Annotated in this window: 45 protein-coding genes, 4 pseudogenes and 4 CRISPR repeat arrays; of the genes and pseudogenes, 17 read left to right on the forward strand and 32 right to left on the reverse strand. The window is 68.7% G+C overall.

The window, feature by feature from the left end:
- Window positions 1–63 precede the first annotated feature (63 nt).
- Together ABZ479_RS34320 and ABZ479_RS34325 are read right to left on the reverse strand one after the other, a co-directional pair.
- The gene (locus ABZ479_RS34320) at window positions 64–219 is read right to left on the reverse strand and encodes a DUF6131 family protein (RefSeq protein ID WP_500465195.1); all 156 of its coding nucleotides are present in this window, start codon (window positions 217–219) and stop codon (window positions 64–66) included.
- A gap of 30 nt (window positions 220–249) precedes the next feature.
- Window positions 250–576, reverse strand: coding sequence for a plasmid stabilization protein (locus ABZ479_RS34325; protein WP_500465196.1), 327 nt, complete (start codon window positions 574–576; stop codon window positions 250–252).
- 329 nt (window positions 577–905) lie between these two features.
- On the opposite strand from ABZ479_RS34325, the gene ABZ479_RS34330 reads away from it, so the two are divergent.
- Window positions 906–1,577 carry an HAD family hydrolase gene (locus ABZ479_RS34330; RefSeq protein ID WP_500465197.1) on the forward strand — a complete coding sequence of 224 codons (672 nt, stop codon included), beginning with the start codon at window positions 906–908 and terminating at the stop codon, window positions 1,575–1,577.
- Window positions 1,578–1,696: 119 nt separating this feature from the next.
- A pseudogene (locus ABZ479_RS34335) lies at window positions 1,697–2,286 on the forward strand (HemK2/MTQ2 family protein methyltransferase).
- A 215-nt stretch (window positions 2,287–2,501) separates the two neighbouring features.
- Here ABZ479_RS34335 and uvrA read toward each other — a convergent pair.
- Entirely contained in the window at window positions 2,502–4,970 is a 2,469-nt protein-coding gene (uvrA, locus tag ABZ479_RS34340) for an excinuclease ABC subunit UvrA (protein WP_500465198.1), read from the reverse strand.
- A 775-nt stretch (window positions 4,971–5,745) separates the two neighbouring features.
- Between uvrA and ABZ479_RS34345 the strand changes: the two genes are divergently transcribed.
- From ABZ479_RS34345 to ABZ479_RS34355, 3 genes and pseudogenes are all read left to right on the forward strand, one after another.
- Window positions 5,746–6,408 carry an NAD(P)H-binding protein gene (locus ABZ479_RS34345; RefSeq protein WP_500465199.1) on the forward strand — a complete coding sequence of 221 codons (663 nt, stop codon included), beginning with the start codon at window positions 5,746–5,748 and terminating at the stop codon, window positions 6,406–6,408.
- A 312-nt stretch (window positions 6,409–6,720) separates the two neighbouring features.
- Window positions 6,721–7,945, forward strand: a pseudogene (locus ABZ479_RS34350) (IS3 family transposase).
- Between the two features lie 104 nt (window positions 7,946–8,049).
- Entirely contained in the window at window positions 8,050–8,316 is a 267-nt protein-coding gene (locus ABZ479_RS34355; RefSeq protein ID WP_500465200.1) for a hypothetical protein, read from the forward strand.
- Window positions 8,317–8,588: 272 nt separating this feature from the next.
- On the opposite strand, the gene ABZ479_RS34360 is transcribed toward ABZ479_RS34355, so the two are convergent.
- The 10 genes from ABZ479_RS34360 to ABZ479_RS34405 form a co-directional block, all read right to left on the reverse strand.
- The gene (locus ABZ479_RS34360; protein WP_500465201.1) at window positions 8,589–9,416 is read right to left on the reverse strand and encodes a hypothetical protein; all 828 of its coding nucleotides are present in this window, start codon (window positions 9,414–9,416) and stop codon (window positions 8,589–8,591) included.
- Window positions 9,413–9,997 carry an RNA polymerase sigma factor gene (locus tag ABZ479_RS34365; RefSeq protein WP_500465202.1) on the reverse strand — a complete coding sequence of 195 codons (585 nt, stop codon included), beginning with the start codon at window positions 9,995–9,997 and terminating at the stop codon, window positions 9,413–9,415. Before ABZ479_RS34365 ends, ABZ479_RS34360 begins: the two co-directional genes overlap by 4 nt.
- Window positions 9,997–10,197 (reverse strand): hypothetical protein, encoded by a 201-nt coding sequence (locus ABZ479_RS34370; RefSeq protein ID WP_500465203.1) that lies wholly within the window; start codon window positions 10,195–10,197, stop codon window positions 9,997–9,999. The genes ABZ479_RS34365 and ABZ479_RS34370 overlap by 1 nt, the downstream gene beginning before the upstream one ends.
- 597 nt (window positions 10,198–10,794) lie before the next feature.
- On the reverse strand, window positions 10,795–12,003 hold the full coding sequence (locus ABZ479_RS34375) for an acyl-CoA dehydrogenase family protein (RefSeq protein ID WP_500465204.1): 1,209 nt from the start codon (window positions 12,001–12,003) through the stop codon (window positions 10,795–10,797).
- A gap of 159 nt (window positions 12,004–12,162) precedes the next feature.
- Window positions 12,163–12,699 carry a GAF domain-containing protein gene (locus ABZ479_RS34380; protein WP_500465205.1) on the reverse strand — a complete coding sequence of 179 codons (537 nt, stop codon included), beginning with the start codon at window positions 12,697–12,699 and terminating at the stop codon, window positions 12,163–12,165.
- Window positions 12,696–13,313 (reverse strand): GTP-binding protein, encoded by a 618-nt coding sequence (locus ABZ479_RS34385; RefSeq protein ID WP_500465206.1) that lies wholly within the window; start codon window positions 13,311–13,313, stop codon window positions 12,696–12,698. The genes ABZ479_RS34380 and ABZ479_RS34385 overlap by 4 nt, the downstream gene beginning before the upstream one ends.
- Window positions 13,288–13,653 (reverse strand): DUF742 domain-containing protein, encoded by a 366-nt coding sequence (locus ABZ479_RS34390; RefSeq protein WP_500465207.1) that lies wholly within the window; start codon window positions 13,651–13,653, stop codon window positions 13,288–13,290. The genes ABZ479_RS34385 and ABZ479_RS34390 overlap by 26 nt, the downstream gene beginning before the upstream one ends.
- Before the next feature lie 10 nt (window positions 13,654–13,663).
- Window positions 13,664–14,113: a roadblock/LC7 domain-containing protein gene (locus ABZ479_RS34395; RefSeq protein WP_500465208.1), complete on the reverse strand. Its 450-nt coding sequence runs from the start codon at window positions 14,111–14,113 to the stop codon at window positions 13,664–13,666.
- Between the two features lie 39 nt (window positions 14,114–14,152).
- Window positions 14,153–15,604, reverse strand: a complete 1,452-nt coding sequence (locus ABZ479_RS34400; protein ID WP_500465209.1) for an ATP-binding protein — start codon at window positions 15,602–15,604, stop codon at window positions 14,153–14,155.
- A 1,925-nt stretch (window positions 15,605–17,529) separates the two neighbouring features.
- A complete protein-coding gene (locus ABZ479_RS34405) occupies window positions 17,530–18,036 on the reverse strand; it encodes an ATP-binding protein (protein ID WP_500465210.1) in 507 nt (168 codons plus the stop codon).
- 302 nt (window positions 18,037–18,338) lie between these two features.
- Between ABZ479_RS34405 and ABZ479_RS34410 the strand changes: the two genes are divergently transcribed.
- From ABZ479_RS34410 to ABZ479_RS34420, 3 genes are all read left to right on the forward strand, one after another.
- On the forward strand, window positions 18,339–19,715 hold the full coding sequence (locus ABZ479_RS34410; RefSeq protein WP_500465211.1) for a helix-turn-helix domain-containing protein: 1,377 nt from the start codon (window positions 18,339–18,341) through the stop codon (window positions 19,713–19,715).
- A 33-nt stretch (window positions 19,716–19,748) separates the two neighbouring features.
- On the forward strand, window positions 19,749–20,654 hold the full coding sequence (locus tag ABZ479_RS34415) for a phosphotransferase family protein (protein ID WP_500465212.1): 906 nt from the start codon (window positions 19,749–19,751) through the stop codon (window positions 20,652–20,654).
- A gap of 234 nt (window positions 20,655–20,888) precedes the next feature.
- Window positions 20,889–21,878 carry a 5'-nucleotidase gene (locus tag ABZ479_RS34420; protein ID WP_500465213.1) on the forward strand — a complete coding sequence of 330 codons (990 nt, stop codon included), beginning with the start codon at window positions 20,889–20,891 and terminating at the stop codon, window positions 21,876–21,878.
- A 70-nt stretch (window positions 21,879–21,948) separates the two neighbouring features.
- Here the strand turns inward: ABZ479_RS34420 and ABZ479_RS34425 are convergent, their stop codons facing one another.
- Together ABZ479_RS34425 and ABZ479_RS34430 are read right to left on the reverse strand one after the other, a co-directional pair.
- Window positions 21,949–23,013, reverse strand: coding sequence for a response regulator (locus ABZ479_RS34425; protein WP_500465214.1), 1,065 nt, complete (start codon window positions 23,011–23,013; stop codon window positions 21,949–21,951).
- Window positions 23,006–23,263 (reverse strand): hypothetical protein, encoded by a 258-nt coding sequence (locus ABZ479_RS34430; RefSeq protein ID WP_500465215.1) that lies wholly within the window; start codon window positions 23,261–23,263, stop codon window positions 23,006–23,008. Before ABZ479_RS34430 ends, ABZ479_RS34425 begins: the two co-directional genes overlap by 8 nt.
- A 467-nt stretch (window positions 23,264–23,730) precedes the next feature.
- Here ABZ479_RS34430 and ABZ479_RS34435 point away from each other — a divergent pair, with 467 nt between their 5' ends.
- Window positions 23,731–25,944, forward strand: coding sequence for a DUF262 domain-containing protein (locus ABZ479_RS34435; RefSeq protein ID WP_500465216.1), 2,214 nt, complete (start codon window positions 23,731–23,733; stop codon window positions 25,942–25,944).
- 454 nt (window positions 25,945–26,398) lie between these two features.
- Window positions 26,399–27,099: a CRISPR direct-repeat array (repeat unit 29 nt; unit sequence CGGACCACCCCCGCCTGCGCGGGAAGGAC).
- A gap of 118 nt (window positions 27,100–27,217) precedes the next feature.
- Here the strand turns inward: ABZ479_RS34435 and ABZ479_RS34440 are convergent.
- From ABZ479_RS34440 to ABZ479_RS34450, 3 genes are all read right to left on the reverse strand, one after another.
- A complete protein-coding gene (locus ABZ479_RS34440; RefSeq protein WP_500465217.1) occupies window positions 27,218–27,538 on the reverse strand; it encodes a hypothetical protein in 321 nt (106 codons plus the stop codon).
- A gap of 373 nt (window positions 27,539–27,911) precedes the next feature.
- Entirely contained in the window at window positions 27,912–28,103 is a 192-nt protein-coding gene (locus ABZ479_RS34445) for an HIT family protein (protein ID WP_500465218.1), read from the reverse strand.
- Between the two features lie 33 nt (window positions 28,104–28,136).
- A CRISPR array of direct repeats spans window positions 28,137–28,715; the repeat unit is 29 nt; unit sequence CGGACCACCCCCGCCTGCGCGGGAAGGAC.
- A 646-nt stretch (window positions 28,716–29,361) separates the two neighbouring features.
- Window positions 29,362–33,156: a hypothetical protein gene (locus tag ABZ479_RS34450; protein WP_500465219.1), complete on the reverse strand. Its 3,795-nt coding sequence runs from the start codon at window positions 33,154–33,156 to the stop codon at window positions 29,362–29,364.
- Window positions 33,157–33,329: 173 nt separating this feature from the next.
- On the opposite strand from ABZ479_RS34450, the gene ABZ479_RS34455 reads away from it, so the two are divergent.
- The 6 genes from ABZ479_RS34455 to ABZ479_RS34480 all read left to right on the forward strand — a co-directional run bounded on the left by ABZ479_RS34455 (window position 33,330) and on the right by ABZ479_RS34480 (window position 39,370).
- Entirely contained in the window at window positions 33,330–33,506 is a 177-nt protein-coding gene (locus tag ABZ479_RS34455) for a hypothetical protein (protein ID WP_500465220.1), read from the forward strand.
- Window positions 33,507–34,251: 745 nt separating this feature from the next.
- Window positions 34,252–35,844: a type I-E CRISPR-associated protein Cse1/CasA gene (locus tag ABZ479_RS34460; RefSeq protein ID WP_500465240.1), complete on the forward strand. Its 1,593-nt coding sequence runs from the start codon at window positions 34,252–34,254 to the stop codon at window positions 35,842–35,844.
- Window positions 35,837–36,418 carry a type I-E CRISPR-associated protein Cse2/CasB gene (casB, locus tag ABZ479_RS34465; RefSeq protein ID WP_500465221.1) on the forward strand — a complete coding sequence of 194 codons (582 nt, stop codon included), beginning with the start codon at window positions 35,837–35,839 and terminating at the stop codon, window positions 36,416–36,418. Before ABZ479_RS34460 ends, casB begins: the two co-directional genes overlap by 8 nt.
- Complete coding sequence (locus ABZ479_RS34470) at window positions 36,415–37,755, forward strand: type I-E CRISPR-associated protein Cas7/Cse4/CasC (RefSeq protein ID WP_500465222.1); 1,341 nt, start codon at window positions 36,415–36,417, stop codon at window positions 37,753–37,755. The genes casB and ABZ479_RS34470 overlap by 4 nt, the downstream gene beginning before the upstream one ends.
- Window positions 37,752–38,633, forward strand: coding sequence for a type I-E CRISPR-associated protein Cas5/CasD (cas5e, locus tag ABZ479_RS34475; RefSeq protein ID WP_500465223.1), 882 nt, complete (start codon window positions 37,752–37,754; stop codon window positions 38,631–38,633). Before ABZ479_RS34470 ends, cas5e begins: the two co-directional genes overlap by 4 nt.
- Window positions 38,630–39,370, forward strand: coding sequence for a type I-E CRISPR-associated protein Cas6/Cse3/CasE (locus ABZ479_RS34480; RefSeq protein WP_500465224.1), 741 nt, complete (start codon window positions 38,630–38,632; stop codon window positions 39,368–39,370). Before cas5e ends, ABZ479_RS34480 begins: the two co-directional genes overlap by 4 nt.
- Window positions 39,371–40,210: 840 nt before the next feature.
- On the opposite strand, the gene ABZ479_RS34485 is transcribed toward ABZ479_RS34480, so the two are convergent.
- From ABZ479_RS34485 to ABZ479_RS34530, 10 genes are all read right to left on the reverse strand, one after another.
- Window positions 40,211–40,600: a fic family toxin-antitoxin system, toxin component gene (locus tag ABZ479_RS34485; RefSeq protein WP_500465225.1), complete on the reverse strand. Its 390-nt coding sequence runs from the start codon at window positions 40,598–40,600 to the stop codon at window positions 40,211–40,213.
- Complete coding sequence (locus ABZ479_RS34490; protein ID WP_500465226.1) at window positions 40,597–40,899, reverse strand: hypothetical protein; 303 nt, start codon at window positions 40,897–40,899, stop codon at window positions 40,597–40,599. The genes ABZ479_RS34485 and ABZ479_RS34490 overlap by 4 nt, the downstream gene beginning before the upstream one ends.
- A 381-nt stretch (window positions 40,900–41,280) precedes the next feature.
- A CRISPR array of direct repeats spans window positions 41,281–41,736; the repeat unit is 29 nt; unit sequence CGGACCACCCCCGCTGGCGCGGGAAGAAC.
- A gap of 451 nt (window positions 41,737–42,187) precedes the next feature.
- Complete coding sequence (locus ABZ479_RS34495) at window positions 42,188–43,042, reverse strand: hypothetical protein (RefSeq protein ID WP_500465227.1); 855 nt, start codon at window positions 43,040–43,042, stop codon at window positions 42,188–42,190.
- Complete coding sequence (locus ABZ479_RS34500; protein WP_500465228.1) at window positions 43,029–43,385, reverse strand: hypothetical protein; 357 nt, start codon at window positions 43,383–43,385, stop codon at window positions 43,029–43,031. Before ABZ479_RS34500 ends, ABZ479_RS34495 begins: the two co-directional genes overlap by 14 nt.
- Before the next feature lie 58 nt (window positions 43,386–43,443).
- Entirely contained in the window at window positions 43,444–44,451 is a 1,008-nt protein-coding gene (locus tag ABZ479_RS34505) for an NAD(P)H-dependent glycerol-3-phosphate dehydrogenase (protein WP_500465229.1), read from the reverse strand.
- Complete coding sequence (locus ABZ479_RS34510) at window positions 44,448–45,290, reverse strand: class I SAM-dependent methyltransferase (protein ID WP_500465230.1); 843 nt, start codon at window positions 45,288–45,290, stop codon at window positions 44,448–44,450. Before ABZ479_RS34510 ends, ABZ479_RS34505 begins: the two co-directional genes overlap by 4 nt.
- Complete coding sequence (locus ABZ479_RS34515) at window positions 45,287–46,432, reverse strand: YcaO-like family protein (protein ID WP_500465231.1); 1,146 nt, start codon at window positions 46,430–46,432, stop codon at window positions 45,287–45,289. The genes ABZ479_RS34510 and ABZ479_RS34515 overlap by 4 nt, the downstream gene beginning before the upstream one ends.
- The gene (locus tag ABZ479_RS34520) at window positions 46,422–47,696 is read right to left on the reverse strand and encodes a TfuA-like protein (RefSeq protein WP_500465232.1); all 1,275 of its coding nucleotides are present in this window, start codon (window positions 47,694–47,696) and stop codon (window positions 46,422–46,424) included. The genes ABZ479_RS34515 and ABZ479_RS34520 overlap by 11 nt, the downstream gene beginning before the upstream one ends.
- A gap of 329 nt (window positions 47,697–48,025) precedes the next feature.
- Window positions 48,026–48,385, reverse strand: a complete 360-nt coding sequence (locus ABZ479_RS34525; RefSeq protein ID WP_500465233.1) for a hypothetical protein — start codon at window positions 48,383–48,385, stop codon at window positions 48,026–48,028.
- Window positions 48,382–48,771 (reverse strand): hypothetical protein, encoded by a 390-nt coding sequence (locus tag ABZ479_RS34530; RefSeq protein ID WP_500465234.1) that lies wholly within the window; start codon window positions 48,769–48,771, stop codon window positions 48,382–48,384. Before ABZ479_RS34530 ends, ABZ479_RS34525 begins: the two co-directional genes overlap by 4 nt.
- A 202-nt stretch (window positions 48,772–48,973) precedes the next feature.
- On the opposite strand from ABZ479_RS34530, the gene ABZ479_RS34535 reads away from it, so the two are divergent.
- Window positions 48,974–50,245: an NsdA family TPR-like regulatory protein gene (locus ABZ479_RS34535; protein ID WP_500465235.1), complete on the forward strand. Its 1,272-nt coding sequence runs from the start codon at window positions 48,974–48,976 to the stop codon at window positions 50,243–50,245.
- Here ABZ479_RS34535 and ABZ479_RS34540 read toward each other — a convergent pair.
- Window positions 50,226–50,888, reverse strand: coding sequence for an HAD family hydrolase (locus ABZ479_RS34540; protein WP_500465236.1), 663 nt, complete (start codon window positions 50,886–50,888; stop codon window positions 50,226–50,228). The two genes, ABZ479_RS34535 and ABZ479_RS34540, sit on opposite strands and share 20 nt — an antisense overlap.
- A 433-nt stretch (window positions 50,889–51,321) precedes the next feature.
- Here ABZ479_RS34540 and ABZ479_RS34545 point away from each other — a divergent pair, with 433 nt between their 5' ends.
- On the forward strand, window positions 51,322–51,576 hold the full coding sequence (locus ABZ479_RS34545) for a hypothetical protein (RefSeq protein WP_500465237.1): 255 nt from the start codon (window positions 51,322–51,324) through the stop codon (window positions 51,574–51,576).
- A gap of 22 nt (window positions 51,577–51,598) precedes the next feature.
- Here ABZ479_RS34545 and ABZ479_RS34550 read toward each other — a convergent pair.
- From ABZ479_RS34550 to ABZ479_RS34560, 3 genes and pseudogenes are all read right to left on the reverse strand, one after another.
- Window positions 51,599–51,871 (reverse strand): annotated as a pseudogene (locus tag ABZ479_RS34550) (IS630 family transposase); the annotation flags it as partial.
- Between the two features lie 17 nt (window positions 51,872–51,888).
- A complete protein-coding gene (locus ABZ479_RS34555) occupies window positions 51,889–52,965 on the reverse strand; it encodes an IS110 family RNA-guided transposase (protein WP_500465241.1) in 1,077 nt (358 codons plus the stop codon).
- Window positions 52,966–53,189: 224 nt separating this feature from the next.
- Window positions 53,190–53,282 (reverse strand): annotated as a pseudogene (locus tag ABZ479_RS34560) (transposase); the annotation flags it as partial.
- A 2,737-nt stretch (window positions 53,283–56,019) separates the two neighbouring features.
- Window positions 56,020–56,292: a CRISPR direct-repeat array (repeat unit 29 nt; unit sequence CGGACCACCCCCGCCTGCGCGGGAAGGAC).
- Window positions 56,293–56,315: the final 23 nt, after the last annotated feature.

Consider the following 56,315-nt stretch of genomic DNA (forward strand, 5'->3'; position numbering starts at 1 on the left):
GGCCCCCCCCCCGGGGGGGCCCCCACGGCCTCCGGTGCGGCGAACGATCCGAATCTGCGTGGCCTACCAGTAGTGCTTGCGCCCGCCGACGCTGTGCCCCACGGCGCCCAGCACCCAGAGCACGAGGCCGATGATCACTAGGATGATCCCGATGGTCCACAGGATCGAGATGCCGGTGAGGAAGCCGATGATCAGCAGGCTGATGCCGAGGATGAGCATGATGTCCTCCGCTGGTTGACCTGCGTGCGCTCAGTTGTCGCCGAGGGCGCGTTGGAGTTCGGCCTTGTTCATGTGGGAGCGGCCGTCGACGTTGCGGCGCTTGGCTTCGGCGTAGAGCTGGTCGCGTGTGGGCCCCTGGGAGCCCTTGCCGGAGCGTTGTCCGCCGCGCTTGCCCGAGGACATGTCCTCGGTGGAGGAGCGGCTGGCGGTCTTGGACTCGCCCGCCCGGGCGCGTTCTTTGTTGACTGTACGGGCGGCGATCTCCTTGGCGCGCTTCTCGCTCTCGCCCCGGTCCTTGGCGCTGTCCTTGATGTGCTCGTACTGCCGCTCGCGCTTCGGGCTCGATCCTGCAGGCATCTTGTTCGCCCCTACGTGATCAATTTGAGGCCATCGGTGATCTGCTACCCGCAATCGTGACCGGTATTTCCGGAGAGTGGGTGGGTGATTCCGCTCGGCCCGGGGCCACCGTTGGGGTTTTCGCTACCGGGGGCTGAGGGGAGGGGCCTCACCCGGGGTGCTCGTGGTGCGTTACGCCGCCTGAGTGATTCAAAGTGGTAGCGCGTGCCCTGACACAGGTGCTGGCTGGCCGTTGGATCGCGGAGCGGAAGCGTGCGTCCGTGTCGGAGATGACGGGTAGCCGCCTTGGCATGAACCACTGCGGTAGCTGAAGGGAAGGAGCGGCCATCATGAGGGACGACGTCGAGCGCGCTGCGCTGTTCGACATGGACGGCACGCTTGTGGACACCAATTATCTCCACGTGGTGTCGTGGTGGGAGGCGTTTCGGCAGGCCGGGCACGTGGTGTCAATGGCGAACATCCACCGCTGCATCGGGATGGGTTCCGACCACCTGCTGGAGCGCCTGTTGGGCAAGGATCGTGACCGCAGCGAGGATGACGCGATCAGCGACGCCCACAAGGCTCTGTACGGCGCCTACGGTCCCGCGCTCGCCCCTCTGGAGGGTGCTGCCGACCTGCTGCGGGCTGTGGCGGCCCGGGGCTTCCGGGTCGTATTGGCCACCTCAGCCGACGGCAAGGAACTCGCCGTGATGCGGGCCGCCCTCGACGCCGACGATGTCATCGCGGACGCCACCTGCAAGGACGACGTCTCAGCGAGCAAACCGGCGCCCGACCTGGTCACGCAGGCCCTGGATCGAGCGGGCGTTCCTGCTGACCGGGCGGTATTCGTGGGAGACACCGTCTGGGACATCGAGGCCGCAGGGAAGGCGGGGGTGCCCTGCGTGGCGGTCCTCTCCGGCGGCATCAGCCGCGCCGAGCTGGAGGAGGCGGGCGCGGTCGCCGTGTACGGCGACCCACGCGACATGCTGACTTCCCTCGACGGCAGTCCGGTGTGGCGATAGTCCCGCTCGCAAAACGCCGCTCGTTTGATTGCAGACACGCGGGTAACCACACGGGTGGTTTTTGTGCAGCCCCGGGGGTGTACCGCCCGCAGGACGACACCTGCCTGCTCAAGGACGCGATGCAGCGGGAGCCTCTTTTCGCTGCCGATGTCCTCGATCTCGGGGCGGGAAGCGGGGCGCTGGCGCTCGCCGCCGCCGAACGCGGCGCGACACAGGTGACGGCCGTGGACGCATCCGTGAGCGCGGTGTGCACCACGTGGTTCAACGCTCGCCTCAAGGGATTGCGGATCAGAGTGCTGCGCGGCGATCTCACGGAACCAGTGAGAAGTCATCGCTTCGACCTGATCATGGCCAATCCGCCGTACGTGCCGTCTCCGCGAGCAGATCTCCCGACCCGGGGGCGGGCGCGGGCGTGGGATGCGGGGTCCGACTTGGCCGCGCTCTGCTTGACCGGGTCTGTGCGGACGCGCCACCGCTGCTCACCCCGGGAGGAGTCCTACTTCTGGTCCAGTCGACCGTCTGCGGTGTCGAGCGCACCCTGAGCCGGCTACGTCACGCCGGACTGCGCGTCGCGGTCGTCGGGCGCCGCTATATCCCCTTCGGGCCTGTGCTGCGCCTGCGGTCGGCGTGGCTGAAGGCGCGGGGACTGATAGCTCCAGGGGAAGAGAAGGAAGAGCTGGTGGTGGTCCGTGCCGAACGTGAGCCGTGATCCGGCGTCAACGCGCGTAACGGCCGTTGCAGTGGCACGTGCCCGTGGCGCGACACCAGCCGCCGGCACACCCGGCCCGCCTCGGATCCGGTGGAATGGGCCCAGACGGGACACCTCGCGAGCGATACCCGCCGTAAGCTGGAACGCAGCATGGCGACGCGTACGACTCGGTGCCCCGAATCCGGCTGACCGGTGCTCAGCCCCTTGCGCCGTCGTCAGGAGCGCGCGAGCCGGGCCGCGAGATAGGGCGCGGTGGCGCTGCGGCGGGCCCTCGCCACCTTGGCCGGCGGGCCCGCTGCGACTACCCGCCCGCCCGCGTCGCCGCCGCCCGGCCCGAGGTCGATGACCCAGTCGGCGGTGGCGATCGTGTCCAGGTCGTGCTCGACGAGGACGACCGTGTTGCCGGCGTCGACAAGCCGGTGCAGCTGTCGCAGCAGTAGCGCGATGTCCGAGGGGTGCAGCCCCGCCGTCGGCTCGTCGAGCAGGTAGAGCGCGTGCCCGCGGCGGGCTCGCTGCAGTTCCGTGGCCAGTTTGATGCGTTGCGCCTCACCACCGCTGAGTTCCGTCGCGGGCTGGCCCAGCCGCAGGTACCCCAGTCCCACCTCGCGCAACGTCTCCAGACTGCGGGAGGCGGCCGGGACGGCGGACAGGAACTCGGCGGCGGCGTCGACGGACAGCGCCAGCACTTCCGCGATGTTCTTGCCGCGGTAGGTGACTTCCAGCGTTTCGGCGTTGTAGCGGGCACCCTCGCAGGTCGGGCACGGCGCGTAGGTGCCGGGCAGGAACAGCATTTCCACCGCGACGAATCCTTCGCCCTGGCAGGTCTCGCACCGCCCTTCGGGCACGTTGAAGGAGAATCGCCCGGCCGAGTAACCTCGCGCCCTGGCCCCGTCCGTCGCGGCGTACAGCTTGCGCACCGCGTCGAACATTCCCGTGTACGTGGCCAGGTTGGACCGGGGAGTTCGGCCGATGGGCCGTTGGTCGACCCGGACCAGCCGGTCGAACGACTCGACCCCCGACGCGTCCTGGACGTCGACTTCCAGCTGCGCCTCGTCGGGCTCCTCGGGTACGAGTCCGAGGTGGCCGCGGACGACCTCGGCGAGTACCTGCGTCACCAGCGTCGACTTTCCGGAACCGGACACGCCCGTCACCGCCGTCAGTACGCAGAGCGGTACGTCGACGGACACATCGTGCAGATTGTGGCGGGAGACGCCGCTCAGGTGCAGCCACCCGTGCGGTGTGCGCGGGCGGTGATCGAGCGGCTGGGCGCGCCCGAACAAGTACTGGCTCGTGGCCGACTCCCCGACCCGCTCAAGACCGGCGACCGGGCCGCTGTACAGCACGCGTCCGCCCCCCTTGCCCGCGCCGGGGCCGATGTCGACCACCCAGTCCGCCCGCCGTACCACGTCCATGTCGTGCTCCACGACGAACAGCGAGTTGCCCGCGGCCTTGAGGCGGTCCAGCACGTCCAGTAGTGGTTCCGCGTCAGCCGGGTGCAGGCCCGCGGAGGGTTCGTCGAGGACATAGACGACGCCGAACAGCCCCGAGCGCAGCTGGGTGGCGATCCGCAGGCGCTGCGCCTCGCCGGGCGACAGGGTCGTCGAGCGGCGCCCGAGGCTGAGATACCCGAGACCCAGGTCGAGCAGTAGGTCGACCCGTGCGACCAGATCGCCGCAGATCCGGACTGCGACCTCGGTCGTCTCCCCGGATCGGGCGGTCGACGTGGTGGCGTCGGCCTCGGACCGCCCCGCGACGGGCCGCAGGAGCGCCACGACCTCTGTGAGCGGCATCGCGTTGATCTCGGCGATGGATCGTCCGGCGAAGGTCACGGCGAGCGCCTCGGGCCGCAGTCCGCTGCCGTGACACGCGGGGCAGGGCACATTCCTGACGAAACGGAGCGCCCGTTCGCGCATCTTCTCGCTCTTGGAGTCGGCGAGGACGTGCATGACGTGCTTGCGAGCGCTCCAGAACTTGCCCTGGTAGCCGTAGTCGACGCGGTCCTCCTCCGGCTCGATGTACACAGAGGGCTGCTCTTCCGTGTACAGCAGCCAGTCCCGGTCCTTCTTCCTGAGCCTGCGCCACGGTCGGTCGATGTCGATCCCCAGGCCGCTCACGACACTACGCAGGTTGGCGCCCTGCCAGGCGCCCGGCCAGGCGGCGATGGCCCCCTCGCGGATGCTCAGCGAGAAGTCCGGGACGAGCAGGTCCTCGGCGACGTCGTGCACGACTCCCAGTCCGTGGCACTCCGGGCAGGCGCCGGCCGCGGTGTTGGGTGAGAAAGACTCGGCCTCCAGCCGTGCGGCCTGGGGCGGATAGCTGCCAGCGCGGGAGTACAGAATGCGCAGCAGATTGGACAGTGTGGTGATGGTGCCGACCGTCGAGCGCGAGCTGGGCGACCCGCGTCGCTGCTGCAGGGCCACGGCTGGTGGCAGTCCGGTGATCTCCTGCACGTGCGGTGCGCCGACCTGTTGCAACAGCCTTCGGGCGTACGGTGCTACGGACTCGAAGTAGCGTCGCTGGGCCTCCGCGTAGAGCGTGCCGAACGCGAGCGAGGACTTGCCCGAACCGGAGACACCGGTGAAGGCGACCATCGCGTCCCGCGGAACGTCGACATCGATGTTCCGCAGGTTGTTCTCGTTGGCGCCCCGGACGTGCACGAAGGGGTCGGTAGCGTCCTTGTTCACCGTTCCTGATTACCTGATTGTGCCGGGAACCGCGCGACAGGCGCCGTCACAGAGGTCGCCCGCGCGAGCGTCCGGAGTATCCCGGGTCCAGTTCGATGCACCGCCCAGTCCCAGCCTTCCCCGCGCAGGCGAGGGGAGCCGTGGCCTGTCGGCGACGGTTGAAATGAGGCCGCGGGTAGCGGATCACCATCGGGCCAGTCGGCGGTCACGTGATCATCCTGGCTTCAGCGGTGCTGGAGTCAGCAGGAAGCGATGGTGAGCCGCGCGGAGCACCGGGCTGAGATCCGGCGGTTGCTTCGAAGAGGGGTGTCCGCTCGGGCGGTGGCCCGTGAGCCGGGGATTTCCCGGGGAGCCGTGTTGCGGGCGGTGGCCTCGGACCGGCCACCGCGGTATCGGCGGGCGCTGAAGGGCTCGGCCGTGGACGCGGTCGAGCCCGCGATCCGGGAGTTGTTGAGGCAGATCCCGGCGACGGCGGTCACGGTGATCGCAGAGCGGATCGGCTAAGAACGCTGGCTGACGATCCTGCGTGAACGGGTCCGGGAATTTCGGCCGGCCCGTCTGCCGGTCGACCCGGTCTCCCGGACGGTCTATCAGCCGGGCGAGCTGACGCAGTGTGATCTGTGGTTTCCGGCGGTGTCATCCCGCTCGGCTATGGGCATACGGGGGCACCAGCGCGGTACGCGAGTGCGCCGACTTTACGGCAGCCGCGGGACCCGACCTGCTGCGGCAGGCCCGCAGCCCGGTGTGAGCGGTTGCGTGTGGCAAGAATGACCGCATGCACATTGTGATCGCGGGTGGACACGGAAAGATCGCGCGCCGGCTGACCCGGCTGCTCTCGGCGCGCGGCGACAACGTCACAGGGCTGATCCGCAACCCAGATCACGCCGACGACCTGCGCGTGGACGGCGCGGAACCGGTGGTGTGCGATCTGGAGCACGCCTCGGTGGACGAGGTGGCCGGCCACCTTGGCGGCGCCGACGCGGCACTGTTCGCCGCGGGCGCCGGACCGGGCAGCGGCGCGGCCCGCAAGCAGACGGTGGACCGGAACGCGGCCATCCTCCTTGCCGAAGCGGCCGAGCGGTCCGGGATGCGACGCTTCCTGGCGATCTCCGCGAGGGGCGTGGACAGCTCGCCGCCGCCTGGCACCAACCCGGTGTTTGCCGCCTACCTGAAGGCCAAGGGCGAGGCGGACGCCGACATCGCCTCCCGTACGGGACTGGACTGGACGATTCTGCGCCCGGGGATGCTGACCGACGACCCCGGTAGCGGCCGCGTCACGCTCGCCGAGCACACCGACCGAGGCCAGGTGCCGCGCGATGACGTGGCTGCCGTGCTCGCCGCCCTGCTCCACGAGCCCAGGACCGTCGGGCGCATCCTCGAGCTGATCAGCGGGTCCACCCCGGTCGAGGAGGCGGTGCGCGCCGTAGCCGGCGGCTGACGCCGCGCTCCGTCTTGGCCCGGGTGTGGTCAATGACCGTTTCAGCGTTGCTTCTCCAGGGTGAGGATGGCTTTGGCTGCTGACGAGACGCGGTTGGGGCTGGGGCGGTCGGAAGATGCGCCAGTACTTGAGTGGGGCCATGCCGCGTTCGACGGGATAACGGAGCCGTGCGTATGCCCGGTTCAGTGATCTTTGCCGGGCGGTGAGCTCCTTGCGGGGCGGGCGTCTGGTCGGCGTGGCGAAGGTGCCGCCGGCGCCGAGGTATGAACCGTTCCGGTTCGGTGGGACTCGATCGTTTGAGAGGATCGAGTCATGGCACGTCCTTCCCCGTACCCGCTTGAGCTGCGCCGTCGTGCGGTGCGAATGGTCGCCGAGGTGCGGCCCGACTACGACACCGAGTGGGCCGCGATGAAAGCCGTCGCCCAGAAGCTGGGCATCGGCACGACCGAGACGCTGCGCAAGTGGGTCCGCCAGGACGAGATCGATGCCGGCACCCGGCCGGGGACGACAACGGATGAGTCCGCGCAGGTCAAGGCGATGAAGAAGGAGATCGCCGAACTGAAGCGGGCGAATGAGATCCTCAAGGTCGCCGCGAGTTTCTTCGCGGCCGAGCTCGACCGGCCACACACGCGCTCGTAGCGTTCATCGACGAGCACCGGGACCGCTTCGGCGGCGTCGAGCCGATCTGCCGTGTACTGACCGACCACGACTGCAAGATCGCCCCCTCCACCTACTCGCCCACCACAAACGCCAGGCCACCCTGCGGGACACCGAACTGAAGATCTTGATCCAGGAGGCCTACGACGCCAACTACCGCGTCTACGGAGCCAGACACCTGAACCGCCAGGGGCATGACGTGGCCCGCTGCACCGTCGAACGCCTCATGCGCGACCTCGGCATCACCGGCGCCGTCCGCGGGAAAAAGGTGATCACCACCATCTGCGATCCGTCCGCGCCCAGGGCACCGGACCTGGTCGACCGCGACTTCGTCGCCGCCGCGCCGAACCGCTGCTGGGTCGCCGTCTTCACGCACGTCGCGACGTTCTCCGGGGTCGTCTACGTCGCCTTCGTCGTGGATACCTTCTCCCGCCGGATCGTCGGCTGGTCCGCCTCGACCACCAAGCAGACCCGGCTCGTCCTGGACGCCATGGACATGGGATTGTGGCAGCGTGACCGGGACTAATACCCGCCCATTCCAGGCGAGTTGGTGCACCACTCTGACGCCGGGTCGCAATACACGTCCTTCGCGCTGGCTGAGCATCTGGAGCAGGCCGGCATCGCCGCCTCGATCGGCTCGGTTGGCGACGCCTACGACAATGCGCTGATGGAATCCGCCATCGGGCTGTTCAAGACCGAGGTGATCAAACCGCAGCGACCCTGGCGGTCCCTGGCACAGGTCGAACTGGCCACCGCCGAGTGGACCGACTGGTACAACCACACCCGGCTTCACGGAGAGATAGGCCACATCCCACCCGCTGAATACGAAGCCCGCCACTACCTCACAACCACGAAACCCCAGGTCACACACAACGTCTGAGATCTCTATCGAACCCGGAACGGTTCAAACTTCGCCTCGCCATTTCTGGCGCATGACACAAGTGCTGCGTCAGCCAACGTTTGCCCTGCATGTGCGGTCAGGGCATGGATGCCAGCGGCCAGCCGACGCTTGACGAGATCGAAGACCACTTCGTCGCGCTTGTCGAGGGCCGTCTGACCCGAGACGACGCCGACCGCTGGGCCGCGCGGTGGGTGGTCGACGGCGGGCTTGATTGGGACGACATCTCCTGGTGGGAGTTGAGCCTCCTCCACGGAATCGACCTACGCGCGGACAAGGGCGGTGCCTACTTGCACGACGACGAGCAGGTGCGTGCATGGCTCGCCGAGCTGAGGAAACGCCGGGCGACGTGACGCGGCCAGAGCTGCCTCCCGGCGCCGAAGATGACAACGCCTGGTCCATGTCTCAGGACACCATGCCGTGCCGCAGCTGGCCAGAGTCCCAACGCCCGCTCGGCGGCTGCTTTGAGGGCCTTGCGTCACACGGGCACCGAAGCCCTCGAGGCGACTCTCAAGCCCGACAAGGTGCTCACCAAAACCGGCGCGACCGAAGAGCAGCGGTCGTTCCGTGCGACTGCGGTGGCGACCGGCCTCCAGTCACCCCGCGCCTACGACGTACGCGCTGATCATGAGACCGCACAATCTACGAGTTCGGCGGCGAGTTCGGGGTCGGGTTTGGGGATGGTGCCGAAGTCTTCGTCGGGCTGTGCCTGGAGGCGTTGGACGGCTTTGGTGATGGAGTGCGACAGCAACAGGGTTGAGGCGGGTTGCCAGGTGCGGTGGACGACGTCGACGGTGACTACGGTGGGGACCGTCGCTGTGCTGGACGGTGATGATGGCCATAGCCAGTGGGTCAGGGCCTGGTCGGTTGTCGCCCGTGATCGTGCGGTGTGCGCCAGGGGGTCCTGGCCGAGTTGTCGCAGCAGATGGGCCTGCTTGTGCCAGTGCTGGGCGTCGCGGAGTTCGCTGTGTTGCAGGTGGTGGAGGGACAGGCAGTGGGCGGCGGTGGGGGAGTCGGCTCCGGCGGCGAACTGCCACCAGAACTGTGCTGCCTCGTGCCGGTCTGCCAGGTAGAGCAGGCATGCGAACGCGAGCGCGCCGGTGGGTTCGATGATGGCGCGGTCGTCGACGAGCAGTGCCATGGCGGCGATCGCCTGCGGGTCCCGGACCACTTGGGAGGACAGCAGGCCCAATTCGGTGGCGGCCTGCTCGTGCAGGGCGGCCGGCAGGCCGTCTCGTGCGTCGGCCGGGCGGGTGTATGCGCCGGATGCGGTGCGGATCCACTGGGCACGGCTTTCCATCGACTCGGCCCGGTGCCACACCACCCGTCGTGCGATGCGCTCCAGTGCTGCCCGCTCGTCGAAGTCGGCGTACTCGTCGGCCAGGACTTCCGCTTCGGCCAGCACCTGGCCAACGCGATCGGTGCGGTCGGCGCGCTTGTTCCCCCGGTTCATCCATCCTCCTCGTTCATCTCTTCGGTGGCCCAGTCGATCGCCAGATCGCGGGCCAGGCGGCGGCGGGCTCCCCGCACATGGCTGCGGACCGTTGCGTACGTGACGCCCATCAGGACGGCCACCTGCCGCATGGGGTAGCCGAGCACGAAGTGCAGCACGATCACGTCGTACTGCCGTTCCGGCAGCCGGGCGATCGCCGTATACAGTCCTAGGCTGGACTCCAGCACGGCGAAGGTCATACGGCTCTCGCGCCGGATCTGCTCGAACGCCGCGGTTTCCACCAGGGCGGGGGCGCGGCCTTGTATTTCCAGGCGCCGGGCGACCTCTTCTTTCAGCGCCGCCCAGGCGTAGCTGTCCACGTTCGGCTGCTTCAGCACGTGCGGCCACACCGTGGCCAGCTGCACGAAGACGTCCTCGACGACCTGCTCGGCCGCGGGCCGGCTGTCCAGCTGCAGGTGCGCGTACCGCAGGTAGGCCTGGTGGTGCAGGCAGTAGAACGCGGTGAAGGTGTCCGGCAGCACCGCGGTCAGATCGTCCCGCACGGCCTGGTCAGCCCACGGATCCGGTTGTCGGCCGCTCATCAGTCGCGCTCCAGCGGCTGCACGTTGGTACCTTCGCTTGAGGCACCCGCCTCCCCACGCCGGTGCTGTGCGGCCAGCTGGGCGGCGCCGACCCGCACGCCGGCACTGAGCAGGCGCGTTCCCAGGGCGCGGAGGTCTCCCGCGAAGACCCGGAGCGCGACTGCCCCGGTCACCACGTGAGCAGCCATATCGAGATCCACTGGCTGGAGTCCTTTCGTCGGCCGATGCCGCCCCCGCACGGCACCGAGCGCTTTTGCCTTAGCCACCAGCCAACCGAACCAGACCCGCAAGTGTGCACGCCGAACCCCACCAATTTCACCGAGCGTGCGCACACGATCACGCATGCGCCCCCTGCGTGCTCCGCGCTCCGTAGCGCATCCCATGCGACCTCAACCGCCCCTCCCTTTCACCTCATGCGGTGACAAGCATGCCGATCGCGTGCAAGGAGTGCCTCCGGGTTGAGACGGGAGAGGCCCGCCGCGCGTTCCGGGTGATGATCCGGGCCGGCTCGTCGGTGCGCGCGGCGGGGTGGTGCACGGCCCGGTCCTCTTCGGTGGGCGGGCCGTTTGCTCCCGGTCGGGGGTGCCGGGGGCGACCTCCCCGTGAGGGGAGGAGTCGGGTATCAGACGGTTTTGGCTTTGGTGTTGGGGGCGTTGACCCGGTCGGCTGGCTGTCGTGTCGGGCGGCGGTGGCCTGTGCCCACAGCAGGGGCACCTGGTGCAGGCCGGATGACTTCCGTTCTTCGGGGGCGGGGTTGTTGTGGCTCAGGGAGCCGTCGCCCCTCGCCGTGGGGCCTGTCACCTCAGCGCGGCTTTGTGTTGCGGGGGAAGGTAGGGGTGTGGCCAGCGTCTGGACCACTGGCCTTTGTTCAGGCCCAGGGCGGCCTCGCCCAGTCTGAGTAGCTGTATGTCGGAGGTGCCGGCGGGGGCGTAGATGTGGTGCGCGTCGCGGAGATAGCGCTCAAGCGGCCTGTCCGTCATCAGTCCGGCGGCTGCCTCGATCTCCATGGCTGTGCGCGCGGAATCTATCGCGGACTCGGCGTTGATGAGTTTGGCGTTCATGAGGTCGCTGTCGCAGGCCACGCCGGTGTCCAGGAGGAGTGCTGCGTGGTAGGCGGCGAGGCGTGCGGTCATCAGGCGTGAGGTGATCTGGCCGATCTTCAATTTGATGTTGGCCAGGTGGTGCAGGGGTTTGCCGTAGCGAACGCGGTCGGAGGAGAAGCGGACGACTTCGTCGAGGATGGCCTGGTGGATGCCGAGGGAGACGGCGGTCAGGTTGGGGCGGCCGTAGAGGACGCTGGAGGAGTAGGCGATGTCGAGGCCGTCGCCTTCGTCTCCGAGGCGGTTTCCGGCGGGGATGCGGCACTGTTCGAAGACGAGTTCGCCGAAGCTGAAACCGCGCAGGCCCAGCGTTCCCTGGTGGGGGAGCAGGGTCAGTCCGGGGCGGTCGGCTTCGACGAGGAACGCGGTCAAGCCGCGTGATCCGGGTCCGGTGCGGGCGACGACGCCGTGGACGTGGCCGATGTGGGAGTTTCCGACGTAGGTTTTGCGGCCGGTGAGGACGTAGGCGTCGCCGTCTCGGATGGCGGTGGTTTCCATGCCGAGGACGTGGCTGCCGGAGACAAGTTCGGTGACGGCGATGGTGGGCAGGCAGGTGCCGTCGGCGAACCGGGGCAGCCAATATCGTTGCTGCTGCGGGGTGCCGAAGTGGATGACTTTGGCGACGCCGAGCTGGGAGGCCTGGACCATGGCGCCCATGGCGGCGCTGATGCGGGAGAGCTCTTCGATGATGATCGTTTTGGCGAGGTGGCCGGCGCCCATGCCGCCGTGGATGGTGTCGATGGTGGCACCGATCCAGCCCTGGCGTGCGATGGCGTGCGCCAGGTTGTGTTCGACAGCCCCGGAGTGTTCCATGGCGGCAACACGGGGTGCGATCTCGGTCTCGGCGAAGGCTCGGACTTCGCGGCGCAGTTGCTGGTGTGTCGGTGTCAGGTACCAGTCGGACATCGTGGGGCTCCCTTCACTGCTTTGGGGGCATCGGGTGTGGCGTTCGACAGCAGGTGGGCGCCTGATGGGTAGGGGTAGGGCGCTGCTGTCGCCGGCGGCGTGGCTGGGCTTCGGCGACTGTCAGCGCCCGGTGACGGATGAGAGCGTGGGGTGGCAGGGCTAGGGGGTGTGGGGCTGTTGGTGTGCGGCTCGCTGGTAGAGGTGGGCCATGACTTCGTCGCGGATCTTGTTGACCAGGGCCAGTGAGTCCTGGCCGGTTTCCTGGGGCTTTTCGTCGGGTCCGACCGCGCAGACGGTGCCGAGGACGATGCCGTCGTGGATGAGGGGTGCGCCGGCGTAGGTGCGGATCCCGAGCAGGTCGACCACGGGGTCGCCGGCGAAGCGCGGGGCGGCGAACACGTCCGGGAGGACCAGCGGCTTCGCTCGGTCGACGACGGCGCGGCAGAATCCGTGGTGGAGGGGCATGGTGCGGCCCACGAGGGGGGCGTCGGGGCTGTTGGGGGCGTGCAGGCCGACGAACTGCTGCTGGTGCGGGGTGAAGACGTTGACCATGGCGAAGGGCACGCCTGCTGCTTGGGCCAGCCGGACTGCGAATGCGTCGAGTTCGGGGTCGGCGTCTCCGGTGAGTCCGAGCTCCTGCTGCACTTGGGTACGGCGCTGCTCTGTTGGGGTGTGTTGGTGGTCGGTGGGGGTCATGCGGGTGCTCCGTGGGGGGTGAGGGAACGGGGGGTGGTGGCAGTGAGGGCGTGGGTGACCAGGGCGATGGCCACGGTGAGGACCGCGTGCCGGTTGCGGGCGTCGCAGGTGAGGACGGGCACGGTTGCCGGGATTTCCAGTGCGTCGCGGACCTCGTCGTCGCGGTACTGGTTGCTGTTGGCGAACTGGTTGACGGCGATGACGAAGGGGATGTTGCGTTCTTCGAAGTAGCCGATGGCGGCGAAGGATTTCTCCACGTGCCGGGTGTCGACCAGGACCACGGCGCCGATGGCGCCGTGGCACAGGTCGTCCCACATGAACCAGAAGCGCTGCTGGCCTGGGGTCCCGAACAGGAACAAGATCATCGGCTGGGGGTGGGTGAAGGTGATCCGCCCGAAGTCCATGGCCACCGTGGTGGTCGTCTTGTCGCTGATGCCGTCCAGGTTGTCGGTGTCCTGGCCGGCGTCGGTGAGGACTTCTTCGGTGACGAGCGGGGGGATTTCGCTGAGGGCGCCGACGAAGGTGGTCTTGCCGACGCCGAAGCCCCCGGCGATCACGATTTTCAGCTCGTCTGGCGCAGGTAGACGGTCAGACGAGGGACTTGAGTCCGGCAAGGACGGCCTCCAGAAGCTGCGGGTCGGTGCCCGGATTGGTCCGGGGCGTAGGGGCGTTGAGGGTCACCGCGCGGGCGTCGAGAAGATCACCGATGAGGATCTTGGTCACCTGCACCGGGTGGCCTGATCGGGCGGCAAGCTCGGCGACCGAGCGCGGGTGGCCACTGCAGTGCAGCAGCAGGGCCTCACACTCCGGGGTGAGCACCGCGCCCATCGCGGCCGGTCTGCTGCAGAGCAGGGAGGTCAGGCTGAGGTCATACTGCGGTTGGGTGCGGCCTCCGGTGACGGCGTAGGGGCGGACATCGCCTAATCGGCTGTCGGCCCACGCGTCGCTGGGCACCGCCGGCACGTCACTGCCCCCGCCCGGCCGGCTGGCTGTCGCGGGCTGGGACCGCCAGCTGCGTCCCCAGGCCCTTGATCACCCTTGCCATCTCGAAACCCACCTGCCCCGGGGCCGCCTCTGGGGTGGTCACGACGCCCAGCAGCGTGCCGACCATGCGGGGGTTCGTGGCGTCGCCTTCCGCGCTCATCACGAACAGAGCACCGGCGTCATGCTCCACCGCGACCTGGCGCACCCCTCCCGGACAGGTGATGAAGGCGCCGCGCGCCAGCGAGTGCAGACCTGTCATCAGCGCGGCCAGCTTGTCCGCTTCCGAGGCATCCTGGTCGGTCCACGCGATTTTCAGGCCGTCACCGGTGGCCAGCAGCACACGCTGCGTACCCGGCACCCGGCTCATCAGATCGGTCAGCAGGCCGCCCGCCTCATTGCGAGCCGAACCGTTGCCAGGGGTGACGTCCATGAGAAATCTCCTGCCAGGTCGTGGGGGTGAGAGAGGGAATCACTGGTTGCTCGGGCCGGGCTCGCGCGCAGCGAACCGGGCCATGAAGTCGTGTGCGGGAGTGCCGGCGGTCCCCTGGGGTGCGGGGGCCGGGCGCGGGGGCACCCGCTCCTGCGGGAGGGAGCTTCGCCGGACCAGCGGCGGCCGGTGCCCGTCGCTACCGGTCGCATCGGGGGTCTGACGGCCGGAAGGAGGCGGTGAAGCGCCAGGCGAGGAGGAGGCATCACCCCGGCGAGGAAGCCGCGGCGGCGGCGCAGGCTGCCGGGAAGTAACAGAGGAGCTCCCGAGCGGTGACGGCTGGGGAGCCGCCGGGGCCGGCAGGCGCAGCTCTGTGGTGGCGTCTACCGGCTCCGCACCGTGCTGCAGCAGCAGCGCTTCGGGGATGGCGACGATCGCCTGGACACCACCCCAAAGGCTCGGCCGCAGTTGCACATCGATGCGGTACCGCCGGGCCAGCAGAGCGGCCACCAGCAGCCCGATCTGCCCATCCCTGACCCTGGCGCGCCGGTCCACCGCTTCCGGCCTGGCCAACAGGTCATTGAGTACGGCGCGCTTGTGATCCGGTATGCCGCCGCCGCGGTCCAGGACCTCAATCAGCAACCCGCCGCGAACCTGCGTGGTGTACACCTCCACCTTGTCGGTGGAATAGCGTGCGGCGTTGTCCATGATCTCGGCCAGCAGGTGCACCACGCTCGGGCTCACATAGCCCGGCAGGGCGAACGGCCGGCTGGGCTGATGGGGCTGCGCGATCCGGACCCGGGGGTAGTGCTCGATCTCGGCCACCGCACGCCGCAGCGCCGTGGCGACCAGTAGCGGTTGCGCGTCCCGAGGCGGAAGACTGCCGCCCAGGACCGCGAGGCTTTCCCCGGCCCGGCGCATCTGCGTGAGCAGATGATCGACCTGGAACAGCTCGTGAAGAAGGTCCGGGTCCTCCACACTGCGCTCTACCCGCTCGATCAGAGCAATACCGCGGTTGACCAAGCTCTGCATGCGGGGAGTGATCGAGCGCGACAGATCTGCCAGCTCCGCCTCGGCCGTCCACGCCTGGTGCTGCTGCTCGGCCGCCCGCAACACCGCCCGGCATCCCTCGGCCAGCGCGTAGCGCAGATTCGCCGGTACGTCCGTGCACAGGTCCCCAGAATCCACCGGCGCAATCGCAGGCTCGCCGCTGGCAAACTGTCCCTGGGCGGCCTGCTCCACCGCCCACGCGACCTGCCTCCTGCCCACGGCGACGGTGTCAGCAGCGTCCTGCAGCGCCTGGTGCAGCAGGTCTCGCTCGCACGTGAGCCGGCCGATGTGGTCGGCAGTCCGATTCCGGGCCTCGAGGCGGCGTATGCAGGCCCAGACACCTACGGCCAGGACCAGTGCACCCGAGGCCGCTGCTGCTACCGGCGCCGGGGCGATGCTCAGGCTGTCCGCCAGCCACCCGCCACCAACCGCTGCGCTCGTCAAGGCAGCGACCATTACCCCAGGCACGGCCGTGACCGTTCCTGCGGACCCTGCACCGTGTGCTCGGCGGCGCCGGCCAGACGCTCCGCGCGGGCGGGAGACGCGATCAGACACCGGACACCTCACGCACCACGTGACCAGAGCACCGGGGGACGGGCGTGCGAAGGCGTGAACGGGTCCGGCTCAAGCTTTCGTACAGGGCCCTGGCGTCGGTGAGCGCAGCCTGAGCCTGGAGGCCGTCGAAGAGCCAGAAGCGGCTGCCGCAACGGGCCGGGCCGGACCCCAGGAGCTCGGCGCAGTCCCAGCGCCACCCCGGCAAGCACCGCGAATGCGGCGCCTGCCACACCTTCGCGGTCCCCGCGGGCACGGGGATCAGCAAGAACCTGTGCAGCGGGCAGCACAGAATGGGCCCCACCGTCGTCACCGGCTGGACACGTAACGCCTCAACGGCAGGCAGGCCGACGCCCATCGCCGTGGCCACGACGTCGTGCTGTGGGGGCAGCCCTGCCGGACGTGGCAACTCGGACAGAGCGAGTTGCCAGGGCTTGATCGTGCGGGTTGTGGATGTCATCGAAGCTCCGGTCGGGACGGACACGGCCGTCCATGGTGGACAGGGAGGCGGTCTTCTCAGTGGTGGGGCAGCCACGTGGCCAGGAAGGTCATCACGAGCGCGAGTGCGAACACGACGATGCGTAGGACCCTCACGTGTTTCGCGTTCACGACAGGCATCTCCTGGGTTGGACTGGGCGGGTGCCCCGCGCCGACGACGCGCAAGGTGGGGGTGCGACGTCGGCACGGGGTCTTGCCACGTCCTGGATCCGTCAGGGGGAAACGGAGCCGCGACGCGTCGGACGCTGTCGGCCGTGCGTCCTAGCTGCCCGGTGGGGCGGGCAGCGGTCTAAGGTGAGGGCGTCCCGGCTGGCCCTCGGGGCAGCAGAGCAGGAGGCCGGGCACGATGCACCGGGTGGATGTCCCTCATGCGTGCCACGCCTGGCGTCGAGTCGCCGCCCAGGCGGTGAAGCGTGTCGGGTTCGGCAGCCGCCAGTTCCGTGAGGTCGACTGGTTCACACCCATGCAAGCTGACGACGTATCGCGCGGCCAACGTCCACGAGATCCGCGGGTCGTCATGACCCACGAGTTCCAGGCCCGCTGCAGTCCCTGAAGGGAGCGGCTGCAGAGTGGCGGGGTCGTAAACCACACCCGCCACTCCCCACGTTGGGCAGTAGCTGACGAGCGCCGCCGCATAGGAGCCTCGCAGATGCGGACAGAAAGCCACGGACTGCACTGCACATGGCAAACACACCGGTCCGGCAGTGGTCCTCTCGCCCTCCGCGATCGGCTGCTCGCCATGCGCCCGCAACAGAAACAGATGCCGGCCATCGGCCCTTGCGAAGGTACTCACGCCACAGACCTGGCACAGCATGTACTGCAGGCATCGGCGCTGGCGCCGCGAGTGGATGCCAGCAAAGTGGGGCCGCCCGCGGCCTGGAGCGATCGGTTGCCGGACCCACAGCACCTCGTCGCACAGGTCGGCCACGGGATCTTCGTGCACGTAACCAAGACGCGCTCCGTTGCGACCCGGACGAATTGTCACCGGTGGCACCTGCGGTGTCTCGGCTGTCCACGCAACCACATACGGGACACGCAGCCCATTGCTGAGGAACGTCGCCGGCGTCATGACATCGCTCCGTGCACCGAGAGCGACAATGCCGTTGCCTGACGATGACGCCGTGCACCGGTCATCGAAGAGCTGCCCGCCGGGCACGTCATGTGTCGCGGCTTAGGAATCTCGAGCGCACACAGCAGAGGCATTGACGAGAACAACAGAAGAGAACGCCGAGGCGGTGTGATCACAGGTTCGCTTTCGGTTGCGGGGATCCAAGACGATGGGCTGTCCCCTGGAGGGGGAGGGCGGTTGCTACCTGTGCTCACGCTGGCCGCGACAGTACGGCGCTGGTCTGGTGGCAGCGAAAGAACGCCCATGTGTCTTTTCCTCGGGGGGCGCCGTGGCGCCAGCAGGGGACGGTCAACCAGCTGTCCGCGAGGGCAGTGACCAGCATCAGGCCGCGTCCGTGCGTTGCGGTCACTGAAGGATTCGTCGGAGCCAGAGAAACCGCATTGGAGTCGTCGGTGACCGCGACACCCAGGGCGAATTCCGGCTTGAGCGAGAGGGCCACTTCGATCAGTTCACCCTCGCCTGACGGTCGTGACCTCCCATGGAGCACCGCATTGGTGGCCAGTTCGCTGACTGTGAGCACAACTCGCTGAGCTAAGTCCTCGCCTGGCGGAAAGCCCCATGAGACGAGCTGCTTTTCTGCGAAGCGGCGGGCTTCGCCCACGGAGCTTGCTGCGCTATCCAGGCGAACCGAGACGCGATCGACCCCCTCCCCGGACGCCAACGCATTCAGGAACTCTCTGCTGGTCGACGCCGTCATACTGTCCACCTCCTGGGTTGTGGCCTGACCGGGACGAGCCCCGTTCCTGTGACCAAGACAAAGCGCCCGCTGAGTGCAAACGGGGTGTCGGGAGTCCGTGCGAGGAGTAGCTGCGTGCGAGACCAGAAAGGTGCTCCCATGGCGGCCAGGCAGGCAAGCAGCGCTAGTCACTGATCAGTCGCTTCGGAGCAATGAAGTCACTGATTCTTGTCCAGACCGGGGAAAGCCTCACTGTTTGGCAGCAGCATTGACGGCCCGTCACTACCCTTTTTGCCACGGGACCATCGAACGAAGGAGGGCTGATGCCACAGGCGGCGCACCCACCATCCTGTGCCAAGCAGCTCCGGGAAGCATCCAGCCGACGGGGCGCCTCAGACCAGCAGATCGCTCGAATTATCCGCGCGCACTGCGGGGTGTCTGAACTACGCGCACAGCGCCTCGCGCGAGGCCTCACCTTGAAGCAGGCCGCTGAAGGTCTCAACCGCCTTGGAGAAGGTCGCGCCGATGCACCGCGGACCGACGGCGATCAGCTGGGACACTGGGAGTCAGGCCGTCGACCGCGCAGGAACACCGTCGAACTGCTCTGCGAGTTTTACGACTCCACCGCGGCGGACATCGGGTTCGCACCCAGCGCCATGTCGCCCACCAGCGTTCCCGCCACAAGAGAGCCGACCCGGCGCTCACCCTGGAAAGCGTCCACCGACACCGAAAACCTAGCGCAGCAAGTCGACGCAGCCAGGTGGTCCGTGGACCGTACCCTCACAGCCGGAACCGTCAGCGCGACGCAGCTCGACTTGCTGGACGAGCAGGTGCTCTGGGTCCGCGAGCAGTACGTCTATACTCCGCCGACGCCCATGATCGAAATCTTGCTCCGGCACCTGGCGGAAGTCGACGAACTCTCCTCCCACCGGCAGCCAGCAGCCATGCAGGTCCGACTCTCGGAGCTGCTGGCCATGCTTGCCACGTTGGTCGCCGATGCCCTCATGAAGCTGGGACAACTGCCCAGATCGCAGTCCTGGTACGCGACCGCTCGCAATGCCGCTGACGACAGCGGGAATACAGAGCTGCGGGCACGGGTCAGGGCACAGGCCGCAATGCTCCCCTTCTACTACGGCCCCCTCGATGCGGCCGTGAGCCTGGCACGGGAAGCACGGATCATCTGCCGGGGCAGACCCTCTGCCACCGCGGCGTTCGCCGCCGCGGCCGAAGCCCGGGCCCTGGCGAAAATGGGAGAGGCTGTCGGTGCGGACGTAGCGCTGCGCCACGCAGCTTCAGCATTCGAGCAAAGCGGAGCCGGCGGGCTGGCCGACAACGACGCGTTCGGCTTCCCCGAGCGGCGCTTCCTGCTCTACGAGAGCGGAACGCTCACCTCCCTGGGCCACACAAGTCGAGCCCGGCGCACACAGGACGCGGCACTGCGCCTCTACCCAGTCAGGACCGGCATCGACCCAGCCCTCCTCAGCCTGGAAACGGCCATCTGCTTGGCCCAGGAGCGCAGCGCAACGGAGGCCTGTCAGGTTGCCGGGACCGCGATTCTGCGGATTACTCCAGCGCACCGCACGCCCATTGTGGAGCAGCGCGCTCACGAGGTGATTCAGACCTTGCCCCCAGGGATACGGGACGGGCGCGCGGTACGTGAGCTTCGTGACATCTTGGCGCTTCCTCCCGGACAGGTGTGACACCGGCACGGAAAGTCAGCGAGCCTGGGTGTCATGACAGACACGACGCTGACCCCCGGCGGGTTTGACGAGGTTGAGATGCGGCGCGTGCTGGACCGAGGCTGCGCGATTGCCGGCCTCGACACCACCGACGCACGCCTCTTGCGCGGACACACCAACGCCGTCGTCCACCTCAAAGCGGAGAACGTCGTCGTCAAGATCGCCAGGAAGGGCTCGCCGATCGAGCACGTGACGCGCACTGTCACATTTGTCCACTGGCTTACGGAAGCCGGATTCCCCACGGCCCCTCTGCACCCAGTCGACCAACCTATCGTCGTCGATCAACACGCGATCACCTTCTGGACCTACCTCCCCCAGCCGAATCACCCCGTCGCCGCGGCCCAATTGGCCAAACCCCTCTACGCCCTGCACACGCTGCCGGCTCCGCCCATGGACCTTCCTGCGCACGACAACATCGCAGCGATCCACCGATCGCTGACAGCTATCACATGCCTTCCCGACCAGGAAATTCTCTTCCTCACTGAACTCGCCAATCGGCTCCAGTCAGACCTGAGCGAGGTGGAATTTGCACTAGCGCAAGGAGTGATCCAAGGCGATCCACAACACCGCAACGCCCTGCACGCTGGCGCCGGCGAGACCGTCCTCTGCGACTGGGACACCGCAGCCATCGGCCAGCCTGAGTGGGACCTGGTCACCGTCGAGGTTCACTGCAGGCGTTTCGGTCACGGGCAGGCCCACTATGCGGCATTTGCAGACGCATACGGTTGGGACGTGACCCGCTGGTCGGGATACCGCACACTGACGGCGATCCGCGAGCTACGGATGATCACCACGAATGCCCGTAAGGTCCACCACAACCCGAGCAGCCTGCAAGAAGTGCGGCGACGTGTTGAGGGTCTACACCGTCAGGAATGGCAAGCGCGATGGAACATCCTCTGACATAGATCGCCTAAAGGGCGTTGCGGCCGCCGTTGCCGTACGGACCACCCCGCCTACGCAGGAAGGACCTCAGGCGCGTGTCCCCGTCAGCGTCGATCACCGGACCACCCCCGCCTGCGCGGGAAGGGCATCCCCCGCGAGGACCTCGACCGGCTCGACTACGGACCACCCCCGCCTGCGCGCACGCCCCGTTGTGCCCGTCACCCGGCAACACCCCTGGATGTCATGATTGGGATGTTTGTGCGATCTGATGCGGGGAGAGTTGTGCCTTACGAACTTGCGGGCCGTCTGGTTGTCGGGGTCGCTTCCAGTGCGTTGTTCGATCTGGAGGAGGCGGATGCTGTTTTTCGGGAGCATGGGGAGGAGGTCTACCGTGCCTACCAGGAGGACCATCTGGACGACACCCTGGGCAAGGGAGTCGCCTTCTCCTTCATCCGCAGGCTGCTGTCCCTGAACGATTTGAGCTCCCCCGATGATCCCCTGGTTGAGGTTATCGTCCTGTCCCGAAATGATCCCGACACTGGTCTGCGGGTCATGCGATCCATTCAGTCCCACGGCTTGCCGATCAGCCGCGCCATCTTCATGCAGGGACGCTCGCCCCACCGGTTCATTCCTGCCTTGAACATGTCACTGTTCCTGTCCGCGAGCGAGACCGACGTCCGAGAAGCCGTCGCTCTCGGCCTGCCGGCAGGTCGCGTCCTCGGGTCCGCGGTGGCCGATGACTCCGAGGACCAGGATCTGCGGATCGCTTTCGACTTCGACGGCGTCCTTGCCGATGATTCTTCGGAACAGGTCTTCCAGTCCGACGGCATCGAGGGATTCCGTTCCCACGAGACGATGAATGCCGACACTCCGCACGCCCCTGGACCGCTGAGGGACTTCCTTGCCAGCGTCAACCGGCTGCAGCAGCGGGAAGAAGAAGAGCGAGCCAAGGACGCGGACTACAAGATCCGCGTTCGGGTCTCGCTCGTCACTGCCCGCAACGCCCCTGCCCACGAACGTGCAGTGCGCAGCCTGAAGGGCTGGGGTGTGACCGTCAACGATGCCTTTTTCCTCGGCGGTATAGACAAGAGCAGGATCATGGGGGTGCTCAAGCCCCACATTTTCTTCGATGACCAGGTCAGCCACCTGGCCGGCACGTCCCCGAGCACACCCAGCGTGCACATCCCCTTTGGGGCAATGAACGAGAGGGGCAGCGCAGCGCCTGTCGAAGAGAGCAGTTGAGGCCTGCGCCGGGATGGCCAAGGCTCGGAAGAGCCCTGACCAGGTGCGGCGTGGGAGCCCGGCCCAAGTGTTACGGGGTATGTCGCTCTAGATAGATGGTGGTGAAGACGGCAACCTTGGCGCGCAGGACCCAAGGGTCGAAAGGTTTTCCGATGTAGTCGACGGCGCCGGCCGCGTACCCGCGGGCTGAGTGTTCCGCGCCCACCCCCATGGCGGTCAGGAAGATGATGGGGACATCCCGCGTGCGGGGACGGCGCTTGATGTGAGCACAGGTCTCATATCCATCCATTTCCGGCATCTGTACGTCCATGATGATGACCGCGAAGTCGTCGTAGTCGAGGAGCGCCTTGAGTGCTTCCTGCCCAGACGACACGGTGACCAATTCCTGGTCGAGCGTGGACAAGACGGCGGTCATCGCGAGCAGGTTGTCCGGCTGATCGTCAACGATCAGGATCCTGGGCATACCCGGAGGCGCGACGGGCAGCTTCGCTGCCGCAGCCTCCTGCACGGCATCCAACTGGCGTTCGAGGAGATTGCAGCGGTCCTCCGCGGCAGCACGCTGAGCCTGCGCCTCCTGAAGGTCCGCTCCAAGCCGCTCGACTTCCCGCTGGAGCACGTCACGCTCGGCAATGAGACCAGACACATCCGCACGTTCATCCGCGCGCTTCCGCTCCTCGTTGCGTTCGGCCTCCAGCTGGTTCAGGCGCGTCTGAAGGTCCGCGATCCGCTGCTTTCTGTCCAGCAGGGCATCGCCCAGAACGTCACCGCGAACGCTGGACCGCCGGGATACCCGGTCGGCATCGGCCAGTTGCTGCTCCAGGATCTCTGTAGCGTGTCTGGGGGAGGAAGCAGCGTCCACGGCCGATCCGTACAAGCCCCGGACGAACTCGATGGCCTCGATGGTGACCGCGGTTCCGCGATGCTCGGCGACGTCCGCGAAAAGGTCGCTGATCACCTGCCAGGGTGGTAACCGCGTGCCGTTCAGGTAGCGCGAGAACGTCCCCGGGTCCCGCTGGCGCCGCGCCGCGTACCGCCGCACGGACACCTCCAGGCCCTCGAACAGTTCCCGCAGAGCCTGAGCAAGCGCACGTGACGCATCGTTGAGGCCGTCTCCCAGAGGCCGCAGCTCACCCATGGTGCTCCCTCTCTCCCCCACTGGTGTCCGCAGGCGACGGCGGCTGGAGCGTGGTGTTGTCAGAGGCGATGAGCCAGTTGAAGAACGCGACGGCAGCGCCCGCGACGGTGAGACCGGCGAGGACGCTGCGCGGCGGCCCCTCCCCGGCCAGGGCCGTCAGCCCGCCGGCTGCCACGCCGGCAAGCAAGGCAAGCAGGAACACCAGCGTCGCTCTCAGCGAGAGCAAAGGACGGTCCACCACCGACTCCATTCATTCAACCCACTTCAGGGAAGCGGGACGTGTCCCCCATCCAGCCGATTGCGGATGAGGGAATCCAGAATGAAGGAAGCCACCCGTGTTGCATCCCCGGATCGGGGAACGGCGGCGATGGAGCATTCGGCTGCAACGCCTCTATCAACTTGTCCGTGAGGCCTCCGCCCTGGTCAGGGGGACTGGAACCCTTAAACGTTGCCAGCGTGTTGCTCTGCAACGGTGCCGACTCCTGCAACGCTGCGCTCCGGGCCGACGAGCGAGGCTGCAGTTCACCTCGAGCGCTTGCAAGAAGCGTCGGGTGGGTGGGCAGATGCCTTCGACGGTGTCCAGGCCACGATGTCGGGCCACCTCGCAGACAAGCCGTCACCACGCTGGCCTCGGACCATAAGGCTGTCTGCTGTCTGTACGGCGCCGGGGAGAGTTGGGAGCATGAGAGGCGCGCCGAGCAGTGGGGGAGTGGTGGCATGGCTGCAGACGAGATCAAGTCACAGGGTTTCAGCCTGAAGGAACTCTTCCGTGAAGTGACCTATGAGATCGACTACTACCAGCGCGACTACGCCTGGGGCGAGGACGAGGTACGCACCCTGCTGCGGGATCTGTGCGACACGTTCAAGGCGTGGTCGACGGACCCAGTCCTTCTGCGCCGGCCGCACACCGCGCCGCAGTACTTTCTGGGCCCGTTCGTCTATCACGAGCCGTCCAAGCACCGGCGCTACCTCGTCGACGGGCAGCAGCGGTTCGTCACGCTGCACCTGATCTTTGTACAGCTGCGGTTGTGGGCACAGGAAGCCGGATACCCCAGGTCGGTGGACCGACTCAACCGAGTGATCACCACCGACGGAGACCACTTCTCGGTCGGTATCACCGATCACGATCCCGTCCTGCGGGCCGTTACCGAGGGCCGCAAATACGAGCCAAGCCCCGGGGACTCGCTCTCCCGCCGCAATCTGTGGGCGCGCAGCCAGCAGATCGAGTCTCAGCTGGTGGAAGAGCTGGATGCGGAAAAGCTCCACCTGTTCACCGAGTGGCTGCTGGACCGGGTGGCCCTGGTCGGCATACGGGCGGCTGATGCCGATCACGGCTACCGGATGTTCGAGACGATGAACGACCGCGGCGCCCGCCTCACCGCCGTCGACCTCCTCAAGAGCCACCTGCTGTCCAATGTCGGATCAGGCGAGGACCAGCTGAACACCCAGTGGCACGAAATGCTGCGAGAGCTGACGACCGACCGAGAGGATCCCACCGCAGCATCCCGTTTCATCAAGGCGTACCTCCTGGCCCGCTGCGCACGCGAGGGCCGGGACGACGACCGCCAGCAGATCACGACCAACCTCAACGTGTGGGTCCGCCATAACGCCGCACATCTGGGACTGGCCCCCGAACGCCCGGACAACTTCATGCAGTTCGCCCGGAATCTGCTCAATACCGCTAGACTGTACCGCCCCTTCCTCGCTGCCAGCCGTGCACTCAAGAAGGACGGCGACCGCCTCGAGACGGTGCTCTTCAACGAACGCAACGGCCTCGGCGCCCAGACCGTCGCCATCCTCGCCGCCATCCACCCCGACGACCAGCCTTCCCAAGCCAAGGACAAAGGCCGACTCGTCGCCGCCTACATCGACCGCTGGTACGCCCTCAGGGTCCTGCAGGACCTTCCCGTCCAGTCAGCCGACGCCGAGACGCTGGTCCACGTCACGCTTGTTCCGCTCTTGCGCAGGTGCCGCAGCGTTGCCGAACTCACGACTACGCTCGGCGACCTCGTCGAGGCGGACGGCGGCTCGATACGCGACGCGGTCACGTTGGGACTGCGAGGCAACAACTCCCACCAGATCCGCTACCTGCTGGCCCGAGCCACCGCTTACGCCGAAGAGGCCTGCCAGCGGCCGCACGACGTGCTCGCCTACCTCGACCGGGACCGCTTCCACATCGAGCACCTCTGGGCGAACCACCACTACCGGGTGGAGCAGGAGATACCCGATGGGGTCGTCTTCCGCAGCCGGCGCAACCAACTCGGTGGTCTCGGGCTGCTGATGGGTCGCGAGAACTCCAGCATCAACGACCTGCCCCTCAACGACAAAGTCACCTATTACGCCCGCAGCAACGTCCTACTGGGCATCATCGCCCCCGGCTACGACCGCAGGAACCCGCTGCTGCGCGAGTTCATCAAAACCCACCAGCTCGACAAGCTCCTCAGATCATTCGGACCTCAGGAAGCCATGACCTCGGTCGTCCAGACGCGACAGGATTTGTACCTGCGGCTGTTCGAACACATCTGGAACCCCACTCGTCTCGGCCTACCCGCCGGTACACAAACTGGGCAGAACGGCCTTCCGGACACGGCCGCGCCCGGCCGCCCGCCGACAGCACGGCGCAGGGCGACCGCCGGAGGCAGGCGCACGGACGTTGCCAGAATGATCGATGCTCAGGTGCTGGAAGCCGGAACGCGGATCGTCCTCACCTACCGTTCCACCGAGCACTGGGCGACCATCGACGAAAACGGCGGCATCGTCCTCGCCGCGATCGGAGGCACCCCCTACGGCCGGGTAGACGAAGCTGGCGCCGTCGTTCGCGGTACCAAGACCTGTCAAGGCATGAACGAATGGCATGTCGAGGACGAGATGGGAGCGCGCGTCAGCCTGCGGACCTTGCGCGACCGTGCCGCCGAAGCAGGAGCCCTGTAGCCGGGCCCAATGTGCTGATGTCGGCCGGTCTCGTTACGTGCTTGCTGGGGCTTGGCCGAGTGGGGTGTGGCGTCAGCCGGTCCTATGTGGCCTCTTTATGTGGACGCCGGTGCCAGCGGGCTGCCGCCACGGGCGGTGTGCTTCTGGGTAGCACACGGCACGTAGCCGTCGTCCCGGTCCGTCACTTCGGCGATCCAGGAATGATGGCTACGTGCCAGCACGTCAGAGTGCATCTCACCTGCGGCAACGCTTGCACCATTACCTGCGGCACTTTCTCGAGCCACGCCGCATTCCGGCTGGTCACACGGCCATTCAGTCCGGCAACGGACTCTGGCATCGATGTAGTGCGGTGAGGATGATTGCTTGCGGCGGCCTCCCTGCTCGGGTCGTCTTGGGCCGCCGTGGAGCGTGGCCGGTGTGGTGCGGTGCGGATACCGAGGTGCAGGCGCAGGAGCGGACCACCCGCGCTTGCGCGGGAAGGACTGCTCGTGCCAGTGCCGTGCCCGAGTGCAGGCCGGACCACCCCCGCTTGCGCGGGAAGGACTGTTCAACAGGCGGGCGCCCATGTCAGGCTGCCGGACCACCCCCGCTTGCGCGGGAAGGACCATCCCGTGCAACTCGCGCTCCGCATAGCCGGCGGACCACCCCCGCTTGCGCGGGAAGGACGCGGTGGCGAACACCGCGAACCTCGCCGACTCCGGACCACCCCCGCCTGCGCGGGAAGGACGCGGCTCCAGCTGGAGCCGCCGACCCTGGCCGAGGACCACCCCCGCCTGCGCGGGAAGGACAAGCGCGGCAGCAGGAACATCCTGCAAGCGAGCGGACCACCCCCGCTTGCGCGGGAAGGACTCCGCGCGGATCTCCGCGTGCGGGTACAGGGCCGGACCACCCCCGCTTGCGCGGGAAGGACGGTACGTCGAGCGCGAGGGGCGGCAGGGTCAGCGGACCACCCCCGCTTGCGCGGGAAGGACGGTGACGTGAGGCCGTTGGCCGGGCTCGCCTCCGGAACACCCCCGCTTGCGCGGGAAGGACTTGTCTTCCAGCGCGGTGAAGGACTTGGTGAGCGGACCACCCCCGCTTGCGCGGGAAGGACTCCCACGCACCGTGGGAGTCCCGCGATCACGACGGATCACCCCCGCCTGCGCGGGAAGGACGGTTCCCTAAGTCGACGAAGGCCCGCCCTGGGCTTCGGGGCGGGCCTTCTTGCTGTCCTGCATCGCACCGGCGAGGTGCACCCGGAGCCTGCCTGGGGCTCGCGCACGCCGGACGATGCTCAGTCTGCCACGGGGCCGAAGGGCGCGGGGCCTCTGCCGGTGATGCGCCAGGTCGGCGCTTGGCCGCCGTCGAGCAGGAAGTCGCTCTCTCGGCCGTCGTCGGTGCGGAGTCGGGCGCCGTTGGCCTCGATGGCCGCCCATGCGGCTGCGTCGTCGAGCCCATCGAGGGTGCCCCGCCAATGGTGGTGTACCGGCCCGTCGATAACTGGATAGGGGAGAAACTCTAGGGCCGCAGCGTCGGCCACGAGGTCCGCCTGCACGAGGCGTTCCTCGCCGTTCACGACGACAGTGACGTCGCTCTTGTACCGGTACTGAGGCATGCTCTGTCCTTCCTGCTCGGGTTGGTCGGGTTCAGGCTATGTCTGGGGGGCGGGATATGGGCGTCGGTGATGGCGGCGGTTCGCCCTGGGGTGAGGCGTTGTCCGGCGGCGGGTGGTGCGCGGTGGGCGAGGGCGCGTGCGGTGGCGAGGAGTTCCTGCCACCACGTCTCCGCCGTCGGGTGGCCTTGGTGCTCGACGCCGTCGTGGACGGGGAGGCCGAGGGCCTGGTGCAGGTCGAGGGCGAGGCGTGCCTGCACGGCGGTGACGAGGATCGGGGTGTCGACTCGGCATCTGCACGCGATGATCGCAGCGCCTGGCCCGGGCGTGTAGAGGATGTGGCGGCCGGAGGGGCATGTTGGGGTTGGCTGGTCGGTCATCGGGGCTCCTTGGTTCGGCCGCTGTACCAGGGCAGCGCAAGGCCGTCGTTGGCGGCGCGGGGCACGAGGTGCAGGTGCAGGTGAAACACGCTCTGCGTCGCCTCGCGCCCGCGGGAGGTGATGACGTTCATCGGGCGCGGCGCCCAGCGCACAAGCTCGGCAGCGCGCCGGGCTGTGGCCGCGAACACCCCTGGATCGGATGCAAAGTCGGCAACATGCGCCGGACCACCCCCGCCTGCGCGGGAAGGACATGACCGAATCCCTGGCCGACCAGCGCACCGACGGACCACCCCCGCCTCCGCGGGAAGGACCCCAGCATCGCAGCCTTCGGCCTCCAGTACGGCGGACCACCCCCGCCTGCGCGGAAAGGACCCCCGGTTGCTCAGCCGCGGTGAACCGTCCTCCGGACCACCCCCGCCTGCGCGGGAAGGACACGACCGGGACGTTCAGCTCGGTGGCGAGGATCGGACCACCCCCGCCTGCGCGGGAAGGACGCTGCTCACGACAGCCAGAAGGCCATCGACGCCGGACCACCCCCGCCTGCGCGGGAAGGACACGGAGTTCTTCGCCCGCACCCGGCGCCGGACCGGACCACCCTCGCCTGCGCGGGAAGGACACCTGGTTGGTCTTCTCGAAGCCGATGCGGAGCGGACCACCCCCGCCTGCGCGGGAGGGACGAGTCCGGGCCCAGGGTCCTGGGGACGGGGAACGGACCACCCCCGCCTGCGCGGGAAGGACCCACGTGGTGCAGTCAGGGCAGACCAGGCTGACGGACCACCCTCGCCTGCGCGGGAAGGACCGACCGGCCCAGCGTCCACAGGGACACCATCTCGGACCACCCCCCGCCTGCGCGGGAAGGAATCCTGCACGAAGGCGCGGGCGTTCGGAGACCGCGGACCACCCCCGCTCGCGCGGGAAGGACGCCTGCTCCTCGGTCGTCCATTCCAGCACGGGCGGATCGCCCCCGCTCGCGCGGGAGGAACGAAGGCTTCGACCTGGTGAAGCCCGTCTACAACGGACCACCCCCGCTCGCGCGAGAAGGACATGAGCGCCGGGGCCAGGGAGATAGCGGCCTTAGGACCACCCCTGCTCGCGCGGGAAGGATTGCGCGCCCAGACCGAACGCGCCGAGCAGTTACGGACCACTCCCGCTCGCGCGGGAAGAACGAGCTCGAACTCGAGACCGACGACAACGACAACGGTTCATCCCCGCTCGCGCGGGATGAATATAGCCAACGACCCGAAGGCGAGGGGGTGTGCGGACCACCGCGCTCGCACGGGAAGGACCAGTCGAGGCGGCGGGCCAACGCTTCGTCGGCCGGACCATCCCGCCTCTGCCGGAAGAATTCGAGCACGGTCCAGACCGCGTACGACAAGTACGGAGCGGACTACAGCGTGTGCGAAACGGGTCTGAGGAAGGCGGTGGCTTGGTTGCCGCGGTGGCTGACTATGCGGGTTTATTGGTGAGGCTGTGGGTTCTGGTCAATTTGCTGAGTGGGTTGAGGGCTTTTGGTGCGAGTTGGGGGAGGAGTGGGATTGTGTGGGTCCAGTGTTCGCTGGCCAGGAGTTCTTGGGTGAGGGTCCGGGCCGTTGATTCGTCGGGGGTGGTGTTGGTGCCTGCTGCGTGGGCGAGTGCGAGGCAGAGGCGTGTTGTGGTGTTGGGGGATGCCGGGTTGGTGGTGACTGGGACGGGGATGCCTGCCAGGTGGGTGGCGATGGCGGCGAGGGCGTTGGCGCGCGCGTGTGGGGTTGTCGCTGCGTGGGCGAGGCGCAGGGCTTCGGCGGTATCGCCTTCCACGGCTTTGAGGACGGCCAGTTCGGCGTGTGGGATCTGGTCTGGCGGGAGTGTATGGCGCCATTGATCGACCGTGTCGGCGAGGCCGGGATTTTCCGGGCAGCAGCGGAGTGTGTGCAGCAGGGCGAGGATTGCCATTGTCTGCGGGTGCCATTGCTGGCGCGGTTCGTGCACGGCAGCGCAGGCGAGGTCGAGCGCTTGACGTAGTCGTGGGCTGGGTTGCCGCGGATCGGGGAGGGCGAGGAGGAGTGCGGCGATGTGGGGGAGGGGGTTGAGGGGGCTTCCGCGTGCGATGCGCAGCATGAGCTTTTCTGCGAGGGGTTCGATGAGTTGGGTGGCTGTGGTGGGGTCGTGGTGGGCAAGTCCTGCGGCGACGGCTGTGAGTGTCTGGCGGGTCTGCGTGCGGTGCTGTCCGGCGGCCGTGGTGTTGTAAGGGGCCTGTTGCTCTGCCATGCGCACGGCGGTGGTGGTCTCGCCGGCGTGGGCCAGGGCTTGGGCGATGGTGCCGCGCAGGTCGGGATTGGGTGTGTCTGCTGCGAGGCGGGCTGCTTCCCGGGCGTACTGGCCTGCCTGGATGCCGCGCCCTGTGAGGGAGCATCCCATGGAGACGGCTGCGGCGTGTGCGGCTCGGGCTGCCGGTTCGGCGAGGGTGCAGAGCAGCTTGTCCGCCTCGGTGACATCCCCGACTGCGCCGAGGGCTTGTGCGAGAGCAGGTGTCCAGTCGGGGGTGCTGGCCGAGGGGTCCCGCACGGGTGCGCGGCGGATTGCCTTTTCCAGTCGTTCGCGGCCGAGTAGGGAATTGCCGTTGTGTAGCAGTAGCTTGGCCTCCTGCAGTAGAGCGATGTGCTCTTCCTGCTGCGTGCCGTGTTCCGGGTGATCGTTGTTCGGTTCAGCATGGGCCTGCGATGCTGCGCGGGTTCGTGACGCCTTCCCTTTGCCAGTCTGGTGGGGCGCCTTTTGATCCTGGTCGGCGGTGAGGTTGGCTTCGGCGCGCTCTGCGAGGTCGTCGCCGAGCAGGCCGGCGCGCAGGTGTTGGCGGTGGGCTGCGACCAGGCTTCTCAGGTCTTCGAGGGCGTAGCGGCCGGTCGGGGCGCTTTTCACTGCCCGGCTCAGGCGCTCCAGTGTGGTGCCGAGTTCGCGTCGCAGGTGGGCTTGGTCGGCGGGGGAGAGGGTGTCGGGGTCGGCCAGTGCGGCGGACAGCTGATCCACTGCGGTCCTCATCAGCTTGCGGACCACGGCGGGGTATTTGTGCAGGGTGGTGATGGCGATGGCGATGATGTCCAGTGCCGCCAGGCCGTCCGACGGCTCGAGGTCGTCGCAGAGCGACCTGATGCGCTCGAGGGCCCAGACGCGACGGGACGCCACATGGTGGGCAAGCACGACCCAGATATCTGCTGCTGCGGCCTTCGCCCGCATGGTGCCCATGCTCAGGTCGTCGGCTTGCGCTTCTACCGCGGCTAGCCAGTCCTGGCTGTCGTCGTGCTCGGCCAGGACACCCACGCAGGCGACCAGGGTCTCAACGGTGATCGTCCCACTGCGGACTACTGCCCGGAGTAGGGCACAAGCGGCGTCAGTCTCATGGTGTGCATGCAGTGCCCGAGCGGCTTCGGCGATTTCCTCGTACGCGTCCGCGTCCTGGGGTGGACAGGGGAAGATCCGGTCGGCACTGGTGACAGCTTCCACTGCTTCGTGTGCAATCGAGGCCGCCCCTGGCAGGCCGGCACGGCTCACTGCGACGGCGACCTGTGTCAGCCGTGCTGCCCTGGGCACGGGATCGGCTACCGAGCGGGCCAGGGTCCGGGCGCGTGCCACGTCACCGAGCTGCACGAAGAGCACCGGCGCTTCACCCGGCACCTGCCGCGTCCCCGCGAGAAGCACGGCACGAGAGACCGCGATGAGCGCGGCTGTTCCCAGTCGTTCCGGACTCGGGATCCCTTTGCGGGAGACCGCGGGTTCCGACGCGAGGGCGTCCAGCTGTGCGAGAGCGGTATCGCATCCCGCCGTGGCGGCGAGCCGTACCTGCCGACCGGGGTCGAGGACGTACTCCTCGCGGCGGGCGGGGCCGTCCAGCAGCCGGAGGTAGCCCCCTAGGAGGTAGGGAGGTGTTCCCTGTGGCCAGCTGGCGGTGCGCCAGGCGTCGGCCCATGTGTGCAGGAGTCCGGAGTGGTGCGCCAGCCCGTGGGCTCCGAGTTCCTGTCGAACCGAGCGCGCGATGTCGCCATCGCCGAGGGTGTAGGTGTCCGTGACGGGATCGTCCAGGACGATGCAGTGCCCGCCGGGGCCCTGGAGGAGACGGCTGACCTGGTCGCCGGGTACATCCGCCAGTTCTGCCAGGTCTGCGATGCGAAGGCCGCCGCCGGACAACGCGAGCAGGTTCAACACGGTCCGGCCTAGCTCGCTCGCACGCAGCCGGTCCGCTTCCGCTCGGGTCGCCTGGCCGATTTCCGCCGCCCGCTCGGAGGGACCCAAGATGCGGTGGCACTCCCGCTGCCGCAGCGGATGCCCGGCGGGGAGATCACTGGGGAGGGGTAAGGTGCGCCGGGTTGAGACAATGATCCGTAGATTGGCGTGCGGATGCGCGGGAAGCAGCGCCGCGATGCTCCTGGTTCGAACGCCCCTACGAGCCTCGTCTCCCGAGCGCTTTCCACCGTGGCTCTTATCGGGGGCGGCCCAGCCGATGTCCTCATTGAGACCATCGACGACAAGCAGCAGGACCCGTCCGTGCTTGGCGCTCTTTGCGGCCGCCCTGTTGAAAAGCGCTTCCCAGGCCACCGGGCCACGAGGAGCGTCGAAAGAGGGCCTTGTTGGGTACAGAAAAGCCTGGATCTGCTCGGCGATCTTTGCTGTGAACGCTGCTCGGGTGTTCGTGCCCCACATGTCGGAGATGAAGAAGTTCAGTACGTCAACGCCCCTGGGCCGGTTGTGCACGTAGTCGGCGAGCAGGGCGGTCTTCCCCACCTTGCGTTCCGCATGCCAGCACAGGTACGGCGGCGCGTGCGGACCGGTGGCGCGCGCGAAGGCGTTCATCGCAGCCTGTTCGTCCTGTCGGCCAGCCAAAGGGTCCTTGGCCCTCAAACGGCTGAGATGAGGTCGGAAGAAGGGCAGGTCCCCCTCCGCCCGCGCCTTGAGGAGTCCGGAGTTCCAGCCGCGCCTCTCGCTACCGTCAAGCTGGGCCTCACGCAGAACCGTCTGCCAAGCGGCGTCGCTGTAAGAGCGGTCGGTCCTCATCTGCAGCTGGTGAACCAGGGCCCAGAAGAGTTGCTCTTGTCTCTCCGTAGCGGCAGGGACAGAGATGCCGTCCCGCCAGTTCCGCAGAGTTCTCGTGGTCAGTTGACCGCCTGCAACAACAGCACAGGCCTCCCGCAGGTTGAGGCTTGATTCCTTCAGGAGATCTCTCAGCATCCGGCCGAGGCGCTCCCGTGAGCTTTCGTCCTCCGAACCCGGCATCGCACTGTCCCCCCGTTGCACGTAAAGAGCCGCACGAAAATAAAAAATACCCCAGCTGACCTGGGAAAATCTGGGACCTGGACAGGCGGCCGTAGTGGCGCTTCCCCTCGCTGCCAGAGGCTGTGGTCATCGACCGGAGGACCACCACCGGTCCTCCAACGGAAGGATCCGGCATGCCCGTTCCCGTGCTACTCCACCACGCCGCCACCCTGACCGCCGGTGCCGGCCTGCTGTACGGCGGCATCCTGGCAGTCGTCGCCCTCACCTCGGTCCTTGCCCGGACGCCGGAGCGCCGCCGCGACGCCCGCTCCACCCTCGTCATCCTGGTCAGGAGGCGCCGGTCCGGATGACAGCCAACTTGACAGCCTTAGTGGCACTCCCGGCCTGTACGGAGCAGGCCGGAAACGCCAACTATGCCCCCAGGCGGCATAGTTCATGGCAGACTCATCGCACGCAGATCCTGTGGCCGAACCGCTTCGGCGACCCCTGCCCCAGCGTTCCCGCTGGGACGGGCGTTGTCGATGCGGAAGGAACTGTCGTGCCAAACGATCCACGGGACTGGCTGAAGCGGCACCGAGAGGAGTTACTGCTCATCGTGTTTGCTGCGACAGCATCTGCGTTGGCGGCCAAGGTGTTGGACTATGTTCTGTAGTGGCCGTTCTTGGCGGATTTGACGCCAAGAACGGCCTACCCCGGCTGTGCTGTCGGGTTCCATCCCGTGCTCGCGGGGTGGAACCCACAGGCGCCTTCGAGCGGTTGCAGGAGACGCACCGGGGCTGCCGAGCGCATCGGCGTCCTTCAGTGTATGCGGCTGCTTCAAGCTGGTCCTGAGTTTGTTTTCAAGTCGAAGAAGGGATGATTGCGCTTCCTGCACGCAGCAGGGATGGCCCGTTGACGGCCTCCGTGGCTCTGCCGGGCTTTCCCCCGCGTGAGCGGGGACCCACGTCCGCGGCCCGTACTCCAGCGCGGAAAGCGGTGGCCTGATCTGAGTGGACCCACGGTCCGATCGGAGGCTGTTGGCGTCCTCGTCGTTTCGGTGCGTCACCGCTATGTCCGACGGCCACGATTGAGAAAGCGAGAGTCAGGTTGCCCGAAGTGCGCGACGGGGGGATCGTCGAGCAGCGCCTTAGTTGGGATCCCCGGTACCAGCCCTGTATTCCCACGGTGACCATGGACGGAGCCACTGCCCATCATTCGCTGTGCGCCGTGCTTGCTGAGGCCGACGAGCTGTGCGCGATCAACTGTGCGACTCCCGGTGAGACCGTGGCTGTCATCGAGTACTTGATGGCAATCTGCTTCGCCTCCGGGACCTGTCCGGCCTCGTCGGAAGAGTGGCGTACGTGGATCACCGGGAAGCGCGATCTCGGCGAGGCGTCACGATGGCTGGCCGGCCAGCCCGGCGACGCATGGGACCTGTTCGGCGCGGACAGGCCGCTGGGGCAGAACAGCATGTTCGCCCCGTACTTGCCGGAGGGTGGTACGGGTCCGGCTCAGCTGGTGATCGAACACGCAGGTGACTACAACCAGCACTTCGATCACCACCACCTCGAACACGATGATCCGCTCCCTGTTGCGCAGGCGTTCCGCGCCATGCTCACCCAGTACGTGTATGCCCCGTACGGGCGTGGCCGCATTTCGGGGAAGGAGCTCGGGCCGGCCGTCACCAACCTGGCTGCGGGCCGGCTGCAGGGACGGATCCGTGTCGTGGCCCTGGGCCGCACACTCGGTGAGACACTGCGCCTGAATCTGTACCCGCCTGACGGTGCTCCGGGGACGTTGAACACGTCGTGGACGGGCTCCGTCATCGAGCGCCGGACCTTCGCCGAGAAGGCCAAGCCTAGAACGCCGAGGGGCCCGGCCGACCTGCACAGCGCCCTTGGGCGTTCCGTGCTGCTGCGACCGAGGCGCGGTCCCGGTGGAAGCATCGACGTCGACCGCGTCCTGATCGGGGCGGGCGAGGTCCTGGATCTCGACCAGGAGCGCCACCTCCAGGATGCGGTGTACACGACAACCTTGGGTGGTCAGAAGAAGCCGCTGTGGGCGTCCCCCAGCAGAGCGCTCTGGCGCGATGCCCACGCGCTGTACAGCGCGGTGATGGACAACGAGACCGGGCTGTACGCACGCTTGCGGGCGCTGCCCTACGAGAAGAAAGGCCCCGGGGCGCCGTACCAGATGTGGGCCGTCGGCCTGATCGCCAACAAGGCCCTGCCGGTCGCTTGGACGCAGGGCACCTACCCTTACGCTCCCGGCATGGCCCGGCATCTGTTCCGTGCCTCCTACCGCGGTTCGGTTATTGCCGAGTACGTGGCACGCAGCCTGAAAAGCGCGGCCGTTGTGGCTTCAGAAATCGCGTATCCGGCCGGGCACGCCGCCGACAGCAGCGCCCAGGTTGCCCGGTTCGACGGCCGCTGGGAGTTCTGGCCCGCCGCTACCGGACCCTTCGACAACCTCCTGGATGAAGTGATCGAAGCCGGAACCGAGGACGACGACCCGGTCTCGGCCCCCCTGCTCGACTACGCCCAGACCTTGAAGGACAAGGCCCGGACCCACCTCTACCACCGCCTGGACTCCCTTCCGCCCAACCACCGGGGACACCGCGCCCGCGCCCGGGCCGAGCAGCGCTTCGAAGACGACATGAACAGCGACAAGGCACCCGCCGAACTCCGCGGAGAAACTGCCCATGACTGAGGACAACCCCGAAGCCCCCATCGCCAAAAACGCCTTCCCGCACGACAGCGCGGCCCTCACCACCTGGCTGACCACCCTCGTCCGCAACCGCGAATACGGCACCCTCGCGGACCTGCGGCGCGCCAGAAACCCGACCAACGCCCACATCCGGGCCGGCTGGTACGGCGGCGACGATCACCGCGAGCTGTTCGAGCGGGTGGCGTTCCTGTTCGCCATCTACCACCAAGGCCGCCCCGTGCCCTCCTACGGCCACGGCAGCGTGGGCGCAGCCGCACGCCGGATCGGGGACGGCACCGGACGCGGTCCGGACAACCCGGGAGCGCGCCGCCTTGTGGACCGCGTCGTGGCCAGCCGCCGCGTCCCCTGGCGCCACCTCCAGCACACCATCACCCGGCTCCGGTCCTGCGACCAGGCCCCGCCCTCCTGGACCCAGCTCACCGAGGACCTCATCCGGTGGCACGACCGCAAGGCGCGAATCGCCTACCAGTGGTCGGTCGAGTTCCATACCCCGCCGACACGCATCCCAGCAGCACAGAGCAAGCAGACGACGACGCGGAAGGACCACACCCCGTGACTGAGGACTCCCGAAGCCAATTCCTGTCCCTCCACCTCCTCGAGACACTGGTCGCGGTCCTGCCGGTGCGGGACGAGAACGGCCAGCCCAAGAGCCTCGTCTACGGCGGAGCCGAACGGCACATGATCACCAGCCAGGCCCGAAGGCGCGCGGAACGCGTCCACGCCCGCAACCGTGCCAACGCCGGCATCGGCGCCCTAGCAGGCCGGAGCATGGGCATCCGCACCCGTGAGTGGGCAATCCTGACCGGCCGGACCCTGGAGTCCGAACACGGCTGGGACAAGGACGAGGCCCTCACCACCGCCCGGGCCGTGATCGAAGCCAGCGGCCTGAAGTTCGGCGACCCGGGCAAGAAGACCGTGGCCAACCTGACCAAGGTTCTGATCTTCGCGCCCGCCGACGCCGACACGAAAATCGCCGCCCACATCGCCGAACATGCCGACGACCTCAGGCAATGGCGCGACAACTATCTGCAGGTCCAGGCCGAAGCAGCCAAAAAGCCCCGCCGAGGCGCCAAACCCACAGCCGACACGCCCCCGCCGGAGCAGACCGAACCCGCCGAACCCGCCGCGAAGCTCCCAGCCCTCCCCAAAGCCACACGCGACGCCGTCCTCCTCGCCATCGCCCCCCGCGACGCCGTGGACATCGCCCTCTACGGACGCTTCCTCGCCGAAGTCCCGGACTCACCGAACGTCGACGGCGCAGTGCAAAGCAGCCACGCCTTCACCGTCCACGAAGCCGAACAGATCGACGACTTCTACGCCGCAGCCGACGACGCCAAACTGGACCGCAAGCGAAACGCCCTCAGCTTCCTCGACGCGGCGGACGACGCAGGCGCCGGCATGACCGGCTACCAATCCCTGATCTCCGGGACCTTCTACCGGCACGCCGTCCTCGACCGCATCCAGCTCCGCACCAATCTGCGAGCCGCCGGAATGAAGGCGGAAGAGGCAGAAGAAGCCGCCGCCGACGCCGAGACCGAGTTCGTCAACGCCTTCGTCGAGGCCTTCCCGGAAGCGAAGAAGAACTCCACCGCATCCACCGGCACGCTACCCGCCCTCGTCCTGGCTTTCGAAGGCGAGCGCCCCTACAACTACGCAGCAGCCTTCCAGCTCCCCGTCGACGAGTCACCGCACAGCGCCGGCGGTGAAGGACCCGCAGGACCCGCTGCAGTCCGCAGACTCCTACGCCACCACGCCTTCGTCAGCCGACGCCGCCAAGACCTGCGCACCGCCAGGATCCTCACCTACGATCCGCAGATCGACAACGTCCTGCAGGACCCGGAGCTCACAGCGTCCGCGACCGTAGTGGAGCGTGCCGAGGACCTCACCCCATGACCGACACGCACGTGCTCCTCATCCGGCTGGCCGGCCCCATACAGTCCTGGGGCATGGCCAGTCGGTTCGCGGCCCGCGACACCCACTCCCGCCCCACCAAGTCCGGTGTGATCGGACTGTGTGCCGCAGCCCTCGGCCTCGATCGCATACAGCCCCTGGGCGAGCTTGCCACAGTCCAGTTCGGCATCCGCGCGGACCACCCCGGCACCCCCCTCCGGGACTACCACACCGTGGGCGGAGGCACCTACCCGCTTCGCCCCCGCGATCTGGCCACCGACCACCGCCGGGCAGCAGCCCTGGAGACGGCCTCAGAATCAGTCGACGACACGACCACCGACCAGGCGAACCAAGCCGCCCAGCCCTTCGGGCGCCACACACTGCACGGCTGGTACGGAGCACCGAAATCGATCGCCTCCGACCCCGTATCCGGTGCTCTCGTCCCAGGAAACCTCCAACGCCACGCCATGATCAGCGAACGCTGGTATCTTGCCGACGCCGCATTCCTCGTCGGTCTCCAGCACCCCGATCCCACGCTCCTGAACCACCTGGCGTATGCCCTGGAACACCCCAAACGCCTGCTGTGGCTCGGCCGTAAATCCTGTCCGCCCTCCGGGCAAGTGGCCCTGGGCGTCGTGCCGGGCACGCTGAAGGAAGTCTTCGAGACGAGATCACTCCTGCCTTCCGCCGGCGCCGTGCCCAATCCCGTGATGCGACCGTGGGCATGGATCGAGAGCCCACACCCCCTGCCGGGCGTCGGTCCCCTGCATGACCAGCCCGTGCGGTTTGACGCGAACGGACCCGTCCACGGCCTTCGGTGGGAAACCCGCCACCGCATTACCATCGCCCCGCACGCCAGCGAATGGGACATCATTCCGTGAACACCACGCCAGCGGTTCCCGCCGCTTCCGGCAGGGCAGCCAGATTCGTCACCACCCACACCCTGCTCACCCTGGATGCCCGCCACCCCTTCACCGCCAAATCCCTCATCGACGCCCAGGACATGCACCGGACCGTCATGAGCGGATTCGCCGGCTGGGTGGACGACGGCAGCCCCGACGCCCGCTCTCAGATGGGCATCCTGTCGACCTGGACCATCGACCTTCGCAAAGCCGAACTCTCCCTGGTGGTCCAGTCCGGCGTCCCCGGAGACTGGGGACATCTCCCCCGAGGTGCCCTCGCCGAGAAACCACACCACCTCACCATCGACCGTACCTTCCGAGCCGGCGACCAGGTCGCCTTCCGCACGGTCGTCAACCCCGTCCACAACCGCCCACCCGCACCGGGCTCCCCCGAGAAGACCCGCGGCACACGCATCGCCCTCAACCGCCCCGAACATGTGAAAACGTGGTTCACCCGCCGCCTCCAACCCGCCGGAGAACCGCCCGTCACAGCGGACGGTGTCACCAGAATCGGCGCCGACACCGACATCGACCAGCTAGCCCTGCGCATACTCCCGAAGGCCTCCAGCCCGACCACACACAAAGGACTCCGCATCGCTCGTGCAGAGATCAAAGGAACACTCACCGTCACCGACCCCAAGGCCTTCGTCGCCACCCTTACCCGCGGCATCGGCCACGCTCGCGCTTACAGCTGCGGGCTCATCCTGGTGCGCTGACAACAGGCAACACTCGTGACAAGGGTTCCGCCCAGCCGACGAACCGCTGCCCAACAGCCCCACCCCGAGGGTGGACTATCTCCTGGGCGGGCAGCAGCGGACCACCCCGGCTGCGCGAGGAGAACGCGTGGCCGGGCATCAGGTTCCCGTTTCGGGACGGCCCCCCGTCATGCGCAAGGACGGGCCATCCCCGGCTACGCGGGAAGAACGGTCAGACGGGCAACGTCTTCGAAACCATCCACGGACCACCTCCGTCTGCGTGGGAAGAACCGGCAGCCGGTGCGCACCACCGTCGTCAGGCACCGGACCACCCCGCCTGCGCGGGAGGGACTTCGCGGTCGAGCTGTGAAGACGGACAACCCCCGCCTGCGGGAAGGACGCGGCCCGGTAGTAGATCCGCGTGAGCCCTGACGGACCACCCCAGCCTGCGCGGGAAGAATGCCACGGCCCCCGCGACGATCGCCACGCCCGCCGGACCACCCCCGCCTGCGCGGGAAGAATGCGCCTGGGTCCGTGCGGGCCGCCTTGATGAGCGGACCACCCCCGCCTGCGCGGGAAGAACCGGCTGGGGTCGTGGTAGGTGCGCTGTCGGACCGGACCAATCCCGCCTGCGCGGGAAGGACGAGAAGAACCGCTCCTGGACGGACTGGCGCATCGGACCACCCCCGCTGGCGCGGGAAAGACGCTGGGAAGACCGATCTCGGCTCCCGCGTCATCGGACCACCCCCGCCTGCGCGGGAAGAACATCATCGGGTTCGACGGCGACCCCGGACAGCGACGGACCATCCCCACTTGCGTGGGAAGGACCGCTACCTGCGCGCGGGGGACGTGGCGCAGCTCTTAGGACGTGGCCCAGGTGCGGAGCTGTCGTGCGGCGTCGATGACGCCTTTGGTGCCTTCGGCGACGTCGCGGACCAGGGTTGCGGCGTCCTTTGGGGGGAACTTCACGGTGTGCCCGTTCACTTGTAGGAAGGCGACCGCGGCCATGAGTGCGAATTGGCGGTTGGAGTGCTCGAGGGCCCGTAGCCGGGACAGGGTTTCCAGCAGTGCGCCGGCCTTGAGCCACAGGGAGCCGTACACGTCGCGGCCCATCGCGACGGCGCTGTGCCGGGAGACGGCTGCGAACAGCGGGCCGATGTCGTTGGCCTGCGGGTCGCCGTGGAGCTGCTCGGCGAGTTGCAGAAGCCACGGTACTTCGAGGTGGAGCGGCTCGGGTGCGGACTCGCTCACGCGGCGTTCTCCTGCGCACCGGGGGTCTCAGCGGCCATGAGGGAGCCGTCGGCCGTGCTCCGCGTGTTCCGCAGGGACGTCGGGTCGGCGTCGTCGGGGTCGACGTCGGCGAACGCGGCTGCGATCGTGTCCCGGTGCTCCAGGGCGGCCTCGACGAAGGCCTTCTGCTTGGCTAGGGCCCGGTCTGCGGCTGCGTCGGCGACGTACTGCTGCATGCTGACGCCGGCGACGCTTGCGGCCGTCTTGATTGCCTCGTAGGTCGCTTCATCGGGGAAGCGCAGGTTCATCGACTTCGTCATGGCACCAACGGTACCACTGGTGCCATGCTGGGGTGAGGGGAGCCGGGTGCTCGCCGCTGAGGGAGGGAGCCGAGCGGTAGGTCGAAACGCTCCGGGACCACCATCGACTTCCAGCGTGAGCCGTGATCGTTTTTGGGTCAGCCGCCGCCTGCGCGGAAAGGACTGCGAGTCGTCCGTATATCCGAAGCTCTCGTGCGGCCCGGCCTGCGCGTGAAGGACAGCCGCCCGGAGCAGATGACCGGAGCACCCGATGAAGTGCACGAGACCACCCCCGCTCGCGCGGGAAGGACGGAGGCACCTGCGTCGCGGACGACACCGCCGGCGGGCCCCCCGCCTGCGCGGGAAGAACACACCCTCGACGGTGCCCATCTCCTGCGGGACCGGACCACCCCCGCTCGCGCGGGAAGAACCCCCAGTCGTCAATCGGCGGCCCGACGGCGTCCGGCCGCCCCCGCTCGCGCGGGAAGAACTCCATGACCGTCTGGCCGCACCCCTTGCACGTCGGACCACCCCCGCTGGCGCGGGAAGAACCCGGAGGGCTTCGCCCCCCGAGCGCCACCGTGCGGACCACCCCCGCTGGCGCGGGAAGAACGTCCGCAGGCGCGGCTCGGCGGCGAGGATGTTCGGACCACCCCCGCTGGCGCGGGAAGAACCACCCCCATGTCGAGGCCCGGCCTACCCACGACGGACCACCCCCGCTGGCGCGGGAAGAACTCCGGGCCGCGGAAGTCGTCGGCGATGCGGACCGGACCACCCCCGCTGGCGCGGGAAGAACCGCGCCTCACCGGTCGCCCCCCGCCTTCCGGGCCGGACCACCCCCGCTGGCGCGGGAAGAACCCCTCCGTCACCTGGAGGTTTGGGAGGGCTTTACATTTGCTTGACTTGGATGCCGCTGGCTCATGTGGTCAGTGTGTCAGAGGACTGCAATGGATGGCGGGCTCGGGTTGAAGGTGGTTCGACAGTGAGGATGGAGGTCGTGCCGATGGCATGGCTGCGGTTGTGTCCTGGGAAATGATGTACGGGTGCCCAGTTGATCCGGGCGTTGGTCGCTGCGTCGGAGTGAGTGCCTGGATATGTGAACGGGCAACGGCTGATCTTCGAGCTGTTGAGGCACGAAGGCGATTAGCACGACGACCGCACCTGACAATGTGCCGCTGCTTTCGGTGTTGGCATGGCCGTAGTGGTCGTCGACCTCACACGGGGCGACGGGCAGGCCACCCGGTGGAGACCGCGTGCTGCCTGCGGACCGGTCGCGCATCAAGGTATAGCTGACACCAGGTCACTGAGGTCAGCCGGCGAAGGCAAGGTATGTCCCGAGGGTGAGGCCGGAAAAGGTGATGAGCTGGCGGGGCTTGAGGCACGTGAACGTGGCGTGCATCCCGATGCCGGCGGCCATGGCGTAGGGCGTCGTCTGCGGGAGGAGAAGTGCGGGCGGCAGCGCAAACTCCACCGCGATCGTCGAGGCCGCGACCGTCCGCCAGAGGCGGATGTTCCGGCCGGTGAGGTTCCCTGTGTGGCGGCGGATGAGGCTGGGGATGGCGTGCTGGCGGCGGTAGGGCAGACGGTTCCGGACCTGGGTGTAGGTGTGGATCCACTGGGCCAGGTAGAGCCCGCTGCGGAACTGCGGGGAACGGGCCTTCTGCCAGGCGCTGTTCCAGTAGATGTCTGTGGTGATCAGCACGAGGAGGCACTGCGCCCACGTGTTCGCCGTGCTCGGCCCATGCTCGACGTACAAGCCGTGGCCGAGGTCGCCGGCCACCAGGAGGCCAGCGCCGGTGAGCAGGGTGTAGCGGATGGCGTTGGGGCTCTTGAGGTAGAGCAGCTCCATGGCGGCGCCGGACAGGACCGCCAGGAGTGCGAGGCGGGGGACGATGCCGACCGCCAGGGCGACGGCAGCGACCGTACGGACGACCAGCGCTGGCCGGTAGAGCGTGGTCAGGATGCGCGCTCTGGCCGGGCCGAAGCGCTGTCCGGCGAGGTGGGTGCTGAGCGAGTCCGGGGTGAAGCGGTCCCAGCCGCCCTGGCCGAAGGCGAGGGCGAACCGCGCGGTGAGCACCAGGCCGAAGACGATGCGGAACCACTGGAGGCGGCCGGGGTTGGTGGGGTGCTGGAAGCCGGAGGCGAGGGCGTCAAAGAACCACACGGCTGTCCTCCACGGTGACGGGCTGCTCGCCGGCGGCGTTCAGGACGCGGCCGTGGCCGTCGATCCGCTCGTACCGGCCGCTGCGGGAGAGGTGGTCGAGTACGGCTTGGAGCTGGGGCGGTCCGAGGATGAAGCTGCCTGGGGAGAGGTGGTCGTAGACGTTCACGGGCTCGGTGTGCCCGTCCTTGGTGGTGCCGGTGAGCGTGATGATCGTGAAGGTGGCGCGGCAGAACATCTTCCAGCGCAGCCAGCGGCCGGGCAGGCGGGTGAAGCCAGTGATCATCCATGCCACCAGGGCGACGGTGATGGCGATTTGAGCAGCGGAGAGCGCAACGGGGTGCATGGTGGGGCCTCCGGGTGGGAGGGATGCGTGGGGTGGGCGGCCCGTCGGGGCGCCGGGTTCAGCGCTCGGGCTTGGGCGGTCGCTGCATCAGCGCGGCCGCCGCCTGCTCGAGGGTGACCTTCTCCTGCAGGAGGGCGGACATGACGTCGGTGATCGGCATCTCGACGTCGTGAGCGTGGGCGAGGGCGAGGATCGCCTCGGCGGACTTGACGCCTTCGGTGGTCTGCCGGGTGGCGGCGGTGGCCTGCTCGAGGCTCAGGCCGCGGCCGAGGTGAGTGCCGAAGGTGCGGTTGCGGGACAGCGGGGAGGAGCAGGTGGCGACCAGGTCGCCGAGGCCGGACAGGCCGGCGAGGGTGACCGGGTGGGCGCCCATGGCGACAGCGAGGCGGATGATCTCTGCCAAGCCGCGGGTGATGAGCATCGCCGTGGCGTTGTCGCCTAGGCCCATCCCGGAGGCGATGCCCACCGCGAGGGCGATGACGTTCTTCACCGCGCCGCCAAGCTCGCAGCCGATGACATCGGTGCTGGTGTAGGGCCGGAAGTAGCCGGTGTGGCAGGCCTTTTGGAAGCGGCGGGCGGCATCCTCGTCGGGGCACGCCACGGTGGCCGCGGCAGGCTGGCCGGTCATGATCTCGCGCGCCAGGTTCGGCCCCGACAGTACCGCGACCCGGTCCGTGCTCACGCCGGCCACCTCGGTGATGATCTGGCTCGCCCGCAGGTGACTGCCCTGCTCGACACCCTTCATCAGCGACACGATCACGGTGTCCGGCGCGATGTGCGGCGCCCACGCCGCGAGGCTGGCCCGCAGGCTCTGGGCCGGGATCGACAGCACCAGGAAGTCCGCGCCGTCAAGCGCAGCGGCCGGGTCGGTGGTCGCGGTCAGGCCCGTGGGCAGCTCGATGTCCGGGAAGTAGCCGGGGTTGCGGTGGGTCCCGTTGATCGCGTCGGCGATCTCGCTGCGGCGGGCGTGCACGACGACGCTGCTGCCGGCGTCGGCCAAAATCTTGGCCACGGCGGTACCCCAGGAGCCGGCCGAGAACACCGCGGCCCGGGCGTGCTGGCTCACTGAGGGGTCCTCTCGTCGGTGCGGCGGCTAGGCCCGGTCATCGTATCGGCCGCAATGGGCCTGCCCCGGGAGGCCGAGGGGCGTTCCAGGGTGAGCAGGACCGCGCGGCGGCCCGGCAGCGTGGGCAGTACGCGGTGGGCCTCGTGCAGCATGGCCTGCGCCTGGGCGTCGCCCAGCTCACGCCGCAGCTCGTCGGCGTGGGCGATCCACAGCCGGTAGAGCCGTTCCCACATCGCCGGTTCGGCGGGCCGTTCGTCGACGTGCTGCACCATGAGCCCGGCCGCTTGGGCCTGCTCTTCCCAGACGGGACCCGCGTCCCGCCGCAGGGCCCTGGTCATCACGAGCCGGCCGCCGGGGGCGAGGATGCGGGCCAGCTCACGAACCGCGGCATCCCGGTCGGTGGCGAGCGCGAACGCATCCACGCACACGATGCCGTCGGCGATTGAGTCGGGCAGGCCGGTGTCCTCCAGCTCAGCGACGCGGAACGTGGCCCGGTCGGCGGCGTCGCCGAGGAAGTGCGTGCGACGGGCGGTGGCCTGGGCGACGGCAACCGGGGACAGGTCGAAGCCCTCCAGGCGCAGGGCGCTGGGGCGGGCAAGCCACAGGCCGATGCCGCCCGTCCCGCACCCGGCATCTGCCAGGAGCTGGCCGGGTTGCATCTGTAGCCGTGCCGTCATCAGCCCCAGCAGGGGCCAGTCGCAGGAGCTGGACGCGGCGGCCTCGGCCGGGTAGTCCCCGCCCATGGCCTGTGCGTACAGGCGTGAGGCAAGGTCGGTACGGGCGCGGGCGCGGTGGAAGGCGTCGTACGCGGCCGCGGGTGGCGGCGCGGTGAGTGTCATCGGGGCATCGACCTTCTGATCCGTGAGCGGGTGCCTGGGCAGATGACCTGCACGGCGTGGACGGGACCGGCCGGATCGGACAGGTCCAGGGCCACCGGTTCGTGCCCGGTCACGCGGGCGAGCCGCTGCGCGATGTCGGCGGCCTGGTCGGCGAAACCGCCGCGGGGGCAGGTGAAGTGCTCCGTTGCCCGCGCCCAGGGCGTGAGCCCGCTGGTGCGTGCGGGCCTGAACGGCGTGTTGTCGAGGGAGGCGTGGTCGCTGGGGAGGTCGTCCCGTGTTCCGGAGATGGCGGTCAGCCGGGATTGCGCGGCCTCGGTCAGCGCCCGGGTCAGTGCAATCGCCGGGTCGCTGTGGCAGCCGCCGCCGGCGAAGACGACCGGATAGTCCTCCGACCACAGGTAGGCGACGCATACCGGCAGCCCGTAGGGGCCGCGCACCAGCGACATCTCCAGGGCCATGCCGGCAGCTGTCAGCCGGGCGATCACGTCCCGGCCATGCGGGTCGTCGACCGTTGCGGGCGCGATGCGCGTCCGGCGCCGGCCGCCCGCCTGCCCGTCCCGGTACAGCACGTCTCGCTCCACTACCTCGAACAGGCCGTGCAGCAGGGCCTCGTCGCGCGTGTTCCCGCAGGCCAGGCCGGTGCTGGTGGCCCGCAGCAGATCCGGGCTCCACTCGGGCCGCTGAACCCGGCGGCGGACCAGGTCGACCGGCACCAGCCGCTCCGCACCGCTGACCAGGCCGGTACCGGCGGTCCACTCCCACACCACCTGGGCCAGGGAGGCGGCGGGGTACGGGACGGTCAGCGGCAGTGCGGCTACGGGGCAGCGAGGGGCCACCTCGACGGCCGGCCCGCGCGCGGCAACCGGGAGCGGTTGTTCGACGTGCCACAGCTCGATCGCCTCCATCACCGCCGACAGCTTCGCGAGCAGGGCGGTGGCGCCCTTTCCCTGGGACGTGCTCAGGGTCAGCGAGGCGGGCCTGATCGCCGTCCATACCGGCAGACCGATGCAGTCCAGACCGGTCAGGTCCGCGACCCGGGTGATGCCGAACTGCGTCAGGTCGCCTCCGACCGCCTCCCAGGTCTCATCCGGTGTCCGGGCGCGCACCGTGCCCGGCAGTTCCACCAGGCCGTCACCGCGCATGGGCCGCCTCCGTCTTCTCGGTCCTCTCGCGCATCTCATGAAGCAGGCCAGGGACGAGTCGCTTGGCCGCCGCCACGGCGCGCGCACCGGTGCCCAGCCCACGCGCGGACGCCTCCGCGTCGAAGTCGTGCTTCGCGCACTGCCACACCCGCACCAGGAGCCAGCGGGTGAGGTCGTCGCGGACCGCGGCGACCGTGAACCCCGGCCGGGTCCGCCGTTCTTCGGCGAGCGTCGCGGCGTACCGGGCGACCGCGTGGCGGTCTTCCTCGGTCTCGCCGGCCAGCAGCTGCGCCACGGTCGGTTCGTCGCGCAGGTCGACCGGCGGGTGGAACACCGCGTCCGCGGGCAGGTCCCCGCCTGCGACCTGGGCGAGCCTCGCCTCGAGTGGCAGGCCCGGACTGCCGTCGGCGGGGTGGAGCGAGCGGTGTTCCAGAAAGGCGGTCCACGTCTTGGCAAACCCGGGGTCGAACACCTGCTGATAGATCAGGCGGTCTTCGGTCGACAGCGTCACACCGTCAACGCAGGCACGGGTGAGAGCATTCGACCAGCGCTGGAAGTAGGCCGTCTCCCAGACCAGCGCGTGGCCGGCAGCCGCCCTGCTGGGTCGGCCGCCGTCCAGCGCCCTGTACACGGCTTCGAGGGCGTCAGCGCGCTTCAGGTCTCCGAAGTGCCGGTCGTGCGCGAGCCGGGCAGTCAGCCACTCGGTGAACGCGGCCTCGCCCTGGCGGCGGCACACGGCGCGCACGGCGGACCAGGTGCGCTGTGGGTAGTAGATCGCTCGCAGCGCCTTCAGGAGCCTCACGGCCCGCTCGCTGTCGAGGATCCCCGCCGTGACAGCGAGACGCAGGACTTGCCGGAGGTTGACCACCGGCCAGGTCAGCGCCCCGAACTCCCCGTCGGGGGACTGTCCGACCGCCACCTCGTCGTCACCCTCGAGCTCGGCGCACGCGTATGCGGCGTAGATGTGGCCGACGCCGCGCATCCCGTACGGCGCCAGCTCGGCCGCGCGCAGGGCGCCGATGCTTGCCGCTCCGATCACGGTCACCCCGCGGCCTATCGCGGCGATGATCTCCTTGTGCCGCAGGGCTGGCGCCTGGTGATACACCCCGTCGATGATCACCGCTGTGTCTCCGCTGTGGATCCCGGGGTCGAACAGGTCACCGTGCCCGACCGGCGGTCGGAGCCGTACGCCGGACGCGGCTAACGAGGGCGGCAGGCTCGGGAGCGTGGGCCCGGCAAACACGTGAATCACGTTGACCTCCACGGTCAGATGCGAGGGGCGCCCCTCCCGGACCCGTGCGGGGCCGGGAGGGGCGCCGTGGACGGGCCTACTCCTCGTCTTCGACGTCGACGGCGACCACGACGACGTCAGTGGTCTGCTCGGTCTCCCTCGTCGAGACGCTGGCAGCGGCGGCGATATCGGACTTGGACTCCATGAGCCTTCTCCTTGGCTGTGCGGATGGTTGGGGACGATGCGGACGGCAGGTGCCCGCACGTCGGTGATGCCACGGGCCCGCGGGGCTGTTCGCCCTGACGGGACCGTCTGCCTCGCCCCTGGCCGGGGCGGGAAGCTGAGAGGGGGCCGGGTAGCCGTCACGCCTGCGCCGCCACCCGCGGGCGCCAGGCTGCGTGTACCTCAGCGCCGTGCTCACCGAGCCACCGCTCGAAGTCGGGTAGTTCGGCGGCCTCGGCGGCGCAAAGCCCCAGCATGGTGTCGTACTTGGTCAGGAAGATCTGTGCGTGGCCTGCAGCGATGGCTGCCCTGGCCAGGTGGAACTGGGGACGCTCGGCTTCGGCCGTGGCGAGACCGTTGCGGTCGGCGTACTCGTCGGCGATGTCCCACCCACGCCGCTCCGCGTAGTCGCGGAGTTCCTGCAGAACGCGGTGGACATCGCCGTACCGGGTCATACAGACGTAGATGAGGGCGCGGCGGCGCGGCGACTGGGCGGTCACTGGGGCTGCCTTCTGTGGGGGTCGACGCCTTGGAGGTCTTCGAGGGCCGCGCGCAGGGCGTCGGGGCCGGTGAGGAGGGAGTCGTCGCCGGGGCACATCTGCCGGTTCGGGCCGGGACCGGTCGTCCTGCGGGGTGGCGGCACACCGATGTGGTGTCCGACGCCGAGTACGAGGGTGTCCGGGACGTTCCAGGCCCTGGCGGTCCCGGCGGGGACGAGCCGCCAATACATGGTGCGCTCGACCGGGTCGGTGATGACGGCGCCGTTGCGTGAGCCGAGGATGCGCAGCGCCTCGAGGCCGAGGGTCTGTTGTACGCGGATGGCGTCCCATTCGCGCCCGGTGGGCGGTAGGTCGCATTCCTCCGCGGCACGGACGCTGGCGGACATACCCTGTGTGCTCATGGAGCCCCCGGACGGCTGTGACTGGTGACGCACACAGAGTGGCCGCCCGCACAGGACTTCTGAAGGACTTTTAGCGGACTCATCCCGGACTCTGTAAGGACTTTTCTGCTCCCGGGGGAGTGAAATACGTCCGGGTGAGGGCTTACTGTGGGAGCGTCAGGCGATCCGACGTCGCACAGAGGTGAGCATGACCCGCACCGCAGGCAACCAGAAGCTCAAGGCCGCGCGCAGCGCCGCCGGCTACCACTCACAGCAGGCCTTCGCCGATGCGCTGGCTCGCACGGCCGCGGAGATCGGTCTGCGCGGCTTCGAGATCGGCGAGCGCCAGATCCGCCGTTGGGAGAGCAACACTCCTCCCTGGCCGCAAGGGGATCAGCGGACGGTCCTGACTCGGCTGCTCGGCCAGTCGCTCGAGCAACTCGGCTTCACGCCTCCATGGAGCGACGGCACAGGACCCGCCATCATCCCCGCCAGTGCAGGGCCGGGTGTCCTCACGGCTGTTGGCCTGGCGTCCGTTCCCTCCACACGGCAGGGCGTCGCACAGCCTGTCGGCGTCGGAGCCGACTATGAGTCCGTCACCGTCGCCCATCGCCACCTGTACTGGTCCGTCGCCCCGTGCGAACTCCTGCCTGCAGTCCTGCATCACGCGCGTCTGGGCTGGCACCTGCTCCCCCAGATGATGGGCCCGGCTCACCCGCGTCTGGCCTCGGCCCTCGCTGAAAGCCTGCTGCTGGCCGGACGGATCCAGTTCTTCGACGAGCAGCAGCCGGAGATCGCGTCACAGACGTACGTCCAGGCGCTGCAGGCCGCGGGCGAAGCCGAGGACTCCCTGATCGGGGCGGCCATCCTCGCACACACAGCGTTCATCCCGGGCTGGGCCGGGAGGCGGGACGAAGCCGCGGAGCGGATGACCGCGGCCCGGACCTACGCCCGGCGAGCGTCGGCGCCTGCGATCCTGCTGGCGTGGCTGGACGCGGTGGAGGCCGAGTGCGAGACGCGCTGCGGTCACCCCCGCACCGCGCTGAATCTCCTCGGCCACGCCGAGGACCTCCTCGCTGCCGGGCAGCAGGGGCCGACTCCGGACTGGATGGACTGGTTCTCCCCGCTCCGGCTGGCCGCGTTCAAGGGCAACACCCAGCTCAAGGCCGGTCACCTGCCGCAGGCACGGGAGACCCTGCTCCAGGTCCTCGACGACCTCCCGCCGGAAGACGGGAAGCAGCGCACCGTGATCCTCGGCGACCTGGCGGCCGTCGAGACCGCGTCCGGCAACGTCGAAGGGGCCTGCGGCTACGCGGAGCGCGCCCTCGACCAGCTGGCGGTCAGCTGGTACGCGACGGGCATGGAGCGGGTGCGGGAGGTGCGCCGGGACATGCAGACGTGGCAGCACGAGGCGTGCGTGCACCGCCTCGACGACCGGCTCTACGGGTGGTCGACGACGGTCAGCGCCTTGCAGCGTTGAGCGCCCGGATCCGGGCGGGGAGCTCCGTGAGCCTCTCGACCCGGAAAGTGGGGAGCGCCACGGCCTCCGGGGCCAGCCACTGAATGGTGGCCCAGGGGCCGCGGCGTATCAGCGCAGTGGCCATCCCCGCCGCGACGGCGGGGCGGATGTCGTTGTCGAGGCGGTCTCCGACGTACAGGATCTCTGCCGGCGGGAACGGGACGGCCTTGGCGATCTGGTCGAAGAAGGCGCGGTCGGGCTTGCTGGCACCCCAGTCGTCCGAGGTACCGATGAGGTCGACGTCCTCAGTGAACAGGTTCCGGAGGAGGCCGCCAGCGCGGACGGTCTGGTTGCCGGCGATGCCGAGCCAGAGGCTGGCTTCGCGGAGAGCAGCCAGGGCGGGCCGGACATCCGGGTAGAGGTCCTCCTCGCCGAAGTGCTCGGGCTGGCCGGCCGCGGCGCGCGCCTCGCGCTGCTCGGTCAGGTCGAAACCGGGCCGGAACTCCTGGAAGACCTCGCGGTAGTCGCGGCCCTGAGCGATGACGGCACCGAACATCGCGGCGAAGGTATGGCGGGGGACCTCGAGCCAGTCGGCCCACGTGCCGTACTCGCGGGTCTCATCCACCAGGCACTCACCGACGTCGAACACCACAGCCCGAATCATGCGGGGCATCCTACGGCGCATGTCAGGAAGAGGGGTCGTCCTGACCGTGATCTAGTGCTCGTGCTTGGGACCCCATCTGGTGCGGCTACGCTTCCCGCCCTGGACCACGCCTTCGCTATCTCCAAGCTGGCCGAGGTCATCGACCTCGCCAACAACTACCTCGCACTTGAGGACCATGCAAGCAGCGAGGCCGGCGCCCCGTGGCCAGAGTGGCCTCAGGAACTAATGCCGCATCAGGCAACGTTCGTCCCGTCGGGTGCGGCCTGGCAGATGTCTGGGTTGCGGGTCCGCGTAGTCTCGCGGGGTGCACATGCATCGGAACTTCCGGAACCCTCCCGCGCTGCCTCACGAGGTTGTAGTCGACTCGCTGGAGCGGGCTCTGGGTGACCGCTCGCATGAGATCGAGGCAGCGAGTGTCCTGGTCGGGAGTGCGTTGAACGACGACGATCGAGAGTTCGTCGAGCACTGGTGTATGGAGGTCGGGACGCGGGCTGTGTCGGGTAGTCCGTTGCTCGGGCTGGCCGGCCTGTGCCTGGGCCATACCGCTCGACGCTTCGGTCGACTCGGCGATGAGGCCCTCGCACTGGCAGCGTCGCTGGCGGCGCGGGCCGAGGCGGACCCGTCGGACGTGGACGGTCGGGCCCAGGACGGCTATGACGACGTGCGGAGCTTCCTGTACCTGTGGTGATGCTGCCTGTTGCCGTTGCAGGTCATGCTGCGTTGGTCCTGCTCACGAGGGCTGTGAGGTGCTTGTTGGTGGCGTTCTTGTTCCGCCAGATGATGTAGCGGCGGATCATGCTGCCTTGGGCCTTGTGGGTGGGGTGGTCGGTGCCGTCGAGGGCGAAGTAGGGCAGGGCGGTGAACTGGGCCTCGATGCGGTTGAGCCAGGAGCTGTTGGTCGGGGTGTAGGCGATCTCCACGTTGTTCGCCTCGGCCCAGGTCCCGACCCGTTGGCACCGCTTGGTGGTCAGGTGGGGTGAGTAGATGCCCCTATGTTGTGTCAAGCGGCGGCAGTTGCCAGTTCTGTGGTTGCCGGTGGGCAGATGTGTCTGAAGAGCTCGCGGGCCGCGTAGCGTTTCAAGCACCGGATGATCTCGCGCTTGGACATGCCCTCGGTGGTGCGCCGCTGCAGATATGCCTGGGTGCGTTCGTCCCAGCGTATGCGGGTCATCACGATGCGGTAGAGAGCGGCGTTGGCTTGTCGGTTGCCACCGCGGTTCAGTCGCCGGCGGTGGGTCTTGCCTGAAGACTGCTCGACTGGGCTGACGCCACACAGGGCTGCGAAGGACGCCTCGTCTGTGAGGCGGTCAGGGTTGTCACCTGCGGCGATGAGTAGGGCAGCGGCACTGTCGGGTCCGACGCCGACCAGGCCCAGCATCTGTGGCCGGCAGGAGCGGACGGCCCTTGTGGTGCGCCGGGTCAGCTCTTTGACTTCTCCGGACAGGTTCTGGATCCGCATGGCGAGCAGGCGCAGGGTGAAGACCGCTTCGCCCCGCTCGTCGGTGAGTGCTGCGCAGGTGGCGACCAGGGCGGGGTTGCTCAGCCCGGTGAGCAGGTCGCGCAGGTCGGGGTCGATGTCCAGCAGGATGGCCTTGAGCTGGTTCATCGCCTGGGTGCGGGCCTTGATCGCTGACTCCTTGGCCAGTCGTAGGACGCGCATGTCTGCCGCAGGGCCATCCGCGGTCTTGGGCGTGACCGTGGCGCGTCCCGACAGGACGGCGCGAGCTGCCGCGTCAGCGTCGACGGCGTCGGTCTTACCGCGTTTGCGCCGCGTGGCGCGGTCTGGCTGGTTGACCTCGACAACATCGATACCTGCCCGGCCGAGGGCCCTGGTGAGGGCGGCTCCATAGGAGCCGGTGCACTCGACACCGGCACGTCGAACGACACCGAACGACCGTGCCAAGGCGATCAGCTGTCGATAACCTGCGGCAGTGGTGGCGAACTCCTGGTGAGCGAGCGAGGCTCCCAATGCGGTGATCACCGCGGCGACGTGGACGTCCTTGTGAGTATCGACTCCCAGGATCACATCCTCGGCCAGGTCTGCGGCGTGCTGCGTGGGCAGCGTGGTCTGGGGCATGCTGGTGACGGTCACGAGGCTCCTCGGACGGGGGCTGGTGGCCGACGCCGGTCCGGTGGGCGGTCAGAACTGTGACGGTGCTTTGTGCAGCAAAGCCCCTATCGGGACACGCCCAGCGGGCCGGCGGCAGCGAGCACCACAGGGGGCCGGGGCCGACAGATCTACTCCAAGGCAGCTGAGGCCAGTTGTCGCACGGGTCAAGCTCCGGCCCCCTGCGGCACCCCATGATCCTCACAGTTGTCGCAGACGATGGCGATGCGCACGTCGGTCGGGTAGAGGCTGCGCAGGTAGCGGCAGAACACCAGGAACTTCGAGCGGGGTTCTCGATCCAGAAGCGATGGGCGAAATCCTCGAACGACGGTGCACTCGCCGTACGGACCACCCCCGCTCGCGCGGGAAGGACCGCGGCGGCCATCGCTCCCCCCAGCACAAGCACGGACCACCCCCCGCTCGCGCGGGAAGGACATCTCCTCCATGGCCTCGGCGTCGAGGGTCTCCGGACCACCCCCGCTCGCGCGGGAAGGACGCCCGCAAGGAGGTCCCGGGCGACCTCGGCGACGGACCACCCCCGCTCGCGCGGGAAGGACGACACCCCAGCGTCCCGCATGACGTCGACCAGCGGACCATCCCCGCCTGCGCGGGAAGGACCAGAGCGTCAAGGCCGACCCGGACCGGATCCTCGGACCACCCCCGCTCGCGCGGAAGAACTGGCCCGCATGCAGGGCCGCAGCCGACAGTTGCGGACCACCCCCGCCTGCGCGGGAAGGACATGTACGTGTCCGGGTCGGCCAGCTCAAAGCCCGGACCACCCCCGCCTGCGCGGGAAGGACGCGCGGGCGAGGACTTCGATCTGGATGCAGACCGGACCACCCCCGCCTGCGCGGGAAGGACGCGCGCGGGTACCGGCCGGCGGGTCCGTGCTGAGGACCACCCCCGCCTGCGCGGGAAGGACACGCGGGTAGCAACGACAGCAGTGACGAGAACCGGACCACCCCCGCCTGCGCGGGAAGGACTGCTGCCCCGGCGAGGACATGGAGCCGGAGGACGGACCACCCCCGCCTGCGCGGGAAGGACCTGGCGGCACTTCGGGCCGACATGCGGGACCGCGGACCACCCCCGCCTGCGCGGGAAGGACTCAACATGCTGATCGGCGACATCGTGCGTGGCCGGACCACCCCCGCCTGCGCGGGAAGGACAAGGCCATGCAGTTCGGGCCGTTCCGCAAGGACGGACCACCCCCACTTGCGCAGGAAGGACCGGAAGGGCTTGTTCTTCAGCTCGTAGGTCACCGGACCACCCCCGCTTGCGCGGGAGGGACGTCATGTAGGCCTTCTCCTGCGTGCCGAACGGGACCACCCCCGCTGGCGCGGGAAGGACAGGGCCTTGCCCCGCTTCGACAGGTCGAGATCCGGACCACCCCCGCTCGCGCGGGAAGGACGTCGGTCGTGAGGCCCGTGAAGCGGGGTCCTCGGACCACCCCCGCTCGCGCGGGAAGGACCGATAAGTGACCGAAGCGTCCGTCAGTCCCAGCGGACCACCCCCGCTCGCGCGCGAAGGACCGGCGGATGCGCTCGTACTCGCCCACCGGGATCGGACCACCCCCGCTCGCGCGGGAAGGACACGAACTCGACGCTCAGTCCCTGGCCGCCGTGCGGACCACCCCCGCTCGCGCGGGAAGGACGACGGGTTCGCACCGCAACTGTTCTGGCGCCGCGGACCACCCCCGCTCGCGCGGGAAGGACTCGAACTCGGCGGGCGACAGCTTCGAGGCGGACGGACCACCCCCGCTCGCGCGGGAAGGACCCGATGCCGAAGATGACGGCCTGCTGCAGGGGCGGACCACACCCGCCTGCGCGGGAAGGACTTGCGGCCCTTGGCCTTGGCCTCTTGCTCGGGCGGACCACTCCCGCTCGCGCGGGAAGGACAGGTGGGTCTCCTCGAAACAGACCCACGTTTCCGGACCACCCCCGCCTGCGCGGGAAGGACACGAGCCCCGTGGCCGCGATGATGACGCCGATCGGACCACCCCCGCCTGCGCGGGAAGGACAAGGCAAGCCGCTCGACCTGTGGAAGCAACGGCGGACCACCCCCGCCTGCGCGGGAAGGACGCCGCGTAGCCGTTCCAGGTGGTCGACGGGTCCGGACCACCCCCGCCTGCGCGGGAAGGACAGCCGCCCCTCGGAGCCGATGGAGACGACGTGCGGACCACCCCCGCTCGCGCGAGAAGGACGAGCGAAGGAGGTGAAGCGCGCGAGCCTGGGGCGGACCACCCCCGCTCGCGCGGGAAGGACGCGCCGGCGGTCAGGGCGTCGACCGTGACGGACGGACCACCCCCGCTCGCGCGGGCAGGACTGCCCCCGCACAGGCATTGCACCTGTTCGCCGCGGACCACCCCCGCTCGCGCGGGAAGGACGAATGCGCGGGCGTCGGCGAAGTCGTCCTCGTCGGACCACCCCCGCTCGCGCGGGAAGGACACCGGCCCGGTCCGCCAGGCGGCGGGCCATGTCGGACCACCCCCGCTCGCGCGGGAAGGACTTCAGCCCACGTTCTACGTGGAGAACCGCGCGCGGACCACCCCCGCTCGCGCGGGAAGGACCCCGGCCAGCGGGACTGCGTCACCGCGAACCGCGGACCACCCCCGCTCGCGCGGGAAGGACCTCGGCCGCCGTCTCCACGTAGCTACGAGAATCGGACCACCCCCGCTCGCGCGGGAAGACACGAACCCGAAGTACCACAACGGCAACACCATCGGACCACCCCCGCTCGCGCGGGAAGGACCGACTGTCCGCGGGCCCCTCCCCCCTCCAGAGCGGACCATCCCCGTTTGTGCGGGAAGGACCCGCGCCCACGTGGCCGGGGTGTAGTCGCTCACGGACCACCCCGCTTGCGCGGGAAGGACCAGCGTGACCCGGGCGCCTTCACCCTGGACCACGGACCACCCCCGCTTGCGCGGGAAGGACCGGCGGACCACGAGGAAGCCGGTCACGCCGTACGGACCACCCCCGCTTTGCGCGGGAAGGACGGCTCCGGGTCGTCGACCGGGTCCTGTTCCGGCGGACCACCTCCGCTTGCGCGGGAAGGACGCTCCGGACTCCCGCAGGTCGGACATCATCGGCGGACCACCCCCGCTCGCGCGGGAAGGACTGGAGGCCGAAGTCGTCCAGCCAGTGCAGGACCGGACCACTCCCGCTCGCGCGGGAAGGACCCCGACTACCAGCTCTGCCCCGCCATCACGAACGGACCACCCCCGCCTGCGCGGGAAGGACCGCCACCAGTCGCGGGCGGCCGGATCGCCCAGCGGACCACCCCCGCCTGCGCGGGAAGGACTTCGCGAAGTTCCACGGTGAACG

The sequence above is a fragment of the Streptomyces sp. NPDC005722 genome, assembly GCF_040630935.1.
Taxonomy (GTDB): domain Bacteria; phylum Actinomycetota; class Actinomycetes; order Streptomycetales; family Streptomycetaceae; genus Actinacidiphila.

What these genes read in the sequence shown, in the direction of transcription:
- ABZ479_RS34320 (WP_500465195.1), bottom strand. Translation starts at nt 219, where the DNA reads ATGCTCATCCTCGGCATCAGCCTGCTGATCATCGGCTTCCTCACCGGC.
- ABZ479_RS34325 (WP_500465196.1), bottom strand. Translation starts at nt 576, where the DNA reads ATGCCTGCAGGATCGAGCCCGAAGCGCGAGCGGCAGTACGAGCACATC.
- ABZ479_RS34330 (WP_500465197.1), top strand. Translation starts at nt 906, where the DNA reads ATGAGGGACGACGTCGAGCGCGCTGCGCTGTTCGACATGGACGGCACG.
- ABZ479_RS34345 (WP_500465199.1), top strand. Translation starts at nt 5,746, where the DNA reads ATGCACATTGTGATCGCGGGTGGACACGGAAAGATCGCGCGCCGGCTG.
- ABZ479_RS34355 (WP_500465200.1), top strand. Translation starts at nt 8,050, where the DNA reads ATGGATGCCAGCGGCCAGCCGACGCTTGACGAGATCGAAGACCACTTC.
- ABZ479_RS34360 (WP_500465201.1), bottom strand. Translation starts at nt 9,416, where the DNA reads ATGAACCGGGGGAACAAGCGCGCCGACCGCACCGATCGCGTTGGCCAG.
- ABZ479_RS34365 (WP_500465202.1), bottom strand. Translation starts at nt 9,997, where the DNA reads ATGAGCGGCCGACAACCGGATCCGTGGGCTGACCAGGCCGTGCGGGAC.
- ABZ479_RS34375 (WP_500465204.1), bottom strand. Translation starts at nt 12,003, where the DNA reads ATGTCCGACTGGTACCTGACACCGACACACCAGCAACTGCGCCGCGAA.
- ABZ479_RS34380 (WP_500465205.1), bottom strand. Translation starts at nt 12,699, where the DNA reads ATGACCCCCACCGACCACCAACACACCCCAACAGAGCAGCGCCGTACC.
- ABZ479_RS34395 (WP_500465208.1), bottom strand. Translation starts at nt 14,113, where the DNA reads ATGGACGTCACCCCTGGCAACGGTTCGGCTCGCAATGAGGCGGGCGGC.
- ABZ479_RS34405 (WP_500465210.1), bottom strand. Translation starts at nt 18,036, where the DNA reads ATGACGGCGTCGACCAGCAGAGAGTTCCTGAATGCGTTGGCGTCCGGG.
- ABZ479_RS34410 (WP_500465211.1), top strand. Translation starts at nt 18,339, where the DNA reads ATGCCACAGGCGGCGCACCCACCATCCTGTGCCAAGCAGCTCCGGGAA.
- ABZ479_RS34415 (WP_500465212.1), top strand. Translation starts at nt 19,749, where the DNA reads ATGACAGACACGACGCTGACCCCCGGCGGGTTTGACGAGGTTGAGATG.
- ABZ479_RS34420 (WP_500465213.1), top strand. Translation starts at nt 20,889, where the DNA reads ATGTTTGTGCGATCTGATGCGGGGAGAGTTGTGCCTTACGAACTTGCG.
- ABZ479_RS34425 (WP_500465214.1), bottom strand. Translation starts at nt 23,013, where the DNA reads ATGGGTGAGCTGCGGCCTCTGGGAGACGGCCTCAACGATGCGTCACGT.
- ABZ479_RS34430 (WP_500465215.1), bottom strand. Translation starts at nt 23,263, where the DNA reads ATGGAGTCGGTGGTGGACCGTCCTTTGCTCTCGCTGAGAGCGACGCTG.
- ABZ479_RS34435 (WP_500465216.1), top strand. Translation starts at nt 23,731, where the DNA reads ATGGCTGCAGACGAGATCAAGTCACAGGGTTTCAGCCTGAAGGAACTC.
- ABZ479_RS34440 (WP_500465217.1), bottom strand. Translation starts at nt 27,538, where the DNA reads ATGCCTCAGTACCGGTACAAGAGCGACGTCACTGTCGTCGTGAACGGC.
- ABZ479_RS34450 (WP_500465219.1), bottom strand. Translation starts at nt 33,156, where the DNA reads ATGCCGGGTTCGGAGGACGAAAGCTCACGGGAGCGCCTCGGCCGGATG.
- ABZ479_RS34455 (WP_500465220.1), top strand. Translation starts at nt 33,330, where the DNA reads ATGCCCGTTCCCGTGCTACTCCACCACGCCGCCACCCTGACCGCCGGT.
- casB (WP_500465221.1), top strand. Translation starts at nt 35,837, where the DNA reads ATGACTGAGGACAACCCCGAAGCCCCCATCGCCAAAAACGCCTTCCCG.
- cas5e (WP_500465223.1), top strand. Translation starts at nt 37,752, where the DNA reads ATGACCGACACGCACGTGCTCCTCATCCGGCTGGCCGGCCCCATACAG.
- ABZ479_RS34490 (WP_500465226.1), bottom strand. Translation starts at nt 40,899, where the DNA reads ATGACGAAGTCGATGAACCTGCGCTTCCCCGATGAAGCGACCTACGAG.
- ABZ479_RS34500 (WP_500465228.1), bottom strand. Translation starts at nt 43,385, where the DNA reads ATGCACCCCGTTGCGCTCTCCGCTGCTCAAATCGCCATCACCGTCGCC.
- ABZ479_RS34510 (WP_500465230.1), bottom strand. Translation starts at nt 45,290, where the DNA reads ATGACACTCACCGCGCCGCCACCCGCGGCCGCGTACGACGCCTTCCAC.
- ABZ479_RS34515 (WP_500465231.1), bottom strand. Translation starts at nt 46,432, where the DNA reads ATGCGCGGTGACGGCCTGGTGGAACTGCCGGGCACGGTGCGCGCCCGG.
- ABZ479_RS34530 (WP_500465234.1), bottom strand. Translation starts at nt 48,771, where the DNA reads ATGTCCGCCAGCGTCCGTGCCGCGGAGGAATGCGACCTACCGCCCACC.
- ABZ479_RS34535 (WP_500465235.1), top strand. Translation starts at nt 48,974, where the DNA reads ATGACCCGCACCGCAGGCAACCAGAAGCTCAAGGCCGCGCGCAGCGCC.
- ABZ479_RS34540 (WP_500465236.1), bottom strand. Translation starts at nt 50,888, where the DNA reads ATGATTCGGGCTGTGGTGTTCGACGTCGGTGAGTGCCTGGTGGATGAG.
- ABZ479_RS34555 (WP_500465241.1), bottom strand. Translation starts at nt 52,965, where the DNA reads ATGCCCCAGACCACGCTGCCCACGCAGCACGCCGCAGACCTGGCCGAG.